We start from the raw sequence: 57,671 nt of genomic DNA on the forward strand, positions 1-57,671 counted from the left end.
TGCAGCAATATTAAATCTGGCAGCAGCTTGCTTTAGAGAAAGGTTTTGCGACTCAGTCGTTTCCAAAACCCTGAGCTTAAATTTTGCATCATAACTGCGGTTGCTCCTGCGTTGTAACCCCTGAATTCCGTATAAATCATAAAACCTTTTCCATTTGCGAATCATAGACGCATCCAAACCTATTTCCCGAGCCAAAGAGTGCACCGAAAGATTATGTTTTGCAATTCTTTCAATGCAACTCAACTTAAATGATAAACTATATTTTGATATTCCCATAAATAAAATGCCCCTAAAAAGTGTCTAACTTTTTGGGGCAGTCCAATCTGATGAGGTTTTTTTGTTGAAAACAGATTAATCACAGACTTTCAACTACAACAACCCGACTTTTGGCTACACTGTTTTTCTCTGGCTTACAGAACTTTGCCATATCAAAAATAAAAACAATGGAACTAAAAAACAGCACTGTTCTCATCACAGGCGGAACCAGCGGAATAGGGTTGGAACTTGTAAAACAATTAACTGAACAAGGCGCAAACATCATTGCCGCTGGACGAAATATTGATGCTTTAAATAATGCGAAAGCAAAATTCCCCAATATCCATATCTTCCAAAGTGATGTAAGTAATCCGAAAAACATCAAAGAGTTGTTTGATACTGTTACTACGCTTTTCCCGGATTTGAATATCATCATCAACAATGCAGGTTTGATGAGGTTAATTGACTTGCAGGACAGAAGTATTGACCTGGAAAATATCAACCGTGAGATCACAACCAATCTTTCGGGAACGATTCAGATGGTTCATCAGTTTCTTCCACATCTGCTGAAAAAGAAATCTGCAGCTATTGTGAATGTTTCTTCGGGAATTGCTTTTATGTCGTATTCTTCTGCGCCAATTTACAGTGCCGCAAAAGCGGGCGTTCGTGCATACACGCAGGCTTTACGACTGCAGTTGGAGAACACCGATGTCAAAGTTTTTGAGATGATTCCGCCAGGAGTCAACACCAATCTGCAGAACGAATGGCCCATAAAACCCAATCCACAAATGATGATGGATGTGGATAAAATGGTAAAAGTCGCAATTCAAGGATTACTGAAAGACAAAAAAGAACTGAAACCTCCAATGATTAGCGTAATCAAACTCGCAACCAGGCTTTTCCCCGATATGATGTTGAATGTCGGACATCGCGAATTCAAAAAAATTAAAAAGCTTGAAAATTAAAAAGCCGTGGACATTTCTTATTAATATTCATAATAATTTTTAAATTTAAATAAAAAATACAATGATAAAAAGTATAATTTCTTTGATATTACTGATTGTTTCTGTGATTCTGAATCTTAAGCACGGCTGGGAAAGTCTCAATTATAAAAATAATCCGCAATCTCTTAAAATGATGAACGATCTTGGCATCAACGAAACATATATTCCGGTTCTCGGCGTTTCAATAATTTTGATTGCCATTCTATTACTTATCCCGAAAACTTTTTTCTTGGGAAATGTCCTCAACGCGATGTCAATTGTTTTGATTATGGCTTTGGCAATGAGAGTCGGGAATTTTAAAATGGTGTTAATGGAAATCCCTTTCCTGATGATTCCTTTGGTAATGATTGGGCTTAGATACCCTTTTAAAAACTGATTATTATGAATTCCAAACCCATTCGTTTTAAAACCATTACGGAAGCGCATCGTGCATTTGGTTTGCCAAGCCCGGAACATCCATTGATAAGTGTTTTGAATTATGCTGACTTAAATGTTCCGACTAACGGCGGTGAAATCACTGCGACATTCGATTTCTATTATATTTCGCTCAAAAAAGGTTTTACCAACAAGCTTTTTTATGGCCAGCAGACTTATGATTTTGATGAAGGAATGTTGTATTTTGTTGGGCCGAATCAGGTTTTGAGAGGAGCCGGGCCGGAACCGGATGACGATCTTTCCGGCTGGGTTTTGCTCATCCATCCCGACTTTCTCTGGGGAACTTCTTTGGCAAAAACAATTAAAAAGTATGAGTTTTTCGGCTATTCTGTGAATGAAGCATTATTCCTCTCAGAAAAAGAAAAAAATATTCTGAACGGGATTGTTGACATTATCCAGAACGAATATCAGTCGAATATCGACAAATTCAGTCAGGATATTATGATTTCGCATCTGGAAACTCTGCTCAATTATTCTGAAAGGTTTTATCAAAGACAGTTTCTAACCAGAAAGAAGAGCAGTCACAAAATTCTGGAACAGATGGAAGAGCTTCTGCAGAATTATTTTAATGATGAAGACTTAGTTTCCAGAGGTTTACCAAGCGTTCAGTTTGTCGCAGATTCACTTCACATCTCTGTAAAATATCTGGGAAGCCTCTTGAAACAGTTGACCGGTCAGACCACGCAGCAGCACATTCACGAAAAATTAATAGAAAAAGCCAAAGAAAAACTTTCGACCACAGAATTATCAGTAAGTGAAATTGCTTACGAGCTCGGTTTTGAACATTCGCAAAGCTTTAGTAAGCTGTTCAAAAGTAAAACTAATCAAAGCCCGCTGGAGTTTCGTGCGGCTTTTAATTAATCAAATCTTGAAATAAGGCTCATTAAAATATTGGCTCGGTTTGATGTAAATCATCTGTTTTTCCGCATCAAAAATCCAATTGAACCTCCTAATCAAATCGGCGCCAAAATAACTGACTTTTTGCGTTTTGATATCTCCTGCGAAAAAGCCGGCAGAAACATCTTTCAGGCTGATGTCCGTAATGATTAGCTCAGGTAAAATCCCTTGTTTTGTAATCACGCTTTTCCCCGCAGAATTTTTCAGCGTTTTTTCACCGGTTACTTTTAATTTTTGATTCAAATCTCTGGCATCCGCAATAGTGTTACTGTACAGCAATCCACCGGAATAGCCGGATTGCAAAAGAAAACTGGCTTCAAAAGATTCTGCTCCGATTCTGTTATCACAGGCCAGGAAAATCTGTCCTTCTTTGGTGGAAGTGTAGGAAACCTCTTTGTATCCGGTTAAATCAGGGAGTTGGTCGTAGATAACAAATTGGCTGTTGTCAAAATCGATTTGATACGTTTTTCCTTTGAAAATTGCGGTTCCGATTTTTCCGTCTGCTTCTGGTCCGGTCAATTCATTGTCATAGAATTTGACATTATTCCATTGCAGATTTCCGATTTTGACCGAATTATTTTCACTGACGTCATTTTTAAAAACAATGCTTTTTGCAGGTCTCAATCTTTCTGGAGAAATAGAAGCATCTTGCATTGCAATTTGGAACATCAGATCCAGAGAATCCTTCTCATTGACCACAGTTTTTACAATGATATTATTGTACTTAGTAATTCTGAAAGGAATAATTTCTTGAGCGTTTAGAGCAATTGTGAAGACAGTACAGATGATTGCTATTGTATTTTTGATGATCATAATTTTGTTTTCATAGTTTGTTTCTCAAATTTAATAAAATAGCTTTACTTTGAATAAATAATCTCTGCCGATGTTGGAATTTTTACAAAACGAACTGTTTTGGGAAACCAAAAATTTTAAACGGAATGAATTTCTCAAAACCTCAGGAACTATTGACACTAATGTCTATTTTGTAGAAGAGGGAAGTGTCCGGATTTTTATCGAAGATGAGGATGAAGAACGGATTATTCGATTTGGATATAAAGACAATATCATTGTTTCATTGGATTCTTTTTTGTCAGATAAACCTTCGGAGTTTTATATTCAGGCTATCAAAGCTTCAACGGTAAAGGTGGCTTCCAAAAATGATTTTTATGAATTTATCAATTCCAGTAATGAGAATCTGAAATTATGGAATTCGATTCTGGAAGATCTGGTTTTGCAGCAGATGGAGCGTGAAAAAGATTTGTTGTACAGTTCTCCAAAAATCCGCTATGAAAGAGTGCTGAAACGCAGTCCGAAATTATTCCAAGAAATCCCGAATAAATATATTGCCAACTATCTCAGGATGTCGCCGGAAACCTTGTCGAGACTGAAAAAATCTTGACTTCAATCAATCTTTTTATCAATGAAGTTTTAGACTTTTGTGAAAAATTTTGACGATGACAATTCCAATTAATCAATTATTTAGCGAACTTAAAATCATTACAGAAAATAATATTGAATTTGCTGAATCACTACTTAATCAAAATAATGAAACTCTGAATTTTCGAGCGTCAGAAGACAGCTGGAGTATTTTGGAATGTCTGGAACATCTTAATTTTTACGGACTATTCTACCTTCCTGAAATTGAAAATCGAATCCTTGAAACCCGATTCCAAGAAACTAAATCAGAGTTTAAAAGTGGAATTTTAGGGAATTATTTTGCCAATATGATGCTTCCGAAAGAGAAACTCAATAAGATGAAAACTTTGAAAATATCCAATCCAATTCATCAACAATTGAATCGATCGGTTATCAACGAATTCATTAATCAACAAAATAAAATGCTGGAACTTCTCGAGAAAGCAAAAACCGTTGATTTAGAAAAAACGAAAACTTCAATCAGTATTTCAAAATGGATTAAACTGAAATTAGGCGATACTTTCCGATTTGTGATTTATCATAATCGGAGACATATCAAACAAGCGGAAAATGTTCTGAACAATATTTAGATTAAGACAAATCGATTAATTATTCTTGTAATCTAATAATGTAATCTTGGTAGATTTTTTGAAAATCAGCTAAGGTTGCTTTTCCAGATTTGATAATTTTTCCGTTTTTGTAGATGTTGTAAGAATTGATTTCTTGGGCGTTTTTATTTTGATAATCCAAAGTAATTCCGTCAGAAATTATTCCCGATTCATTGGTTTTTAAATAGGTCAAGGCTTTTGGCGCCAACTTTTCTGCATAACTGGCGTAAAACAATTTCAAAAGCGCATCTTCTTCACTGAAAAAATCGCCTATGCTTTCAAAAATCGAATCTAAGTTATCCAAGTCAGGACGGATATTCAATCCATAAAAAAGTTTGAATGTTTTGTCCGGATTATCATCACCAAAAACCTCATAATTGGTTTTGATACTTACATTTTGGATCATATTATTTGACAGAGAACGAGTAATCGTTGTATTTTTCGGTAACTGGTTGATGTCAAAATCAATACTTTCTACAACAATTGCTGGTTTGTTCTTGTAGAAAAAAGTTCTGACCTGTTTTTTATTTTTTAGTTCGATTTTGATGACAGAATTTTCGTCTGCCGCATTTGTAATTTTGATTTCGTTATCTTGCCTGGCAAAAATAAGAGCGTTACCATAATTGACGGCGTACATCATGACGACGATGCTGTCCAGCTTTCCGTTTTTATATTTTTTGAACGTGCTGCCTCTTTCGATTTTCGTTTCTTTATAATCTGGCGAATCAAGATTCTGTCCGAAAAATAATGAAGCCATCAAAATATTAATGATTGAAAATATGTTTTTCATACGGTTTTATGTTGCTTCAAGATACAAAATTATCGCTTCAAAAGATTGATGCTCACGGTTGCTAATTCAGAATCAGGGAATTTCTTGAAGAGATTCGTGTCGGGTTCCAATCCGGATTCTTTGCAAATCCTATGAAAAACATCCACTTCTACAATATATTGGTCAGAAAATCCGTGTGTTGCATCGTAAGCTGTTGCTGCGGTTAGTCCCAAATTTTTCGAAGTGATTTTTGGCGAAAGCGTGTGTAATTCGATCAACAATAATCCAAATTTTTCAACATAAGGTGTCCATTTTTTGAGATGATTCAGAAGATTTTCCTCTACATCTTTGTTGGATAATCGTTTTCCACGAAAGGCAAAAGCGCCTGTTGACGTGCTGATTCTGTTAGAATTAATATCCGAAACATCTTCCCAAATCCTGTTGTGATCCAGGAAAGTTCGGATGTTGAGCAAATCTCCTAATTCAATATTATAATCGAATTGTAAATCTTCTGCCAGTTGTTTTGGATTGCCGATGTCGCCCCAAATCACTTTGGCCCAAATATCATTTTTGATGAGATTGGCTCTCGTGACTTTCAGCGCTGCTTGGTTGTAATCTGCACCAACCAGAAATAACGGATGTTCTTCTAAATGTTTTCCACGCAGAGTCTGTCTTTCTATAATCTCGTAAAGATGTTGTAATAGCGCACCATTGCCACAACCCATATCCAGAATTCCTTTTGGCTGCTCATTTAATGGACGATTGAAAATCTCTATGATAAACTCATCAATCACTTTAAAGTAAGTCAAATGTGCGCCACCACTTCCCCAGACATTCATTTCTCGGTTCACGTGGATTTCGTCTTCGCCATCTTCGATTTCCCGGATTTCTGAAGCTTTTCCGAAAATCAATTGATTCAGTTTTGAGAACATCGGAAGATAAGAAACCGTTACTCCATAGGCCGTTGCGCGTCTTGCAAAAAATAGTCCTGTTTCAGTGAATTGAAAGTTTTTACCTTTCTTCGAAAACCAACCAAGTTCAGAAAGATAATCAAGGATTTTTCCAAAATATTCTGGATTTTTATGGAATTCTTCTGCACTGAAACTTGCTTCCATAAAGTATTTGTGAAACATTCCGCTCATTCCTAGTTTGATGATGATTGGTCCGACCAAAGCACCTTCTATATGTTTTTGGATTTGATAATTGAGGGAAGCTTCGTCTTCGGTTTCATTCAGAAAAGATTTATACTTCTCAAAAATCTGAATCCATTTTTTGCAAAGATCTTCGGTCAGCTCTTTGGAATTAATAACATCAAAATCTGCCAAAAACTCTGCTAAATCAACATAAGTATTTTGATGAGAAAATGCTTCTGCTGTTTTATCATTCTTCGAAATTTTGACAATATTAGATTCGTTATTCAAATCATAATTCAGGAAACCTTGGGAAGCCAAAACCCGCAAAGCCACATTCAGATAACCTTCGTTAGCTTCAAATTTTTCATTGATTTCGGAAAGTTCCAGGTTATCATTAGCTAAAATAAAATCCAATACTTTTTTCTTTGACAAAGCCGAAATAACTGGCGCTGTAACAATCCCGTCGAGATGTCTGAAAATAGATTCACGAAGTTTTCTCTTATCCATAAAACTGTTGATTTTGTGTTTTGGAAGATAAAAATTTTCCTTTAAATCTTAATAAAGAAAAAATACTTGTTCATTTTTCGGTTGTTGACTGATTACGAAAACGATTAAATTTGTATCATTCAAGACAATCAATTATGGAATTGAGCAACGAAATAATGTATCAGGCATCTTTTGAGAAAAATCCCGAATTCGAAGGGGTTTTTTGGATGGGCGTTAAGACCACGGGGATTTTCTGCCGTCCCACTTGTACTGCAAGAAAACCGAAACCGGAGAATGTCGAGTTTTTTGACAATACAAAAGATGCTATTCTGAAAGGTTACAGACCTTGCAAAGTTTGCAAACCGCTGGAAAATCCGGATGAAACACCTGAGGAAATCCAGAAACTGATGGAAGAATTATCTGCTGACCCAAGTTTGAAATTCAAAGATGTTGATTTGGTTGAAAGAGGGTTGCAGCCTGCTACTGTGAAACGTTGGTTTCTGAAGCATCACGGGATGACTTTTCACGCTTTTCAAAGGATGTTCAAAATCAATTCTGCTTTTAAGAAGCTTCAGCAAGGTGAACATGTTTTGGATGTGGCTTTGGATAATGGTTATGAAAGTTTGAGTGGCTTCAGTGATAGTTTCAAATCAATCATCGGAACTTCTCCAAAAAATTCGAAAATGGAAAAAATTGTTGACCTCAAAAGAATCGAAACACCCTTGGGGACAATGATTGCCTGTGCGAACGAAAACGGAATCTGTATGCTGGAATTCTCCGATAGAAAATCATTAACCAAAGAATTGGAAGAAATCTCAAGATATTTTAACGCTAATGTTGTGCAGGGCGAAAATCCTCATTTCAAAACTTTGGAAAAAGAATTAGAAGAATATTTTGAGGGAAAAAGATTAAACTTTACAGTTCCGCTTGCTCCGGTCGGAACAGATTTTCAGAAGAATGTTTGGGAAATCCTGAGAACCATTCCTTACGGAACGACCAGAAGTTACCAGCAACAGGCCGATATTCTTGGAAATCCGAAGGCGGTGAGAGCTGTTGCCAATGCGAACGGACTTAATAAAATTTCAATCATCATTCCTTGTCACAGAGTGATTGGAACTAATGGAACTTTAACTGGTTATGGTGGTGGAATCTGGCGAAAACAAAAGCTGTTGGAACTGGAAAAAGCGATACTATTTTAGGAGGTTTCGAGATCCTCAGCCTGACAAATAATATCTCGCAGATTAAACTGATTTTGCAGATTGATTAAAAATCAGCTTAATTTGCTAAATCAGCGAGACTTTAAAATGGAGACTATAAAATCAGAAGAATTAAAAAATATAGCTAACCTTTGGTTCAAAGCTTTCAATGAACATAATTTGGAAAGTTTGCTTGAACTTTATGATGATTCGGCGGAACATTACAGTCCGAAACTTAAAATCAGAGAGCCGGAAACGAATGGTTTGATAAAAGGTAAAAATGCTTTGAGAACTTGGTGGAAAGATTGCTTCAAAAGGCTTCCGACTTTGCAGTATGAAGTTAATAGACTGACGGCAGATTCCGAGCAAGTTTTTATGGAATATACCAGAAAGGTGGAAGGCGAGGAAGATATGAAAGTAGGCGAGATTCTTGAAATCAAAGACGGAAAAATTATTTTTTCCAGAGTCTATCACAGCTGAAAATAATTAAAAAGGTTTCGAGAACATCAGCATGACAAGAATTTAATATTATCAACTATCAATTATCATTTATCATTTATGAACATTCAACCTACCTTAGAGAACGACTTTGTAAGATTAGTTCCATTAGAAGAGGATGATTTTGAGCAATTGTTTTCAGTGGCTTCTGATCCGAAGATTTGGGAACAACATCCTAATAAAGACCGATACAAAAAAGAGGTTTTTCAAAACTTCTTTCAAGGCGCAATGGAAAGTCACGGTGCTTTTAAAATCGTAGAGAAAAATACGGGGGAAATTGCCGGAAGTACAAGATTCTATGATTATAATCCGGAAGATCATTCGATATTCATTGGTTATACATTTTATGCGACCAAATTCTGGGGTTCCAAACTGAATCCACAAGTCAAAAAACTGATGCTGGATTATATTTTCCAATTTGTAGATAAAGTTAAATTCCATGTGGGGAAACATAATATCCGTTCTCAGAAAGCAATGGAAAAATTAGGTGCAAAGAAAGTAGATGAAGTTAATGTAGCTTACTTTGGCGAACCAGAACGATTGAATGTCGTTTTTGAAATTACAAAAGAAAATTATCTGATATGAAAAAGTACAGAATCCAGGCAAACCCTTTTGTTGTGCCGACGACAGATGGGAAATTAATCGAAGAACATTGGGGCAATTCTACCAGAAACTCAGAGATTTCTATTGCACATATGGTTGCGCCACCTAACTGGAGCGAACCGCATCAGACACCGGAGTTTGATGAGTTTACATTGATCATTTCTGGTAAGAAACATTTTGAGATTGACGGCGATTCTGTTATTCTGGAAAAAGGACAAAGTATTCTGATAGAAAAAGGCGCCAGGGTCCGTTATTCTAATCCATTTAACGATCCTTGTGAGTATATTGCAATTTGCCTGCCTGCTTTTTCTATGGATTTGGTAAACAGAGAGGAGTAATATCGTTAGCAAAAACTCTAATATTATTTTATGGATTAAATAAAAATAATTTTTTTGATGTTTTTGTGAGAATATTGTATTTTTGAGAGGGTTTTGGTTGGTAAGCTGAGCTCATTTTCAAAATAAAACGATAGTTCTATGAAAAAGTCGCTCTATTTATTTCTTATTCTTTTTTCTTTTTATACTGTTTCCTATTCTCAAGCCACCAGGGAAACTCAAATAAACATCATCAATAGTTATGATAGGATCGAGATTGATGATCAGGAGATTGCCAGCATGGATAAGGTTAAACAGTTAGCTGATCAATCTAAGAAAATAGGCTTTCATCAAGGTGTTTTGAGAGGTTTGACAATGTTGCAAAAGATTGCCTTGATGAAAAACGATTACATCGAGTCCGGGAAATACAGTGACGAGGCAGAAGTATTAGCTGAAAAACTAAAAAATAACTCTGCTCTTAGCGCAATCTATTTGTACCGAGGAAAAATCAATATCATTTTGGATAAATTGCCTGAAGCGGAAATGCTTCTAAACAAATCTCTAAAATATGCCTATAAGATAGATAACCAAGCCGATAAGCATATCCAACTTTGTCGTATTTATGCCAATTTTGCTGGAATGTATGAAGGAAAGGGTGATTCCAAAAATTGGTACATTTCAACCAAAAAAAGTCTTAATGCAATAGAAACTACTCCTGCCAGTAATCTTACAGAATATCAGAAATCAAAATATTATTATCTCTATATTTTCGAACTGATGAATATGGGTAATTACTATGGTTATGCTGTAAACCCACCCAGGCCAGAGCTTGCGGAACCTTATTTTAAAAAGATGATGGCTTTTGAAAAATCGGCACCAGACTATTTCAAAATACTTGAACTGGAAGCTTATGAATCAATGAGCAGTTTTTATCTTGTGAAGGGAGATTATGAGCAATCGATAGATTATGCCCAAAAACTTCTGATAATTGAGAAAACAAAAAGTAATTATCGTGAAAGATTGATGGCATACAGAAATATTAAGGATGCTTTTCGGTTGCTAAAGAATGATGTTAAAGAAAATCAATATTTAAGACTATATACTGCGCTCAACGATAGTATCATATTATCTGAGAAAAAAGCAATTGTCAGCCAGTCCAGGGATGAAATTAAAAAAGCTTATGTTAAAAATGAGCAATCAAAAAAGACACTTTTATGGATTAGCGGAATTGTTATAACTGTTATTGCTTTTGGTTCCTGGTTGCTGGTTCGCAGAAAGAATAGAACGCTTCGTAATAATTATCAGCTGATGATAGAAAGGCTTAAGGTCGAATCGAAAGAAGCTGAAGATGCGGCTAATATTACTAATGATATTGAAGATAATGCTCCAATTGAACCGGATATGACTGATGAATCCGAAGCATCTAACAAAAACCTGATCTCGGCCGAAACAGAAGCGCGAATTCTTAGAAAACTAGCCGCATTTGAAAAGTCGGAGAAGTTCCTGAGAAAAGATCTGACAGTAGGTTTGCTTTCTTCCCAGTTTAATACCAATTCCAAATACCTGGCAGAGATTATCAAAAATAATAAATCTCAAAACTTTAGCAATTATATCAACAATCTAAGGATTAATTACATTGTCCACAAGCTGTACAATGAGCCTAAATATAGAGAGTACAAAATCAGCTATCTGGCTGAGGAATGTGGCTATGCTTCGCCTCAGGTCTTTGTTTTGGCTTTTAAAAAGATCAATGGTGTTACGCCGTCTTATTTTATCCAGAGTTTGCAGGAGGATGAAAGCTTACAATACAATTAACCCTTAGGGAATTGTCGATATCTGTTTTTCTTTTTTTTTATTATTAATTGTGTTTTACTACTTACTGAGCGATTTGTGTGATGGTAATCGAACCCAGATTTACATAATTGCTGGCACTAGAGTCAGAATGGTAAAGTAACCTTATTTTGTCTCCCGCATTCAGAGTGCCTGTCCAGTTGATAGAGTTGCCATTGTCTACTGTGGAACCATTCATATTGGCATTGGTATCTTTCATCAGCAAGGAGTAGCTGCTTCCACCATTGGTGCTTTTCTGGAGCAGTGCAGATACGAACCAGCTTGTCTGTGCATTGACGTCATGGGAATGAGCACTTTGCATGCTAAAGGAATAGATTCCTCCCATACCGGCAGGTACTGTGAATACATTGCTTGCATAGGCGTTATATACATCTATATACTCAGTTGGATAATTGGCGAGGAGCATATTGGCGTTGCCAATATTTTGAGTACCGATTGCAGCTGCACTTACTATTATTTTTGATGTTCCTGTTGGAACGCCATTTACATACCCTAAAACACCGTTGGCGTCTGCCACTACAGTTCTGGTTGCAGTAAAGGTTTGGTCTTGACTGGCAGATGCTGCACCTGCCGGTGTGGTATTGATGGCATTGGTTGTACCGTTTGCGGGAAGATTTCTCAGTCTTGTGATGCCGTTGTTGTCGAGCTTTTCGGTTGGGCTCACTGTATTTACACCTACATTTCCTGTTGGGGTAATACGCATCTTTTCTTGTCCGGCAGTGTTGCTTCCTGTACTGGTGAGAAACTTGACTGGTGTAGGATTGGCAGTATAACTGCTTCCAATATCTAGCGATGTACTACTTCCCTGTGCAAGAATTTGTGCAGCTTGATTTGTATCTGTCCACATCCATAACTGGTACGCCCCGCCATTGGAAAGTCCTATCGAAGCTCTTGTCCCACTCCCTGAATCCTGCTGTATCCCTGTGCCTACATCATTTGTGAACGTTGTTTTCTGTGTATTAGTAAATGTTAGTGTTCTACCTGCTTGTGTGAGCGTACGGTTGCTAGTGAGAGTACCGTTAGCATTATAGATATTAACAGGCGCTGCAGGTAATCCTGCTACAGTTCCCAAAACGCCGTTAGCATCAGCAACAACAGTCCTGGTTGCTGTAAAAGTCTGATCTTGTGCAGCAGACATATCGCCATCAGGTGTGGTATTAATGGCATTGGTTGCCCCGTTTGTAGGAAGGTTTCTCAGTCTTGTAATGCCGGCGTTATCAAATCGTTCTGTCGGATCCTGAGTATCCACGCCAACATTTCCTTCTCCTGTGACACGCATTCTCTCTATGCTGGTGGTATTGCCGCCAGGGCTTGTACTCAGTGTTATCGGAGCAGAATCATTAGTATAATGAGTAGCTAAACCAAGCCCGGTAGAGCCATTGGAAGCTGTGATTTCGGAACCAGAATTCCATTGTTGTATCCATAGGTTAGCACTTCCATTATGGAATCCCATAGCAGCATCGATAGAAGTATCAGTAGCCTCCTGATGGATTCTTCCGTCTATATCCCAAAAGGTTTTTCGGGCTGTTCCTACAAAATTCAGAGTTTTCCCATTCAATGTTAATGTACGGGCATTTCCGGGGCCGATAAGTGAACCGTCGGAGTTGTAGATACTGGTATCATTTGCCAAACCTGATCCGGTGCTGACCCATTTGGTTCCATTAAAATAGTAGTAACCTGCAGTGGTCACATCAACTGTCTGTCCTGCCGGCGCTGAGTCTGCTACAGTTACATATACTAATGTACCGGTCTGGTCCGTAGTATAGGTTTTGGCTCTCAACTGGTCGCCTGTTAGTCTGGGTGCGGTGATGCCATCCAGTGATGTGTTATCCGTAGCTTTACCTATGACGTCCAAAGTTGATTTTGGCGTATCTGTATTAATGCCCACTTGTGAAAATACAAAGCCCGACACAAGCAAGGCTCCTAAAAGAATAATGTGTTTTTTCATTTGTATAATAAATTAATTATAATTTGGTTTGAATGTCTAAGTAAAAAATCGCCACTAATTCGTGTTAATTTAGTACAAATGCTTTGTTGCTAAGTAACACTGCATTACTGTCAAACTATATATATTTAATTTGCTTTACGATTAGCTTCTTGTAAAATTATATTGCACTAATGTTTATATATGATCATCAATATTTCAATAATTTTACATTATATCTGCTTATAAATGTTAAAATTAAAATTTTTTTTAAAATTAGGTATTAACTTTTAGATAAATGATAAAATGCAATCTACAAAAACAACTAATAACAATTGATATATTCTGATTTATAGGAAATAAGGTTTTATAAGTCAATCCTATTATCAATTATAAATATCTGGCAGATATTATAATACGTCTCAACACTTTAATACTATCATAAAGAATACGAGATCATTATCTCGCTGGGGAGCGTGTTTGTGCTTCTCCGCAAATATTTGTACTGGCTTTTAAAAAAGATCAATGGTATTTACACAGCCTTATTTTTATTCATTGTCTGAAGAAGGATAAAAGCTTTGTCTGTTGTCAGATTTGATTTTCTTCGCTGAGGTTAGTGGATCCAATATGAATCTGTTGACTGTGCTAATAGATGTGTATTATACAAGTCAATAGCCACGTATTGAGAATGTCAATAGGTGGTTGTTTAAATATCTCTGCTGAATAGTATGATCTATTGTACAGTAAGGTATTTATTAAAAATGATTGTTCTCGGAGATTTCAGAAGGATGCTGTTAGCGGTGTATTGAGTAGTTACTTGCAATTGATACATACCAGAGGCTAGTTCTGGAGTAATAATGATAAGTTCAGAAGGTTTATTCACGGCGATATCATTGGTGCTGGCTTTGGTTCGCTCATTAGTAGCAACATTCACAAAGGATATACCGTTGGCAGGATTATCGCCGACAATTTTGATTTTAGTTCCTTGTATTTTAAGGTTACGATTGGGAGTTAGAAGATGATTGATACTACCACTGTTGATATCTGTGATCTGAGAGATAGAACAGGTTGCATCAGCCATCCCCAGAATATCCACTTCGATGTTCTGGATTTGAACTCTTAGTTTTTCACCTTGGTTGAATTGGAATAAAATGCTGTGCCTCTTATTATCGAAGGTTTCTGTAGGACTTGTAAAAACTCCACGTATTTTTGTGGCAGCGGTAAAATATCCTGTGTTGATAGAGTAGCCGTCACATAACTGGTAGGCCATCTCTTTCAGGAAAAGCTCTATGGTGTATTCCATAGCAGATGCAGAGATGTCAGCTCCGCCACGGGTGACAGCTATTTCGCAAATCTGTTTTATATTCAGGGATCGCTCGCTTATGGTGCGAGCGATATAATCATTAGAATTGTCTTTAGTAAGGACATTATCGTAGAGATACGCCCGGATTTTGTGTAGTGATGTCATTTGTGTGTTTTTGTTGTTTGTTTTTTTATAAATGTGAAGTTTGATATCCTAAAGTACCAACTCTTCAAACAATCTTTCAAAAGTTTTATCCAGATCCGGAGTAGATCCGGGATGAGGTCTTGAAGTCTGAATAATAGAGCTTTTGACGGCGGTCAACCATCGGAAACGTTCCGGGATTTCAAGCTGGGCAATGGATCCGGCTGATTTTTCACCTTTAGCGATACTGACAAAAGACTGCAGGTGTTTCTTTACATCATCATAATCTATTTTCGAATGGATGACGCGGAATTTCTCTTCACAAAGATGAATTTTGACCCGGATGAATTTTTCTCTTTTTGAAAACATAATTAATCCGACATTGAAGAATTCTTCACGTTCAGGCTTCGGAACCAGACGGATTACCGCGTACTCATATAACTTTTGCTCTTGCATTTTTGGCTTCATTTAAAAAGTTATCAGAATTGTCGCGTCTCAGGATAAGAAAACGGAAATACACATCTTTAATCTCAGTTGGGGTCAAATCCGTATCATTCCAATGCAACCAATCTTCGGGAATCAGTTCTACGATTTCTCTCAAAACATCATCGGTCAGTATCGTTTTGAATTTTGTATTTACTTCGTCCAGTTCCGAAGCCTGCGGAAGGAGAACGTGATCTTTGATCATCACAAAAGGGCTCACAGCATTCTTTTCCCAATTGTCCCAGTTGTGGTGAAAATATAAAGAAGCGCCGTTGTCAATAAGCCACAGTTCCTGGTGCCACATCAGCATATTGGTATTACGGAAAGTCCGATCGATGTTGGTAAGAAACGCATCCAGCCAGACGATTTCAGACGATAGTTGAGGGTCGATTTTCACCGCGCCCGGATCGTAAGTAATTGCTCCGGAAAGATAATGAAGAGCGAGATTCAGTCCACAGCTGTTTTTCAGTAAATCCTGAATTTCCTCGTCAGCTTCACTTCTTCCAAAATCCTCGGAAAGATTAGCAAACACCAACTCCGGAATACGGAATCCTAAAACTTGGGAAACTTTGCCTCCGATTAATTCAGAGATCAAAGCCTTCACGCCGTGTCCAGCACCCCGGAATTTTAATACATATTTGAAGTCGTCATCCGCCTCTGCCAAAGCAGGCAAAGAACCTCCTTCTCGTAATGGAAGAATGTAGCGTGTGACATTAACTGTTCTTAAGGATAAGTCCAATTTGTAATTTTTTTGTAAAAATAGGGATTTACAAAGGAAATATCTGTAAAAGTTCTAAAATCTACTATTATGAAATTCGGAATAAAGTGAATCTATTATTAATGTCTAATGGTGTTTTTTGCGTTAAGTATTTTTACGTAATTTTTATTTAAATGAATAATTTAATTATATTATGTTAAATATTTAATTATATTTGTGAGTAATGTGTTCGGATATGTTGTTATTGTTGAATTTATTTTAAAACTACTATGAATAACCTCAAAAATAATATATATGAGAAATTTTTACAGAAAAATTGGTATTCTCTTAATTGTGCTTTGGGCAAAATTGTTTTTTGCACAGGGTTTTATTGAGAATTTTGATGACATTGCCACACTAGCTAGCAATGGATGGACTTTGCAAAACAACAGTTCTCCTGTGGGAGCTCTTGGTTGGTTTCAAGGTACTGCTACAACAGCAACACCAACACCTGGACCGTTTAATTCTTACAATGGAGCAGCTAATGCATATATAGCAGCTAATTTTAACAGTACAGGAAGTTCCGGAACTATTTCTAACTGGATAATAACTCCTAACAGGACTTTAAGAAATGGCGATGTTTTTAGTTTTTTTACTAGGAAACCAACGATTGGTGCAGGACAAACGGACTATCCAGATAGGTTGGAAGTCAGAATGAGTACCAATGGAGCAAGTACCAATGCAGGAAGTAGCGCCGCAACAGTTGGAGACTTTTCTACACTTTTGCTTAGTATAAATCCTACTTTGGTTGCAAATGTCTATCCGCAGGTTTGGACTCAGTATACTATTACTATCTCTGGTTTATCAGCCCCTACATCTGGCAGAATTGCGTTTCGATACTTTGTTACTGGTGCAGGTTCTTTAGGAATCAATTCAGATTATATAGGAATAGACAATGTGGTTTATACGCCTTATATTTGTCCTGCTTTTACTATGACATCTGGCGGAGCTTTAACAGCTGGTGCTGCGGGCAGTCCTTACAGTAAAACGCTTACGCAGACAGGGGCTTTAGGAACTCCTAATTTTGCTATTACAGCAGGTGCGCTTCCTCCGGGATTGACTTTGTCTACTTCAGGAACTATTTCGGGAACGCCAACTGCTACGGGGACATTTAATTTTACAGTCACTGTTAACGATACCAGCGGATGTTCGGGGTCTCAGGCTTATTCTATTACAGTATTATGTCCGTCAAACCCGATTACTATTGCTAATTTCCCAACACTTTGTAGTAATAGTGGTTTATACACTTTAACAGAAGCTTCTCCCGCGGGTGGAACATATAGTGGAACTGGCGTTAGTGGTGGTCAATTTGATCCGGCTGCGGGTACGCAAACCATTACTTATGATTATACAGATCCTTATGGCTGTGCACATTCCATGAGTAAAACTATAACGGTTAATCCTGAACAAAATATTACAACCCAACCAAATGCCAGTACAATTTGTGTGGGTGCTAATACCACATTCAGTGCTACAGCTAACAATGCTACAGGGTATCAATGGCAGGTTAATACTGGTTCAGGCTTTACGAATATCGGCAACACTGCACCATATTCCGGCGCAACTACATCAACCTTAACTGTTACAGGAGCGACTGCCGCTATGAACGGTTATGTCTATCGTGTAGTAATTTCAGGCTCTACGGGATGCGATCCTAAAACTTCAAACAATGCAGCCTTGACTGTTAATTCTGCCCCGGTAATTACGACTCAACCGATTGCAAGTACGATCTGTGCAGGTTCTAATACGACATTTACTGCTTCTGCAAGCAATGCTACCGGTTATCAATGGCAGGTTGATTCAGGCTCCGGCTTTACGAATATCAGCAACACAGCACCATATTCCGGAGCAACGACAGCTACGTTGACTATTACCGGAGCAACAGCTGGCTTGAATGGTTATATATATCGAGTTGTGGTAACAGGATTGTGTACACCGGTTGCAACTTCAAACAATGCAGCCTTAACAGTTAATTCTGCTCCGTCAATTACGACCCAGCCGAGTGCAAGTACGATCTGTGCAGGTTCTAACACGACATTTACCGCTTCTGCAAGCAATGCCACCGGTTATCAATGGCAGGTTGATTCAGGCTCCGGCTTTACGAATATCAGCAACACAGCACCATATTCCGGAGCAACGACAGCTACGTTGACTATTACCGGAGCAACAGCTGGCTTGAATGGTTATATATATCGAGTTGTGGTAACAGGATTGTGTACACCGGTTGCAACTTCAAACAGTGCAGTTCTGACCGTTAATTCTGCCCCGGTAATTACGACTCAACCGATTGCAAGTACGATCTGTGCAGGTTCTAATACGACATTTACTGCTTCTGCAAGCAATGCTACCGGTTATCAATGGCAGGTTGATTCAGGCTCCGGCTTTACGAATATCAGCAACACTGCGTCATATTCTGGAGCAACGACAGCTACGTTGACTATTACCGGCGCAACAGCTGGCTTGAATGGTTATGTATATAGAGTTGTGGTAACAGGATTGTGTACACCGGTTGCAACTTCAAACAATGCAGCCTTGACCGTTAATTCTGCTCCGTCAATTACGACCCAACCGATTGCAAGTACGATCTGTGCAGGTTCTAACGCTACGTTTACTGTTGCTGCAAGCAATGCCACCGGTTATCAATGGCAGGTTGATTCGGGCTCCGGCTTTACGAATATCAGCAACACTGCGCCATATTCTGGAGCAACGACAGCTACGTTGACTATTACCGGCGCAACAGCTGGCTTGAATGGTTATGTATATAGAGTTGTGGTAACAGGATTGTGTATACCGGTTGCAACTTCAAACAATGCAGCCTTGACCGTATCATCAGTAAGTGGTTCAACAACTAAAACTGATGTTACTTGTAATGGAAGCTCTAATGGAACGATAACCCTTACACCTTCGGGTGGCGTATCTCCTTACACTTTTGCTTGGAATGATGGCGCAGATACTCAAAATAGAACAGGTCTTGCAGCAGGAAATTATACGGTAACTATCAAAGATGTTAATGGTTGTATAGGATCTGCTTCTGTAACGATTACGGAGCCAGATGCATTGGTTGCTACGGCAGGAGCGCAAACTAATGTTGCTTGTAATGGTAGCGCGACGGGTGCAGCAACAGTTAATGTTACTGGAGGAACGGGTAATTATACTTACAGCTGGAATACAACACCGGAACAGACAGGGATGACGGCAACAGGATTGGCTGCAGGAACTTATATTGTAACGGTGAAAGATGCCAACCAGTGTCAGACAACACAATCATTTACAATTACAGAAGCAGAAGCGGTAGTTGCTCCTACAGGTGCGGCAACACAAAGCTTCAATGCTGGAGATACGCTGAGTGTTTTAGTTGCTAATGGTCAGAATATCAAATGGTATGCAACAGCAGGTGATGCAACCAATCATATTAATAATTTACCAATGAGTACTTTGATTGTTAATAATACCACTTATTATGCAACGCAAACTGTTGGCGGATGCGAATCTAAAACGTCGTTAGCAGTTTTAGCCTGGAATGAGGATATGGGTGTAATAAATAATGATGGTAAGACCAAAATCCAAATTTATCCTAATCCTGTTAAAGAAGTATTGCACTTCAGTGGTGAGGAGAAAATCAATAAGATTGTAATTATGTCAATTGATGGTAAGAAAGTCTCAGAGAAAACAATGTATGGCGAAAGAAAACTGAATGTTCATACTTTGGTACAAGGTACTTATCTGATTAATATCTTTACAGATAAAGGTATTCAAACCATTAAGTTTATCAAAAACTAAAACTTAAATTATAATTCTATAAGAGCCATCACAAATTTGTGATGGCTTTTTGTTTTTATGATATTCAGAACAAAAATCAACGCTTTCATAACATTTTTAACGAGGCGGTCAAGGAAGATTATATATTTGAATTTGATGAAAAATGCCATTAATATTTTAAAAAAAATCAGAAACTGCATTTGTTTATCTTTGTTATTATGAGAAAATATTCTAGTTTTTTTCTACTTTTTCTGGTGGTTTTTTGTTCCGGGCAAAATGCTTTTCACGTATTGCGGAAAGAACTTGATAATAAGATTCAAAATTCGGATTATCCAACTGCTTTGGAACTGATCAATCAAAATAGGGAACATTATAATCCCGAGGAAAAGACAAATCTTGACGTTTTAAAAGTAAAAATCCTGACGGAATTGGGACTCTACGATGAGGCTTTCAAACTGTCTCAAAATCTCATCAATTCTAAATTGACGCCTGAACAGCAACTCAAAATCCATATCGAAAGAGAACTCATTTTTGAAATTAATAATGATGAAAAATCTTCCAAAATCGAAATTGATAAAGCAGAACAGTTAATCAAAAATTATCCTGATCTTAAACCTAAAAATTATACTCATTTTCTTATCAGGAAATCTTCGTATTACAGGGTGAATGGTCATCGGGAAATTGCATTTGAAATCGCTAACGAGGCCAAAAAATATGCGATGTCAGTCAATGATGAATCGAATCTTCCTGATGTAGAACTGATTCTGGGATTGGGAAACCGGAACAATCCAGAGAAGAGATTAGCACATTTTCAGCGTGCACTTTATTTGTACAAAAGACTTCATCACAACGAGGCGATTAATTCTATGTACAATAATATTTCGTTTTTATATTTCTCAAAGCAGGATTATAAAGTGGCTGATGTTTATATAGATTCTGCAATTGCCAATTCCAAAAATTCAAGAGTTTTAAATTACAGAGCGGATATTTTTCAATTGAAAAGCGAAATTATGGAAAAGCAAAATCAACCTGATTCCGCTTTACACTATTACAAACTGGCTTCAGGCTTGTATAATCAGTTCAACAATCAGCAAAGAGATCTTAAAGTTAAAGAACTGGGAATTCAATTTAATTTTCAGAAGGAAAAAACGGAGAAAGAACAACTACAAAAGAACATTGCGGGAACTCGAAAGCTTAATATCACATTATTTATTTCTGTTTTCGTTTTAGCGTGTTTACTTTGGTTGATTCTTAAAAATAAAAAGAAAATAGAAGTTCAAAAACAAGAAATTTCTGATAATAACCTTGCTTTGAAAAACAATCTTGAGCAGAAACAATTCTTGGTTCAGGAGCTTAATCATCGTGTCAAAAATAATCTGGCTGTGATTCTCAGTCTGATAGATTTTCAGAAAGACCAAGCTGATAGTTCCGAGTATAAAAATAGATTTGAAGATCTTCATCAGCGGATAAAAACGATAATGATTGCGCATGAACTCTATTCTTACAGCGTGAATCATAATGATAATGCACTTATCGAGGTAGAAAGTTATACGAACCGGATTTTCGAAACGCATCAAAATAGTTCACAGAGAGTTATTGATTATAAAATTGATATCGAAAATAGCACTCTGAAAGTAGACAAAGCATTACCATTTGGTTTAATTCTTAATGAGTTGATTACTAATTCTATAAAACACGCAAAAACAGAATCGCTAATATTAGATTTAAAATTAAATTTGATTGATGATAAGATAGAATTGTCATATTCGGATAACGGAACCAATTTCGATTTTGAAAATAAGAAAGATTCACTCGGGCTTTTGATTATAGAAGGAATGGTAAAACAATTGAAAGGGAATTACACGAGAGATAAAGCTAATTATAAAATCACATTTCCCAATGACTGAGCATAAAAATAGAATACTGATTGTAGAAGATGAGGTCTTGATTGCGTTCTCTGTCAAAAAAATGCTGGAGCCGTTTTTCTTGTCAGAAATTGCTCACGATTATGAAGAAGCAAAACTGTTGTTGTCTCACAAATTATTTGATTTGGTTTTGATTGATATTTCGCTTTCCGGAGAAAAAACAGGGCTGGATTTGGCGCAGTTCATCAATGATAATATTTCGATTCCATTCATTTTTACAACCGCTTTGACCGATCTAGGTACACTCGAAAAAGTGACTGATCTGAAACCTTCTGCTTACCTTTCAAAACCTGTCGAAAGTGTGAATTTGGTCACAGCAATTAATCTTGCATTGGCCAATCAGGATAATATCTTCAAGATAGAGATTGGCAAACAGGTCTATTATTTCCAATCCAAAGATTTTCTTTTTGCAGAAGCTGACCATATCTATGTCGAAATCTATTTGAAGTCCGGTAAAAATCAAATTCTAAGAACAACAATGTCCTATCTGGAAGAGGTTTTTCCTTCGAAATATTTTAAACGCATAAATCGAAGTGTAGCTGTCAATCCCTATCATATTTCAAAAATCGTGAATGATAAATTGTATTTGGAGGATAAGGTTTTCAAGATTTCCAAACATTTCTAATTTCATTTTAGAACAAAAAAGCATAGTTTCAGAACATTTTTTCGGGTAAGAATTTCATCGTTTCTAATTTTAATGAATGAATGCTAAATCATTGTCATTCAATTCTAATCTGTTAAAACTGAAATTATGAAAACACTTCTATTCTTTCTTTCTTGTTTGTTGATTCCTGCTTTTGTTGATGCACAGATTTCGCCAAGTCTTACTGGTATTGTGTATGTCAATACGGCTGTAATTGGTGGTACAGAAACCGGTTCTTCGTGGTCCAATGCTTCTAAAAATTTAAAGCAGGTCATTACGGCTGCCAACTCTAATCCAGCAATTAAGGAAATCTGGGTTTCCAAGGGAACTTATTATCCGTCTACGACTTCCAACAGAGATGACTTTTTCTATATCACCCGAAATAATTTGAAGGTCTATGGAGGCTTTTCAGGATCAGAAACATCTTTATCCGAAAGAGATATCCAGACCAATGAAACCATTCTGAGTGGTAATATCGGAGCGGCAAATTCGGCTAATGATAACAGTTACCATATAATGGTTATCGATGCGTATGATTCAGCGATTGACAATTCTACGCAGATAGATGGTTTTACATTTCAGGATGGGAATGCAAACGCCGGATCTGTTTTGAATAATTATTTTCCAAGATATACAGGGAGCGCAATTCTAGTTTATCCCTCGATTGATAATAATTCTCCGTTGATATCCAATAATATATTTAAGAATAATTCGCAGTTTCAGTTAGGAGCTTTGGCAATCGAAGCTAATACCTCAGGAACTAATGTCACGCGAGTAGAGAATTGTTCTTTTTATAACAATTACTCAAAATATGCAGGTGGAGCACTTGATGTTTTTAATCATTATGGAACAGTCCAAAATATTGAGATCAAAGGCTGTATTTTTCAAGAAAATGTTGTGGATAATGGTTCTCAAGGCGGACCAAATGGTGGTCTTGGGGCAGCGATTTTTACTTATGGGAATAATAATGTTTTGATTAATAAAAGTAGATTTGTAAACAACAAGATTGGTAATTATACTCAATATTCTGGTACGTACAAAGGAACGGCAGTTGCGGCAAGAGAAGGTTCTGAAGTTACTATTGTTAATAGTCTAATTTATTCTGACCAGATTTATATTCCTTTTTATAATAGTGCTTCTTCCCTCAGTTTTATTAATTCCACGGTCTACAACCCAGATGGCGGGACACTTCTTGCAACTGTAAATCCAGTTCTCAATTCTATTCAGAATTCTATTTTCTGGATGGGTGGTAATTCTGTGAATGCAATTGATGGTGCTGGGACAACTGTAACAGCGAACAATTCTATTATTCTTCCAAAATACAATGTGACTTTGACCGGTTCTAATAATTATACTGCAGATCCTTTATTTAAAGATGTTGCTTCTAAGGATTTTGGTTTGCAAAATTCTAGTAATGGGATTAATAATGGAAATAATTCGTTTTACGATGTGTCAAAGTATGGAAATTTTGATCTGGCAAATAATAGTCGAACCGAGGAAACAACAATTGATATCGGAGCTTTTGAAAAACAACCGACCTTATCTGTCTCGGGCATTAATAATGAAAAATCAATTACAATCTATCCAAATCCTGTAAAGGATATTCTGAATCTGAAAACCAGAGAAAAAATCTTCATGGTGGAAATCATATCGATGGATGGAAAAAAAGTATTGACGAGAAATATAGATAATGAAACGAAGTTAGATTTGGGATCATTACCAAAAGGAATTTACTTCATTCATATTTCTACAGAAAAAGAAACACAATCCTTGAAATTCATCAAGGAATAATAATGTTGGTTAATCAGCCTGATTTATTTGTAATCATCGATCAACCAAACACTAGGTTCGTCAAAAAATAATTTCTAACAATCTTAAAAGTAAACATTATGAAAAAAATCAATCCTTTATTGGCTATGATTGTATTAATCTGTTCCAATTTTTTCTATGCGCAGAGCAGTACAGAGTCTTTCGAAACAGAATCGCACGGCAGTACTTCTTTCACAGACAATGGTGTGATTTTCAACATTCTTTCCCACGTGGGTACGTTCCGAGTACAGGGTAATTTTCCCGGAACAGGTTGGAACGGAACTGCAAATGATAACAGGTACATTGACAATTCAAACTCGTCAGAAAGCCCAGCCTCTTTTAGCATTAGAACAACATCTAATTTGTTCAAAGTTAATAGATTTTGGATATATCTGTCAGCATTTAATCTTGATCTAAACGTTGACGGAACTCTTACGATTACAGGCAAATTATCCGGAGTTACCAAATTTACGCAGACCAAAACTACAGGATTTGCCACTTCTTTAGGAAGTACGAATGGTTTTACATTAATAGATTTGGCGAATCTGAATGGGCAGAACTATTCCAATATAGTTATAGATCAGCTACAGCTTACGTTGGGTGGAGCTTTCAGGTATGCTAGTTTAGACGCCTTTACTTGGGTCAAGGACTCAAATATAGTCTTGGCTGTTGATGACACACAGAGTAAGGCGAAAGATTATTGGGTTTATCCTAATCCGGCATCAGATTTTATCAGTTTTAATAATGCTAAGGATATTCAGAAAGTGGAGATTTATGATTTAAGCGGAAAGCTAATTATAAGTTCCGATAAAGCGGAAAAAGTAAACATTTCTCAATTGGAAAAAGGAACTTATGTGACAAAACTCAAAATGAGTAATGAAACCGTGAATTCAAAATTCATCAAAAAATAAAGGAAAATAAAACTTGAATTTTGCCGGGAGATTTTCTTCCGGCTTTTTTATTCTCAATCCGAATCGCTATTTTTGGAAAAAATATAAAATGTCCAGTTTCATAGATTTTGGAATCGCTCAAAAACAATACGACAGAATGAATAGAATTACGCAGTTGTTCGGAACAAAATATCCAATCATTCAAGGTGGAATGATCTGGCATTCCGGATGGCGACTGGCTTCGGCGGTTTCTAATAATGGCGGATTGGGATTGATTGGTTCGGCGAGTATGTATCCCGACATTCTGAGAGAAAATATCAGAAAATGTAAAGCTGCAACAGACAAACCTTTCGGAGTGAATGTCGCTTTGCTTTACCCGAATCTTGAAGAGATCATTAACATTATTTTGGAAGAAGGTGTGAAAATCGTTTTTACATCGGCTGGTAATCCGAAAACTTATACCGAGACTTTGAAAAAAGAAGGCATCAAAGTTGCTCACGTTGTATCAAGTGTTAAGTTTGCTATGAAATGTCAGGAAGCTGGAGTTGATGCAGTTGTAGCAGAAGGTTTCGAAGCAGGCGGACATAACGGGCGAGATGAAACGACAACACTTTGTTTGATCCCGAATGTCAGGAAACATATCGATATTCCTTTGATTGCTGCGGGAGGAATTGGTTTAGGAAGCCAGATGAGGGCAGCAATGACTTTGGGTGCTGACGGCGTTCAGATCGGTTCCCGTTTTGCAGCAACAGTCGAAGCAAGTTCTCACGAGAATTTCAAAAATAAAATCGTTGAACTGAAAGAAGGTGATACGCAATTAACATTAAAGGAATTAGCGCCGGTTAGATTAGTTAAAAATAAATTCTTTCACGACTTAGAAAATCTTTACGAAACCGGCAGAAATATTGAAGCTCTGAAAGAAACGCTCGGAAGAGCCCGTGCGAAACGCGGAATGTTCGAAGGGGATCTGGAAGAAGGCGAATTAGAAATCGGACAGGTTTCTGCTTTGATAGACGAGATTCTCCCTGTAGAAAAAGTCTTCGAAAACCTAATCAAAGAATTCAATGAAGCAAAAGTCGATTTGAGTTTGTAAGAAACAAATTTAAAGACAAGAGACAAATTCCAAGGCTCCGAGTGCCTCAGCCTGACAAGTATTAACATTACACCAAAAGAAGCCTAATTGCTCATCATTTATAATTCATCATTAATCATTTATAATTAACCACGTGTTTTCTAAACAAGAAGCTCAAAAATTGAAAACAGAATTCTGGACGGCTTTCGGAAAAGCTTTTCCGAGAAAATGGCTGTTGTATGATACCAAAATCAAGGATTTTTCTTTCAAGTTTTATGCAGATAACAAAAAAGCTGAGGTTTCGATTGATATCGAGATGAAAGATGAATTATTCCGAAATGCTTATTACGAGAAAATTTGGTCTTTGGAATCCATTTTAGAAGATGAGATTGGAGAATTTACAAAAGATGAATTTTATGCTTTGGACAACGGGAAAATCATCAGCAGAATTTGGGTTGAGAAAACCGGAGTCAGCATTTTCAATAAGCAGACCTGGGCGGATATCTTCGAGTTCTTTGTGGAGAAAATGGATGGTTTTGAACGTTTTTATTATGAGTATGAAGATTTTATAAAAGACATTTAAAATTAATTAAAGACAATACATTTTACTTTTTATAAAATACATTTTACATTAATGAAAAACATTACAATAAAAGCCAACGATTTTTTTGAATTACTGAAGCTGAAAGATCAATCGATGTGGGATGTTTTTGCATCAATGATTGATGGCGAAGAGAAAGAGATCGTTTTCCTGAATGATGAGAATCAATATCTTTTCCACTACGTTTTGCCAACAACTATAGAAAAACTGCAAGAGGATAAAACGCTTTTTGCGAAGGAGTATTCAGAAAAATTATCAGGACTTAACTAAGTGTTTCTTCCATTCAAAATAACCGATAATCGCCATAATGGTGAAAACAAAATACTGCAAAGTCGTGAATACCAGACCTTTGTAATGCATCATCGGGATGCAGATAAAATCGGCAACAATCCAGAAAATCCAGTTTTCGAGATTTCGTTTAGCCATAAAATACATCCCAACAAGGAATAGGGAAGTGGTAACAATATCGGTGTAATTCGCCCAATCGAGGTGATAAAGTCCAAGTTTGATGCCTTCCATAGAAAACTGATTGTCGATAAATGGTTTGAGGTAGTAAATTAATCCGACAAAAAGCAAACTTCCTGCAAATAGCAAGCTTCCGACCTGCCAGTCTTTTTTGCCGGCTTTCTTTACTTCTACGTGGATGTGGTCATCAGAATGTTTGGACCAAAGAATCCAGCCATAGATACTCATCACAGTATAATAAACATTGATGAGCATATCTCCCAAAAGTCCGAAGACAAACATAATATAAATGAAAAGCACGGTGGAGATAATTCCTGTCGGGTAGACCCAGATGTTTTTTCGGATGGAATAATAGACACTCATCAACCCAAACAATACGGCAACAATTTCTAAAACAATAAGATAAGTCTCGTAAGAACTGTATTGTGCAGTCAGATATTCGAAGAAATTCATAGTCTCAAAGATAATTATTAATCTCCTAAAAATGTTAAACGCTATTGATAATTAATACAGATAAGTAAAATTAATTAGTTAAAAAAAGTTAATGAAAGCAATTTTTTAATATTTTCGTAATTCAAAAATAAATATAGAAGAAAAGCCCCCTTTGAATTTTTGGGGATAAAAAAAATTTTAAATTATGGCAAACATTTGGATTAAAAAGCCGATGGAAGCGTATGAAGCGGACATTAAAAAGAGTCAGCTAAAGCGTGTATTGGGAAAATGGAGTTTAACAGCTATTGGGATTGGTGCCATCATTGGAGGTGGTATTTTTGTTTTAACAGGTACAGGTGCGTATTATAATGCTGGTCCTGCTTTAGCACTTTCCTTTGTCATTGCTGGGATTGCCTGTGTTTTTGCGGCATTGTGTTATGCAGAATTCGCATCCATACTTCCGGTAGAAGGTTCAGCTTACGCCTATGCTTATGGAACAGTAGGAGAGATCTTCGCCTGGATTATCGGTTGGGGACTGATTCTGGAATATGCAATGGGTTCTATGACTGTAGCTGTTTCCTGGTCCGGATACTTTGGGAAATTACTGAAGATGTTTGGGCTGCATTTACCGGCTTGGTTAACGACAGACCCACAAACATATCTTGCTGCAGGTAATTCTGGATTTTCTATGAACCTACCTGCATTTTTAATTGTATGGGTAGTGATAGGGATTCTGTTGAGAGGAACAAAAGGCGCTGCAAAAGCGAATAATTTCATCGTGATGCTAAAAGTTTCTGCCATTATCTTCGTGATTATTGCCGGCGTATTTTTTATCAATCCGGAGAACTGGTCACCTTTCATTCCAGCTGCTACTACGATTACAGAAAACGGCGTTTCGCATTCTGCTTATGGTTATGCGGGAGTTGTTGCCGGAGCATCAGCCATTTTCTTTGCTTATGTTGGATTTGACGCGGTTTCTACACAGGCTGGGGAAGCGATTGACCCTAAAAAAGATGTGCCATTTGCAATCATCGCATCTTTGGTAATCTGTACATTATTATACATCTTGGTATCATTGGTTTTAACAGGAATGATGCATTATACAGACTTCAATCCACTAGGAAAATATCCGGACGCGATCAAAGCGCCAGTTGCTTACGCCTTCGATATTGCCGGACAGGCTTGGGCTGGTTATATCATCACCATTGCAGCAACAGTTGGTTTGATTTCCGTACTGATGGTAATGATTATGGGACAATCCAGAATCTTCCTGGGAATGTCAAAAGACGGATTAATTCCAAAAACCTTCTCAAAAGTAAACCCAACGACAAGTGTACCATCAAAAAACTTAATTATTTTAGGGGGTGTGATTTCAGTCATTGCTTCATTTACGCCAATCAATGATTTGGCACATATGACCAGTTTCGGGACTTTGTTCGCGTTCACAATGGTATGTGTTGCAGTTTGGGTTTTGAGAGTTAAAGAGCCGAATCTTCAAAGAAACTTCAAAGTGCCTGCATTGCCGGTCATTGCGGTTTTAGGAATTGCAATTAACATCTATTTGATCATCAATCTGAGCAAAGAAGCACAAATGTATTCTTTAGGTTGGTTGGTCATCGGTTTCTTCATTTATTTCTTGTACAGTAAAAGAAATTCAAAACTTCAGAACGGAGGATTTGGAGAGACGTTCAAAGCAGAGCAAGAACCTTTGGAAGATGTTGATATTGATATCGACAACAAGCATTAAAATATAAATTCCGCATCTTTTGCGGATTTTTTTTTGGAGCTTAATCCCGCTATCCACTATATCTTTTTTGTTATTGCGAACGAAGTGAAACAATCTGTTGAACCATTACCCATCGCAATAACAAAAAAGGATGCCGTTCCTATCGGGGCTATGGATTTTGTCTGTAAAACGAAATTTTATCAATAATAATCAACATTACTCAACTTTCATTATTTTTATAAAATGAAAAAACTAGTACTATTTTCACTGACGATGATTTCGTCATTTCTGCTATCTCAGAAATTTACAATCGATACTTTGTTGACCGACAAAATCAGCATCAGAGCCATCCAACTCTGGGACGGAAAAGTATGGTATTCCGGAACGGATTCAAAATTCGGTTATGTCAATATAAAAGATAAATCAGATAAAAAGCAAATTAAACTTTCAGACAAGAAGTTGCAATTTCGTACTCTCGCCCAAAATAAAAAAAGCTTCTACGCTATTAATATAGAAAGTCCAGCTTATTTTTTTCAAGTTGATAAAAAAACATTAGATTTCAAAGTTGTGTTCAATGATAATGATCCGACGGCTTTTTATGATGCCTTGAAATTCACAGATAATAATTTTGGATTAGCATTTAGCGACCCGTCAGCCAATCAAAGATTGAATATCTCTCAAACCCGAAATGGTGGTTCAAAATGGATTCATTGCAATGATTGTAAAGATTTTCCTTATTTAGAAAAAGGTGAGGCTGCTTTTGCTGCTAGTAATACCAATATCGCAAGTTTTGGAAATGTTATTTGGATTGCAACAGGCGGAATGAAATCCAGAATATATCGTATGAGGTATAAAGATTGTAATTGGAAAATTTTTGAAACACCTTTTACACAAGGAACTTCTTCCAAAGGAATTTATTCTATTGACTTTTACAGTGAAACTAATGGAATTGCTGTCGGCGGAGATTACACAAAACAATCCGATAACATAAACAATATTGCAACAACCAATGATGGTGGGCAAACCTGGAAAATCCAAGCCAGCGGACAAAATGCAGGCTATATGACTTGCGTGAAATTTCGACCAAAAACCAATGGGAAAGAAATAGTCGCAGTTGGAGACCAACACATAAGTTTCTCATCAGATTACGGAAAAACCTGGACAAAAATCTCCGACGAAAAAAATCTATACGCCTGTGAATGGCTCGATAAAAACACTCTGATTCTAGCAGGAAAAGACAAAATAATAAAGTTGAATTTCCAGTAAAATTTCAAGATATTTAATTTGTATTTCTTAGCTGAACCAAGCGTCTTTGTGAACTTAAAAGTATTTTCAATAAATTCAAAAATCTTAGTGGGCTTTGTGTTCAAAGTCAAGCATTAAAAACATAATCCCTATTTTTGCACCGAATTAATGGAATAGGCATAACTTGCAAATGAAAAATACGGTTATTTTCGATATGGACGGCGTGATTGTAGACACGGAACCGCTTCATAAAAAAGCTTACTATCAACATTTCAAAGAATTAGACATCGATGTAGATGCAGAATTATTCTCAAGATTTACAGGAAAATCGACCCGAAATGTTTACCAGATGATTAAAGAGATTTTCGGAATCGAAACCAATGTTGAAGAATTAATCCAAAGAAAAAGAACTCTATTTTACGACTTATTCGATTCTGACCCCGCTTTGAAATTATTAGATGGAGTCGAGAGTTTGATAAAAAATCTTTATTCTTCTAATTTCCAATTGATATTAGCTTCTTCTGCTGCCAAATCTACGATTGACCGGGTTTTCAAACGTTTCCATTTATTTCCCTATTTCTCACATCTTGTAAGTGGCGAAGATTTCCCCGAGTCAAAACCCAATCCGGCGATTTTTAACGAAGCTCAAAGGCTTTCGGGAAATGCCAAATCAGAGTGCATTATTATCGAAGACAGCACCAACGGAATACAAGCTGCCAACGCTGCCGAAATCTTCTGTATTGGCTACAAAAGCGAGAATAGCAAAAATCAGAATTACGAAACCGCAGATTTGGTCATTCATCATTTTGATGAATTGAAAGTAGAAGAATTGGAGTTGATTTAAGAGACTCTTTTCTTATTGGAAGATTCTACCCATTCATCATTTTTGCAGACTTTACAATTGCCGTGTTCTCCGGATTTGAATTCCTGAGTATAGCCACAAAATGTACAGGAATAATGAATATTCTCAGTAAATATTTTTAAAGGATTTTCTAATGAGTTAGGCAATATAGGTAAACCAAATTTAATGTCTTTATCTTCATAATAAAAAACACTGATTTCACCAGAGATTTCCTCAATAGCTTTTTCAACCTGACCAAGTTGTGAAATGCCCTTCAGTCTTAACTCCGCAAAGAATTCATCTTCTCCTAATGATTCTTTTCGGAAATCATCAATACAAAAAACACCATCCTGAATCAAGCAAATCGGTTTGCCTTCAACCAGTTTTTCAAATTTTTTGCTTTTCCCAATAAAGTAGGTGATAATGGTGTATAAGCTGATTATCATTGTGAAAACAACAATGGCGGGCATTATTCCAACATCTTTGTAAAACATCGGATCACCGGCAGCAGAACCAAGTCCAATAATCACAACCAATTCAAAAACTGAAAGTTGTTTTACGCCTCGTTTTCCCAAAAGACGGAGCCCGAAAATAATCACCAGAAACATTATTCCGGTTCGGAGAACTGTTTCCAGAAGGAAAATCCACTCTTCTGAACCTAATAAAATTTGTTTGAAATCGAACATAGTTTTTTATCGCTATGTTCAAAAAATAAGCCAGAGCTAATAAAATAAATCCGAGTTATTTCTCAAAAAACGCCATAGAACTTCCAATCCAAATCGCATCTTTTTTATTGAAATCCACATTCACCATTGCAGCTTTAGTCATTCTTACAAGGTTGACGAGTAATTCTGGGTTTTCTTCATCAGGATTCCAAGCAAAAAGCAAACGGATTTCGGCTTTAGAAAATTCTCCGTTGATGTCTTCAAAAAGAGATGCGTAAGTCACTTTTCTTTGAAGGATATAATTTTCTTTATCGTCAATTTTGTTGATGATTTCTTGAGTTGGATTCAGGTTTACGCCGCTTCCAGCAAATGAGAAAAGTGGTTTCAAGACAAAATTTTCTAGCTGTTCAGTTTCAGGAAAATCTGGCAAGAAATAACTTTTCGGAACAAATTCGTGCTTTAGTTTTGGGAGAATATATTTTGAAATTTTGAAAAACCAATTCGGATGCGTAATCCATTCTACATCGATGTCTTCCCGGAAATCAAATTCCGTTTCCAAACCTTCGATCTTATCCAATTCATCAAAAATCACACGATTGTAAATTCTATTGATAGGAATCAGTTTTCCATCATTTTCATAATACAATTTTTTGCCTTCCTTTTTGATTTTAGTCAGACAAACCGTTTTGATTCCAAGATATTGTTCAGTCAGAGCGAAATCAATTGCGGTTTTTTGTTTTTCAGGGTAGATCTCCAGAAGAATGACATTTTCTGGATTTTCGTTTCCTACGATAACTTGTTTCAGTTTTTGGATGTATTCATCTTTCGGAAGTGAGTTTTTCAGTTTGTTCAGAAAAGGATAAACTTCGGTAATCACTTCTTCAAACAATTTCTGAAAACCAAACAGACTAGGAAAAGCCTGCAACTCTATCAACTGCGGAATCATATTTCCACTCTCATCCTGACAAATTCCAAAATCTATCGCTACAAAATGGGGTTTCTGAGTGTCATTCGGAACATTACAATTCGCAGGAATAGCTTTTCTCAGTTCTTCGTCAGGCATTTCCTTGATTTGCGAAATAATCGACTGGGAAGCATCATCCAGCTTTTGCCAAAAATCTTTGGTAAGAAAAATTGGACTCTCAGAAAGTCGAAACGCGGCTTCGTGACCGCATTTCTCTTTGATTAATTCATTAACTTTAGTATATTTTTCTTGAGAAAATTCTTTGTTGAATTGAGCTCTGTATTTTGGAATCATAGTTTAATTTTTTTATTAACCACAAAAGTCACAAAAGTTAGAATATTTTATATTTAAGATAAAAAAAAAGAATAGATTAAAAAATAGACTTTTTTAAACTTTTAAAAATCATTTTAGTAAAAAGCTTTTGTGACTTTTGTGGTTTGAGTTTTTAACCGAATACCAAGTTTTTAATAATTTGCTCAGAAGCCAGTTGTAAAAATCTTGGGATGATTTGTGCTCTGGTTAATACGATTTTGTCGTCATCGTCCATTCTGTCAATCGTTTCAAGGTATTTTTCCATTCCGAAGGTTTCAATCATCGCTTCCTTATTTTTCTCATCTTCCAGGTTTTTGATGAAGCCAAGCGGATCCGCTTCCGGGTGAAATTGTGTTCCGAATATCTCGTCAGAAAAACGAACGGCCATCATTGCTCTTTCCAGGTGTACTGTTGGACGGATTTTTTCCAAAGCCACAATTTTCATTCCCAACTCGTCCAATTTTTCCTGATTCGGTTCAATACATTGATACGCCCTGGAATCTACGCCGTAAAAAGGGTCTGGCAGATTTTTGAATAAAAATTCTTTATCGCCGTCTTCCGATTTATGGATTGGCATTACGCCAAAAGAATAAGACTTTCTCTTGCAGACATTCGCAATTCCGAAGTGGATAACCGCCAATTGAAAAGAATGACAAACCAAAAACAGATATTTTTTCTGCTCATTGTTTTTGTTGTGTTCCCAAATCTGCGTCAAAAAATCGGCAAATTTCTGTTCCCACTCGTAACCTTCACGATGCGGATTTCCCGGCCCTCCGGAAGAGATGAAGATGTCAAAATCTTCAATATTGGGCATTTCATTTTTATAACGAACATCAAAAACATCTACAGAAACTTCGTATTCCGACTGCTTATGAAACGCCTGCGACAGCTCTTTAATATTTCTCATCCCTTGATTCGGATGATTATTGTTCATATCCAAAAGTGCAATTCTTACATCATTTTTACTCATATTCATAAATTTTTACAAAAATACGGAATCTAAAACTGATAAAAAGCGAACAAAATTCTCAGTACAATAATTATGGCAATTCCCTCTCCGGTGCTAAGTCACAGCTCGGGTCGGGCTTTCCGTTACAATCTTTTGCTTTTCCTTATGTGAAAGAAAAGCAAAAGGATTTTCACTTCAATCCCTATTGCGTGCGATTCGGAAACAATTAACCATTAATCACTAACAATTATAAAAGTCCTTTCTCAGTTTCATAAATCATATAATCCACGACTTTCTTCATATCGCCGCCACTTTCGTGGAACACTTTAAGTTGTCTGTCAGCACCAGTTCCCATTTTGCAGATTTCTCTAGCATATTCAACTTCTTTTCTGCAACCCAAATCGTCCACAACATCATCAATGAAAGCCAATAATTCTTCCAAAAGTTCACGATAAGGAACACTCGCTTCTTTACCAAAGTCAATCAGATGTGCATCAATTCCGTCTTTAGACGCACGCCATTTGTTCTCGGTTAAAAGAAGTCTTCTGTAACTTCTATAGCTGGTATTTTGTTGATGCATTTTGTAAATTTTCGCTACCAACGCCTGCATAATTGCTGCCAGACAAACGGTTTCATCAATCGTCATGGGCATATCGCAAATTCTGAATTCAATGGTAGGGTAGAACGGATGAACTCTCAAATCCCACCAAATTTTCTTGGCATTATCAATCGTTCCGGTTTTCACCATCAGATTCACATATGCATCAAATTCCGCAACGCTTCCGAAATAACTTGGTAATCCTGTTCTTGGGAATTTAGCAAAAACTTCCTGTCTGTAAGATTTAAAACCTGTTAATCTTCCAACCCAAAACGGTGAATTGGTGGATAGTGCGTAAACGTGAGGCAAGAAATAGCGCATCACATTTTGGATTCTAATCCCTTCTTCACGGTCAGGAATCCCGATGTGAACGTGCAATCCGAAAATCAGATTCGACCTTGCCACATCGCCCATATCGCTTACGATTTTGTCATAACGTGCGTCTTTTGTGATGATATTATCTTTCCAGTGAGAGAACGGATGTGTTCCACCGCCGGAAACTCGTAAACCCTGTTCGTGAGCGGTTTTGACAAGATGTCTTCTAAGGTCAGTCAATTCCTGACGAGCCTGCTGAATATTTTCACAGATGCCTGTTTCCATTTCAACAACCGACTCGTGCATCTCGTGTTTTAGATTTTCGCTGAGAACTGCTTTTCCTCCTTCTATTATTTTGGAAACGTGGGAAACCAAATCACGGCTTTCCGCATCTATGATTTGATATTCTTCCTCAACACCAATTGTGAATCTGTGCATATTTTTTCTTTGTGTTTGTTAAAGTTAGTTGTTAAGTTTTTAAAGCTGATTGGTTACAAATTTTCCCCAATCGATGTTGATTTTTCCAGGCTTGTAGTCTTTAGCTTTTTCAATGGCTAGTTTTGCAGCGTGTTCCACAATCCATTGGAAATTTTCTTCCCCAACAGAGTTTCTGTCAGCATCCGGAGCCGGATTACAGAAATCAATCGCATAAGGAATTCCGTCTCTCACAGCGAACTCTACAGTATTGAAATCGTAGCCCAAAGCTTCGTTCATTTTAATGGTATAATCTGTAATGGTTTTTAATAATTTTTCTAGTTCTTTTCCTTCGGTTTGATGCGTGGTTGCATATCTCAAATGGTGCGGATTTCTCGGTTCATAAGGCATAATGTGAACGTACTTTCTGCCCAAACAATACACTCTATAATAATCCTCAAAAACAATCTCTTCCTGAACCATCATTACCAGTTGCTCTGTCTCTGCGTGTTTTGCCCACATATCTTCGGGATTTTCTACACGGTAGACATTTCTCCAACCGCCACCGTCGTGAGGTTTCATATAAGCTGGAAATCCAATATAGTTGAAAATATATTCCCAATCGTGAGGGAATTTCAGGTTTCTGAAAGAAGTTTCCGAAGTATTGGTTGGTCTTTCGTGTGAAGGCAACAAAACAGTTTTAGGTAATGGAATTCCAATTTTTGACATCAAAGCATTATTGAAAAATTTCTCATCCGCACTCCACCAAAATGGATTGTTGATAACATAAGTTCCGTTAACCGCCGCATTTTTAAGATAAGCTCTGTAGAAAGGAACGTCTTGCGAAATTCTGTCAATAATCACAGCATAACCATAATCTGCGCCTTGTTCCAATTTGTCAATTTGAACAGGTTCTGCAATATATTCTCCTTTTCCTAGTTCATTAACTTTATCAATAAAAGCCCAAGGAAAAGTATCTTCCATTCCAAATAAAATTCCAATTTTTTTTGCCATAATTTTGTTTTTTAAGGTCAGAAGTCCATTGTCGGAAGTCTGAAGTTTGTATGTTTATTTATTATTTGTTTTCCAAATGCCAAACTCGTTTCTTATTGTGTCGAGTAAATTTTTAAAAGCAATAAGCTCATCAATATTTTCAAAATGTTTTAAATAACCTTCAGGGTTGCTATAAAGAATTTTATTAAATTCTTTATTATTTTTTATCATTACTTCATATCCGATTCCGTCCATAATTGCTACACTCGAATAATTATCAATAAATTTTCCTTCTTCTAATTCAATTGTCTTACTTTTCTTGAACTTATATTGAATTGATTCCCATTTTGGTAGGTATAAAATGTCAGATTGTAATATTTTTAACCAAACAACATCAAGATTCGTCTGACTATTTAATTCTTCCATTTGTTTTATTGAGTCTGGAGATTTTTTTATAAGTTCAATTTTCCAAGTTGTATTTTCTTTTTCTTGATACATTCTAAATATTTGCCAACTATTGGTAAGAGCTGGTTTTAAATAAATTCTTAATTCTGAAAAATTTGCGATGCTATCAGGGATTTTAGCAATCTTATTAAGTGAATAATCTTGAGCAAAATTTTTAACTGATACCAATAAAAATATAAGTAATACTAAATTTTTCATTTTTGATTACCCGAAAAATCTTCCAATGAATGTCGGAAAAACCATTCTCCAAAGCACCCAATCGTGGTCTATCCATTTTTGCTCATCGTACCAATGATTGATTCCTTTTTCAGTTAAGATTCCTGCCATTTTTCTAGTTGGCTCCAAACAAATGTCACGGTCAGAGGTGCTGAGAACAATATGCATATGCTTATATTTCCAGGCTTCGTCATTTTTCACGAATTCGTCCGGGCAATTGAAATAAATCAGTTGGTCTTGATAACCGTCCATAAAATTCCTGATGTTAAAAGCGCCTGACAAACAGAAAAGATGCGAAACCAAATCCGGAAATCTGAACGCAAAATTAGCAGCGTGATAACCTCCAAAACTTGCGCCTGCAACAGCTACGCGATGTGTGTTGTGCGTTCTTTGGATGTAAGGAATGAATTCCTGAACGAGAAACTGAACGTACATCTCATAATTTCTGATTCTTTCGTAAGGAGAAATTCCTTTATCATAAAAACTGAATTTATCAATCGTCTGAACATTGAATAATTTTAAAATCCCATTGTTTGTGAAGTGTGAAATGCTTCCGTTCAAATGGAAATCGGCATTTTGAGTATAAGAACCTTGCGAAGTCGGGAACATAATAATCGGATAACCGAAATGTCCTGTAACTTCGACCTGAAGGCTCATTCCAAGAATGTGTGAATAATAATCTGTATGTGTTATTTGAGGCATTTGTATTTAGTTGCTAGTTATTTAGTTAATTAGTCTTCAGTTTTGAGTAAATCTTTATCATTAACAATTTATAATCGGACATTAACTCGTCGGTTTATCTTTCGGCGGAAGAATATTCAGAATCTGTTCCGTTACCAACTGAGCGGCTTCGTCAAGTCTTTGTTGGATTTTTTCTGCATTATCAGATTGGTAAACGATCCCGACGTGATAATCTATAGGTAAAAACTTTACAACCTCGGAAGTGTATAAAACTTTTGTCTCAGGATGTTTATCTTTTGCCAATGCAACGATTAATCCACCATATAACTTTTTATTTTCTTCTATTTTATAAGGAACATTATTCAGAAGTGCGTTTTCCAGTCTTGCCCATTCTCGCCAGATATTTACGCCTGTTGCCGCTTCTACCATATCCGGAATATGAGCACCTCCAACTCTTGATGAAGTTTCTAAAAAGTAGTATTGTCCGTCAATTCCTCTAATAAATTCACTGTGAGTTGCTCCATTTTGAATTCCGAATTTTGTCAAAACTTCTCTGTTGATTTGCTCCAAGCCTTTTACTTCTTCAGAATTTTTATCCAATGTTTTGGTTCTGAAAACACCACCTTCGTGAGAAACTTTCATTGGAGGAGATAGATATTTTGAAAAGCAAGAAAAGACAATCTCTTTATTATAAACCAAACAATCTACGTGATAAACATCGCCTGGTTTGAAAGCTTCTAAAAGGAATTTGTAACGTTCATCGCCAAGATTTTCCACAGCTGGCCAAAGCTCATCTGCAGAATTAATTTTTTTGATTCCACTTGCTGAAGCTTCAGAACGTGGTTTCAAAACCCAAGGTCCAGGAACATCCTGTGTGAACTGGTGAAGTTTTGCATCATTGAAAATGGAAGAAAATTCTGGAACAGAAATGCCGTTGTCTTTTGCCTGCTGACGCATTGCCAATTTATCTCGGAAATAACGATGCGTTGTCTGTCCCATTCCTGGAATACGGTAAGTTTCACGAATCATCGCTGCTTTTTCTACATCATAATCGTCTAAGGCGATGACCGCATCGATTTGATGATTCTTCATCAGGTAAGCAAATCCCTGAACCAAATGGTCAAGATTCCAAACTGAAGGCTCGAGCTCCGGCATATAATAAATCTCGTCTATGGCGTGCCAAGGCCAGGGTTTTTCTTTCAGGTTTTCTGACGTAATCAGAATGACTTTGTTGCCGAGTTTTTTGCACTCGTCCATAAAATCATAACCTTTGTAATAGCAAGAGATACAGACAATCGTTTTTTCCATATTCATATTTTTGTCGGAGGTCAGATGACTGATGTCCGATGATTTAATTATAATTTTCTATAAAGTCTAATAAAAGCTGAACGCCGTAACCTGTCGCTGCTTTATCTTTAGCATAACCAACATTTCCAAAAGCTACACCTGCAATATCCAGATGTGCCCAGTTTTCGTGTCCTTCAATGAATTGTTCCAAAAATTTTCCTGCAATAATGCAATCTCCAAAAGGCTTCATCGAAATGTTCTTAAAATCTGCAACATCCGAAGTGAAATCATCTTTCCAAATGTCCCAAAGTGGTAAATTCCAAAGACGTTGATTGGTTTTGTCTGCTGATTGTTCCAGCTTTTTCTTCAACTCATCATTATTGGAAAAATATGCACCGCAAGTGTGGCCAAACATTCTGACCGAGCTTCCAGTGAGCGTTGCCAAATCTATCAGAACATCGGTTTTGTAGTTTTTTGATAGATAAGAAAGTCCGTCTGCCAAAGTCATTCTGCCTTCTGCATCGGTGTCCAAGACTTCAATTGTTTTTCCGTTGTAAGCAGTTACTACATCACTAGGCAAATACGCCTTTTCAGAAACTGCATTGTCTGTGATTGGAAGAATTGTAATAATATTTACAGGAAGTTTAAGTTCCGAAGCCGTTATCAAAGCGCCAATAACAGCACTAGCACCACCCATATCGCTTTTCATATAATGCAGATTGGCGGAAGGTTTTATGGAAATTCCGCCTGTGTCGAACAACACACATTTTCCTACCAATCCGAAAGTTTTCGCATTTTCTTTTCCACAATTGTATTCCAAAATGGTGAAAGCAGCTTCCTGTGAACTTCCCTGATTAACTGCTACAAATGCGCCTAAACCTTCTTTGATCGATTCTTCTCTGTTGAAGACTTTATATTTTAAGCCATATTTTTCTGCCGTTGATTTCAGGAAATCTGAAATCTGATTCACTTTTTTATGATTAGCTGGTTTATTCAACCATTCCATTCCAGCGAATTGTCCATTGCAAAGTGCTTCCGTTTTTAAAGCTAAATTCTTCGCTTCTTCCTCAGAAATATTTTCAAAATGAAGTCCAAAATTCTCCTGCCAAAACGGATGCGATTTTTCGAAAGGGTAGAGGTAAGTTCCCAAAAACAAACCTTTTACAAATTCTTCTGTTAAATCTAATCCTAATTTTGAATTAACCGAAGTTGGAACTGCCTGCAGATTTTTCTTGTAATCATTCGCAAATTTGTTAGCAATAGCCTGAATTTCAAAACCTTTTGCATCTGTCCCGATTCCAATGAAAAAATTAATTTCATCTGAGTTTGTTTTGATGAAAACTTCGTTCTTTTTTCCATTGAAAAACACTTCAACATTCGGATGATTCGATTTTTCCTGTTCCCAATCGGCTTCGCTGAACAGGTATATGTTTTGAGTTGTTGATTCTTTTTTATTGTAAATTTTAATCATTTGCTTCGTTCTTTTCTAATTCATTTTTGACTTTCACAGGACTTTCCAGACTGTCTATGAAAAGCCATTCTACAGCTCGAGGAAACTCCTGAGACCAGAAAAATTCCTGATGTGTTCCTTGGTCATTGATGTTGGTTCTGACTTCAAAATCAAATGATTTCTGATTCGTTAATTTTTTCAAAACTTTTTCAAATAACCGGATTCTGCCGACCATTCGGGAGCCTTCTTTCTTACCACCATAGAGATAAACCTTTAGCTTGTAAGGGTTATCAAACCTTATCATCGGAAAATTATTTTCAGGCTCTACCCAAAGCGACGGTGAAAAAATCAACAATTTGGAATAAACTTCCGGATAAAGAAATCCGCCATAAATGCTAATCAATCCACCCAAAGAGCTTCCGCCAATTCCTGTATTTTCTCTATCTTTTTTAGTTCTGTAATTTTTGTCAATCCAAGGTTTCAAAGTATCAGTAATGAACCTCAGATATTTTTTACCTTCCGCATTTTTCGTTACATCTTCATTATCAAAAATATATTCCTTGATTCGGTCGTCGTTTCCGTGTTCAACAGCTATTACAATCAAATCTCCACGACCATATTCCGCAAGCAAAGCGAGTTTTTTATCGATTTCCCAATTTCCATATTCGGAACCGTCATTAAATAAATTCTGCGCATCCTGCAAATACAAAACCGGATAATCCTTCTCCGAGTTGTAATAATCGTAAGGCAAAAGCGCCCAGACTTTTCTTGTTCTGTCCAACTGGGGAATATAGAATTCTTCATCCACCAATTCCACAATCGGGAAAAATTCTTGTTTGAAAGGTCCCCAATTCAGTCTCCATTTTTCAACCTTATCGTGTGTTTTTTGTCTTTCTTTTTTTGTCTTTCTGTTCGGTGTGATGTTATCATATTTATCAATCTCGACATTTTCCCAGCCACCTTTTGTAAATTTATATTCTACTTCGTTATTTAATAATTCATCAGGAATATTGATGTGATAATTGTTGTCATCTATCTTTTCCAGTCTGAATTTTGAATCTTTCGGATTCCACTTGTTAAAATTGCCGGTAATAAAAATCGGTCGGTCATCATTATCTTCTGATGTCAGAAAAAATTCCATTTCGCTGTTAAATTCTTTTACTGTTTATAAATTTATAAAATTATTTCAATTAATGAAAAAATGTTGAGTATTTTTCTTTTAAAAATTGAGTTTATTAATGAATATTAATCTATTTTTTAAAATTATTGAATTAATGAAAATTGAACTTTTCGAAATAATAATCATAAATAATAAAAAAGCTTTCGAAGAATCACTCCGAAAGCTTGAATTTTTGTTTGAAAAACTGTAAAAATTATTCTGATTTTACAACCTCTGTTCTTTCAGAGATTCCGTTGGCATTAAAGGCCTCAATTTGAAAATAATAGGCATCTGTTCTATCTGCGCCGGTAAAGAAATATTCGTTCTTGCCGTAAACCATAATGCTTCCGTATAATTTATCAGGTGATTTTCCCCAATAGATGACGTAGCCATCAGCATCGGAATTTTGTTGCCATTTGAACCAAATGCTCCTTCTTTCGCCATACTTTTTAGGGTCAGCTCGCAGTGGAACGAAGTTTTGAACTTTCGCAGGTTTTGTTCCGGCACCTTTCCCAAAAACTCTGAATCCGCTTAATGCAAATTTTCCTGTAGGCATTTTTAGATTTTCCATTTTCAGGAATCTTGCTTTTGCAGGCGTTTCCAATTCGATATAATCGTGAGGGACGTCGGTTTGGTTTTTTGATTTATCGACAATCACTTTCCAGTTTTTCCCATCATTGGAACCATAGATTTTATACTGATGCATTTTTCCCAGTGTTTTTCCCATAAACTCTGCATCCTGATCCGCATAATTCACCTGAATCGCATTAATTGTGGAAACTTCTCCTAAATCTGTCTGAAACCATTCACCAGAATTTCCGGTTTTGGCTGACCAATAAGTTTTGATATCCTCATCCACTGCATAATTAGAATGATAACCGCCTAAAGTTGATGATACCTGAACAGGTTTATTATAATTCAATAACATCCAACCTGGGAATAAGCCTTTTGAAAAATCTTTTCCTTGGGCAAATTGTGGCAGAAGGGTCGGATAATCGCCGTAAGCAGTGTTGGTGTACATCACATCATCTTTATCAAATCCAGTTGGCCAAATTCCCAATCTTCTTTCAAAATTATTTTTGGTCGAGATGAAAATCGTGGAAACGTGCCACCAGTTTCCAAAATTATCCTGAAAAGTTGCCCCGTGTCCAGCGCCTCGAGCAAAACCTCCAGGTTTATAAGAAAACGGATTGTGCTGCTGATATTCAAAACCTTCTAATGGATTTTTTGAAACATAAACACCGTCAGAATAACCACTGAATTCCGTTGCTGGCGCACCATATTGAAGATAATATTTGTCTTTGTATTTGGTCATCCAGGCGCCTTCTACAAATGGTTGAAGAAAAACATTGTCATTGTATTCCCCAAATCTTTCCCAGCCGTGGTCTTCTGGTTTCAGTCTGATGACAGGCTTTACAAAACCTTCAGATTGTAAAGTTTTGGTTTTGACTTCGGTTCCCAAAAGAGGCCACTCGTTGCTTGAACCCCAATATAGATAGAGTTTATCTTTATCTTCATCATAATGAAAAGCGGGATCCCAAGCGCCAACTTTTAAAGTATCAACAGCGATTTTCCAATCGTCTTTTGTCGGATTGGTACTTTTCCAAATCGGGAAATCCTTTTCCCAGGTTGAGCCGAAAACGTAAAGTGTGTCTTTCATTGCCCAAACTGCAGGCGCGTTCAGGTCGTGCGTATATTTATTATCTAAAAGAAATTTTCTGTGAACAAATTTCCAATCCAACATATTGTCAGAATACCAGTATCCTTCCTGATTGGTTGAAAATAGAAACAGCTTTTTTTGAAAATTGACAATGACCGGGTCTGCCGTCGCACGGTGTTTTCCTTGTTTTGAAAACACTTCGAACGGTGTATAGCCATAATCGATGTTAATAGGGTTACAGTAGGTTTTTTGCTGTGCTGAAAATAATGATACAATAGATAATGAAACTATTGACAGTAATTTTTTCATTTAAAATTTATTTTAATTTCGAATATATTGAAAATTTAAAGAAATGCAATTTATTCTTTCCAATTTTCCATAATCAGGTCCAATAGAAAATCCGGACATCTTACAATTTTATTGGTTTCAGCATCCAGGAAAAATAGAGTGGTGGATGCTTCGGTAATTTTGACTTTATCTTCGTTGTAAATTTCATAATCAAACTCAATTTTAACACCCGGAATTTTTTTAACATAGGTGTGGATTTCCAAAAGTTGGTCATAAAGTCCTGGTCTGATGTACTTAATTTTATATTCGGAGACTGGAAGAAAAATGCCTCGCTTTTCAATCTCGTCATACGATATTCCAAGTGTGCGAAAAAGCTCCACTCTGGCGACTTCAAAATATTCTGCATAGTTTCCGTAATAGACATATTTCATTGGGTCTGTTTCTCCGTAACGTACTCTTATTGAGTGTGTTGTGTGTATCATTTTAAGTCGTTAATAATTCATACAAATATATTTTTAAATAATCAATAGCGAAAAAATTTTTTTATGAAAATTAATAATTAGATATTTGTCTTCTTCTAAAAAAACTAAAATCTTTACCGGAAATAGCAGCAGCAAAATGAACGAAAATTTAGTATTTATCTGGGATAGATGCCTTCAGTTTATGAGGGATAATCTGAACGCAGCGGAGGACAACACAGACCTCAAAAAGTTAGAAAATTCTTTCGACTTATTGTTTGATAAGGTTCAGCCAATTTCTTTGGTGAACAATAATCTGACGTTGCTGGTTCCTAGTGATTTTTACAAAGAATACATCGAGGACAATTACCTGTCTCTACTGTCTGCTGCGCTTAAAAAAAATATCGGTAAAGGGGTGAAATTGTGGTATTCCGTAATGGAAAACAAACCTGCAGGAAAAGAGAAACCAATTACAGTTAATGTAAAAGGTATTTCCACACAAGCACCGAAAATCCAAGAAGCAAGACCGGTTCTGAAAGAAAATAACGTGAATCCCTTTGTGGTTCCGGGAATCAAAAAAGTGAACATTGATTCTAACCTGAAAGCCGATCAGTCTTTTGATAACTTCGTAGAAGGCGAGAGCAACAAGTTTGCTTGTACTGTTGCGAAATCGATTGCAAAAAGACCAGGTTCCACAGCTTTTAACCCATTATTTGTTTACGGTGGTTATGGCGTTGGAAAAACACACTTAGCTCAGGCTATTGGTCTAGAAGTTAAGGCTTCTTTTCCAGAAAAAGTGGTTTTATACCAATCTTCAGAAAAATTCATTCAGGATTTTGTGAAGGCGGCTAAGTCTCAGAACAAAACAGATTTCCAGAACTATTATCAGATGATTGATGTTTTGATTATCGATGATATTCAGTTTTTATCTGGGAAGGCGGCAACACAGGACAGTTTTTTCCATATTTTTGATTATTTGCATCAGAATGGGAAACAGATTATCCTGACTTCTGATAAAGCGCCCGCTGATATTCTGGATACGCAGGAAAGAATTATTTCCCGTTTCAAGTGGGGGCTTTCTGCAGAAATCAAATCTCCGAATTTCGAGACGAGAAGAAAAATAATTGTTGATAAATTAAGCAGAGACGGTATCGAATTAACGGATGATATGCTAGATTATCTAGCGTCAGAAGTTAAAACGAATGGCGTAAGAGAACTGATCGGGGTTGTGAACGCCGTAATCGCTTACTCTACTGTTTACAAATCTGATTTCAGTCTTGATCTATTAAAAGACACCATCAATAAGTTAGCGACGACTCAGAAGAAAACCATCAACATTCCTTATATCCAGGAGATTGTTTGCGATTATTTCGGAATCCAGAGAGAGCAGTTGTTATCTAAAACAAGAAAAAGAGAAATTGCTTTACCAAGACAGTTAGCAATGTATTTCGCAAAAGAATATACGAATGCAACATTTACCAAAATTGGTGAAGAAATGGGCGGAAAAGACCATTCAACCGTGATGTACGCTTGCGACACCATCCGGGATGTTTCTAAAATTGATAAAGAGTTGAAGAAATACATCAAGGACCTCAAAGAAAAAATTGCTCAATAATAATTAAAGTCTGAAAATTTTCAGACTTTTTTATTTTATATCAAATTCGGGCTTCGTCTTTCCAGAAGAATCGTGTCTCGCCAGATTTCGTCGATTTTTGAAATCTTTTCCCGAAAGCCAACTTTTCTAAAGCCAGACTTTTCATGAAGCTTCAGACTTGCTTCATTTTCAGGAAAAATGCTGGACTGTAAAGTCCAAATTCCATTGTTTTCACTTTCAAAAATTAAAATTTTCATAAGTTCAGAAGCTAATCCCAATCCATTAAAATCTGGATGAATGTAAACACTGACTTCTGCAACGCCGGAATAATTATAACGTGTAGAAACAGGATTTAGAGCAATCCAACCTACAATTTTACGTTCTATTTCTATTACAAATCTGGAATGCTGAAGGTGAGCTTTATCCCATTCTTCCCAAGATGGGACCACAGTATTGAAAGTTGCGTTTTTAGTTTCGATTCCGAATTTGTAGATTTCCAAAACATCAATCTGATGCTTTGGCAGTAAAGAATTGATTAAAAATTTCATCAGAGATTTTCTTTTACGAAATTAAAACAATAATTTTTGATTTGTTTTCTAACTTTTCTAAATTCTGTCATTATTTCTTCTTCAGTCCCAGTAGCTTTTGCCGGGTCAGGAAAATTGTGGTGAAATTTTATAGCTTTTGAAGGAAAGAAAGGACATCGCTCTTTGGCGTTATTACAAACAGTGATAACAAAATCAAAATCGATACTTCTATATTCTTCTATTTTGTTAGAGGTGTGATTGGAAATGTTGATTCCGTCTTCCTTCATTGTCGCAATCGCTTTCGGGTTCACACCGTGGGTTTCTAAACCGGCACTGTAGATTTCAGCATTTTCTTTTGCAAAATGTCTTAGATAGCCTTCTGCAATTTGACTTCTGCAACTGTTTCCCGTACAAAGTACCAAGATTTTTTTACTCATATTTTCTAACTTTTAATTCTAGCAACATCCAGAATTTGGAGTACAGCAAGTTGGCTTGTTAGATCGTGATGCAAGATTTATCTTTTGCTTTTCTGCGGGAATCCCACACGCATTCTGAGCTAAACAAACTGTTGTTTTGTTTTTCAGTATAAACTGAGTTCCATTAAAATCCAAATCATATTTCCCGATAGTTTCGTTTTGATATTCCACTTCGATTTCAGAATTTTCTATGCCCAGTTTTTCTTCCGAAAGTCTGATGATGTTAAGTAACTTATTCGGTTTTAAACGATGTTCATAATCATCCGCATTCCAAAGTTGGAAATTCACAATCTTCTCATTTCGAATAGTTCCACCACAATCAATGAAGTTTTTATGAATGATTCCGACTTCGGTAACGTGAAAATGTTCAGGTACGAAATTTCCATTTTCTAATTGAAATTCTACATTTTCCAGTGTTGGAAGAATCTCTTTGATTTGTTCAAGAGTCATATTAATAAGATTTTAAATTAATTATTTTTGTTTATTGTAATATTGCGATGTTTGTTTTCAAAAAAATGCTTAGCAACATTTTTCTTTAGAAACGGTTTCGATGACTTTTGAAAAATAAGAATTTATGATTTCGATGGTCTTTTCGTCAATACAATAACAAATCGAATTTCCTTCAATATTTCCTTTGATGATTCCCGCATTCTTCAATTCTTTAAGATGTTGAGAAACCGTTGGTTGGGCAAGCGGAAGCTCATTCACGATGTCTCCGCAGATGCATTCGTTAACTTTCATCAGATATTCGATAATGGCAATTCTTGCAGGATGTCCAAGCGCTTTTGCAATGTTGGCAATTCTGTTTTGTTGTTCTGTGAAATGTTCAGTTTTTGTTGCTCCCATTTTTATAATTTAATATTGCAATATTACGATTAAAATTTAATTGTCAGTTATATTTTGGAATTAATTTTTAAAATTGATAAATTGAGCTTATAAATTCATACTTCAATTTATAATGAAAATACTAATGGTATGCCTAGGGAACATTTGCAGAAGTCCTTTAGCCGAAGGGATTTTGAAATCTAAACTTGATGATAATTATTTCATAGACAGCGCCGGAACAATCAATTACCACGAAGGTAATGGTCCCGACAAACGTTCTGTAAAAACAGCTTTCAAAAACGGAATTGATATATCGATGCAAAAATCCAGACCAATCAAGAAATCAGATTTGGACGAGTTTGATTTGATTTTCTGTATGGACAAAAATAATTACAAAGATGTTCTGAAAATGGCGGAGGATTCTCAAAAGCATAAAATCAGATTGATTCTCGATAACGAACTGGAAGTTCCAGACCCCTACTACGGTGGAATTGACGGATTTGATAAAGTTTACAAAATGCTGGACGATTCCTGTGAAATAATTGCAGAAAAAATCAGGAAAAATATGATATAAGTCACAAACAATTCTAAATTTGTAAGATAAGCCTTTTTATGAATTTAGACATTGAACAAAAACCTTTAAAACCGAAAAAAATCTATCAGCTTCTCTATATTCAAGTGCTGATTGCTATTGTCTTCGGTGTTTCTCTCGGTTATTTTTATCCGGACTTGGGTGAAAAAATGAAACCTCTAGGCGAAGGTTTTATCAAGCTGGTCAAAATGATTATTGCTCCGGTCATTTTCCTGACTGTTTCCACCGGAATTGCTGGAATGAGTGACCTCAAAAAAGTAGGTCGAGTTGCAGGAAAGGCATTCATTTATTTTTTTACATTTTCAACTTTAGCCTTGATAATCGGGATGATTGTCAGCCACATTGTTCAGCCGGGAAAAGGTCTAAACATTAATCCAAATACTCTGAACGGTGCAGAAGTTGAAAAGTATGTCAAAGCGGCGCACGACAATTCTTTGGTCAGTTTTATTTTCAACATTATTCCGGAAACTTTGTTTAGCCCACTGACTGGCGATAACATTCTGCAGGTACTTTTGGTAGCGATTTTATTTGGAGTCGCTTTGGCATTGACTTCGGAGAAAAGTTACCCGGTTTTCGATTTTCTTCAGGCTTTGACAATTCCGGTTTTTAAAATTGTGGAAGTCCTGATGAAACTCGCTCCCATTGGAGCTTTCGGAGCAATGGCTTTTACGATTGGTAAATATGGTGTGGAATCGCTGAAGAATCTGGCGATGCTTGTCGGAACATTTTATGTGACTTCTGCGCTGTTTGTGATTTTGATTTTAGGAAGTGTGGCGTGGTACAACGGGTTCAATATTTTCAAATTTCTGAGATATCTCAAAGACGAGATTTTCCTGGTTTTGGGAACAAGTTCTTCGGAGCCGGCACTTCCCGGACTGATGAAGAAAATGGAAAATGCCGGCTGTGACAAAAGTGTTGTAGGCTTGGTGGTTCCTACTGGCTATTCCTTCAATCTCGACGGAACCAACATTTATATGACTTTGGCGGCGTTGTTCATTGCACAGGCTTGTAATATCGATTTGACATTGGAGCACCAGCTCGGTCTGCTTTTGGTGGCGATGCTGAGTTCCAAAGGTGCGGCAGGCGTTACAGGTGCTGGATTTATTACATTGGCGGCGACCTTGGCAGTTGTTCCGGAAGTTCCGATTGCCGGGATGACTCTGATTCTCGGGATTGATAAATTTATGTCAGAATGTCGCGCATTGACCAATGTCATTGGGAATGCCGTCGCAACTGTTGTCGTCTCTAATTGGGAAAACCGGTTAGATAAAGACCGATTAAAAGAAGTTTTGAATTAACTTTGTAATGATTTTGGCAGCTTAATCCGCCTTCCGCTTTCAATCTTTTTTGCAGAAAGTATCAGCAGGATAGAACCTGAATTACGAGCAAAAAAGGATTTCCGCTCAAGTCGGGCTGCAGATTCAATATAGAATAAACTCCGACATAAAAACAATTATGTCATTCTTTAGATTCCCACAGAATAACAAAAATGGCGCCCGAACTTACAATTTAAACAACTCTAAAAACTACAAATTTCCTTAAATTAGCCAACTGTAAATAAATCAGGAAAAAAGCCAAAAGCCTACCATTATGACTCAAGAATTTTTGGGAAAATCCCAATTCCAGATATCCAATCAACTCGTTTCTGCAAGCTGCCCTTCCAATATTGCACTCATCAAATATTGGGGAAAGTATGAAAATCAGATTCCTGCTAATCCAAGTATTAGTTATACTTTGAACCATTGCAGAACCAACACCATGATGGAGTTTTTCGCGGGAGAAGAATTCTCAGTTCAGACTTTTTTGTCAGGAAATGAAGAACAAAAATTCGCTGAGAAAATCGAAAAATATTTCAAAAATATCGAGCAATATTTACCTTGGATTCTGAAAGGAAAATATATCATCAGAACCGAAAATACATTTCCTCACAGTTCAGGAATTGCTAGTTCAGCTTCAGGTTTTGGCGCAATTGCAAAATGTCTCATGAATTTAGATGAGATTTTTACGAATAATCCGGATGAAAATTTCAAAACAAAAAAAGAAAGCTTCCTTGCAAGATTAGGCAGCGGTAGCGCTTGCAGAAGCCTCTACGAAGGTTTGGTAGTTTGGGGAAAAACAGAAGACGTGGAAGGAAGTTCAGACTTGTTTGCCGTTCCTTATAATAATGATGAGATTCATCCGATTTTTAAAAATTTCAATGATTGGGTGTTATTGATTCACGAGGGTCAGAAATCTGTTTCTTCAACTGTTGGTCACGGCTTGATGAACACCAATCCTTATGCAGAAAGACGTTTCCAGGAAGCGCACGAGAATTTTACCAAACTGAAAATGATTCTTTCATCTGGCGATATGGAAGGTTTTATCAAATTGGTTGAGCACGAAGCTTTGACACTTCATGCGATGATGATGATGAGTGACCCTGCATTTATTCTGATGAAGACGGGAACTCTGGAAGTCATCAATAAGATTTGGGATTTCAGAAGAATTACGGGACTATCATTATTTTTCACGCTAGACGCTGGAGCAAACGTTCATTTGCTTTTCCCAAATGATATCGACAACGATAGAATTACAGATTTCATCAATACAGAACTGATTCCACTGACACAAAATGGCAGAGTTGTAAAAGATGTGATGCGATTTTGATGTTATAAGCTACATTTAGTCATAAGATAAGAGTTGAAATGGTGAATCATCTCAGACAGTTAAATTTCGCAACTTTGTTCTATGAAAACCTTCAGCGATCTTACAAATTACAACAAATACCTGAATCTCACAGCTCCTCTGCATCCATTGATGGACAGCAGGGTCTGCAAACAGGCCATTCCCAATTTTCCGCAGGCGAGTGGTGAAATTCAGGTTAATCTGTTCAAGATTTCGCTGAAGAAAAACTTTACCGGAGACATCAATTACGGAAACAATAAATATTATACTGAGAACGGATTGATGCTTTTCAGCGAGCCGGGACAGGTCGTTTCCTGGGATAGCCTGACTTTCTGGGACGGATATGCATTTGTTTTCCATCCTGATCTCATCAAGCAAAATCCGGTTGCTGCCAAAATCCATCAGTATAAATATTTCAGTTACGAGATCAATGATGCGTTGTTTATGACTGCGGAAGAAGAAGAGACTATTACCTGGCTTTTTACAAAAATTCATATGGAATTGGTGGAAAATAAAGCCAATGCCAATATCAATATTATTCTGTCGCTGTTAAATGTCGTGCTTTCGTACGCAGATGTTTTTTATGAAGGACAATTCAAAGACAAAGCAACAAAGGCCATTTCAGTGTCTTCAAAATTAAAAAGCTTCCTTCAAAATCATTATAAGGATCTATCAAAACCCGTTTCAAATTTTCCTACCGTCTCGTCTGTTGCTGAAGAGCTTAATATGTCTTCAAACTACCTTACAGACCTTATTCGTGCAGAAACCGGGAAAAGTACCATCAGCTTCATTCAGGAATTTGTGATCGAACAGGCCGAAATATTATTGCTTCAGACAGATATGAATATCAGCGATGTGGCTTACCAATTAGGTTTTACGAACGTTCCATATTTCTCCAGATTTTTTAAAAAGATTAAAGGCATTTCTCCTAAAGAAATCAGAAATCAGAGAAAAGGATAAGATATTCCCCGATTTGTGTTAAAAGTCGAAAGTCTGTCCCATTAATTTTGAACAGACAAAAAAGTTATGTCTTAAAGATTTACATCGATTAAAAGTATTACTATGATTTTTACAACACAAAAAATAACAGAAAGCTATTGGAAAGTAGCCATCAATCATCCTCCGGTAAACGTATTCGACCCCGAATTTTCAGTTCAGTTAAGAACATTAATGGATGAATTGGAAGCCAACGAAACTTTGAAAGTGGTGGTTTTTGAAAGTTCTAATCCTGAATTTTATGTCGCTCACGCAGAATTGGTCAATATTTTTGATTTTCCGAAAGGTGAGGGAAAAACAGGACTTTCAAAATCTTGGCCTGATGTTGCCAAACGTCTCGAACAGGCTCCATTTGTAAGTATTGCGTCGATTAGAGGAAGGGCAAGAGGCTTGGGAAGCGAGTTTATTCAGGCTTTCGATATGCGTTTTGCAAGCAAGGAAAAAGCCGTTTTTGCACAACCCGAGATCGGAATCGGTTCTTTTCCAGGTGGCGGTGGATTGGAACGTCTCCATTTATTGACAGGAAAGGCAAGGGCTTTGGAAATTATTTTGAGTGGTGACGATTATGATGCGCAAACTGCCGCTGATTATGGCTGGATTAACCGTGCATTTCCTGATAATGAGTTGGATGCATTCGTAGAAAATTTAGCCAAAAGAATCGACTCATTCGATTTGAAAATCATCAGGAAAATAAAAACAACGATGAACGAAAGGGTGATTATTCCAAAAAATGAACATATTATGGAAACGCAGATAGCCTTCTTCGCATCATTAACAGAACCCGAAGCAAGAACCCGAATTAAAAAACTGTTGGATCAGGGATTGCAGACTTATGGCGATGTTGAACTTAACCTTGGAAAATATTTGTAATTCAATGAAAGCATTGATCATCAACGGTCATATCAAATGGCCGCAAATTGCAGAAGGAAACCTTAACAGAATCATTTTTGAGAAAAGTAAAGATGTTTTTAACCAAAATAGATATGAAATTCTGGAAACGGTCATTGATAATGGCTACGAAATTCCACAGGAAATTTAAAAATGGGTAAATGCCGATGTTATCCTGTTTCATTTCCCGATCAACTGGTTTGGAATGCCCGCAAAAACAAAAGATTATATTGATAAAGTTCTGATGAGCGGCTACGGAAAAATCTACGCGGGAGATGGAAGAAATAATGGTGGAAACTACGGAACTGGCGGTCTTCTGAAATCTAAAGGAATCATCGTAAACACCTGGAATGCTCCCGAAGAAACTTTTGGAAATGAAGGTCAGCTGCTTGAAAGTTTTTCGATGGAAGAATTTACCAGACCTTTCACAGCGACGCTTCAGTTTGTGGGCGTTCAGCCATTACCGACGTTTGCTTTTTATGATGTTTTCAAAAATCCGAATATCGAACAGGAGCTGGTTTCTTTTGAAGAACATCTTAAGCATCATATATAAAATAATTAATTGAACAAGCCAGAAACGTTCCGTAATTCTGTGCTATTCTTCCGCTGATTTGAGCTACAGGTTGGGCTGCAATGCGATATAACTTTGTCCTATCAAAATTAAATAACAAAACAATTTAAAAATGAAAAAGACAATTTTTATCACAGGAGCATCAAGAGGATTCGGAAAACTTTGGACAGAAGCTTTCCTTAAAAGAGGCGATAAAGTAGCAGCTACATCAAGAAATATTGAGGCTTACAAAGATTTGGCAGAACAATATCCTGACTCTTTCCTTCCTATCTCTTTAGATATTACCAACAGAGAAGCGGTTTTTGAAGCGGTAAATAAAGCGAAGAATCATTTCGGGAATCTGGATGTTGTAATTAATAATGCCGGCTACGGTGTTTTCGGAGCGGTGGAAGAAGTGGGTGAGAAAGTTACAAAAGATGTTTTTGAAGCCAATGTTTTCGGGACTCTTTGGGTTACTCAGGCGGCTTTGCCGATTTTCAGAGCGCAGGGAAGCGGTCATATAATTCAGCTATCAAGTGTTTTAGGTGTTTGGAGCTTGCCGACTTTGGGAATTTACAATGCTACAAAATTTGCAGTAGAGGGCTTCAGCGAAGCTTTGGCAACAGAAGTGAAAGATTTTGGAATTCACGTTACAATGATTGAGCCTAATGGTTACACAACCGATTTTGGCGGAAGTTCAGCCGTTCACGGTGATGCCATTCCCGCTTATGATGCTTTGAAATCAAGTTTGGGAGAAGCTGAAGGTCTGTTACCTGAAGATTATGGAAAACCTGAGGCAACGGTTCCTGCAATTCTGAAATTAATTGATAGTGAGAATCCACCTCTTCGTTTATTCTTAGGAAAAGTAGGATTGAGAAAAACGGAAAGAGTGTACGCAGAAAAACTTCAGGTCTGGAACGATTGGAAAGAGGTTTCCGAAGCTGCGCACGGATAATTTAAAAACGTGAAAAATTAAGTAAATCCGATTCAAGATTGGATTTACTTTTTTGTTTTAAAATGTAAGGGTTTTCCCCATAAAATCAATTATCACGATGAAATTTCAAAATACAAAATATTTATACATCAGTACATTGCTGGCATTTATACTCATTCCGCTGGGCGGGTTGACAACGGATATTTATATTCCGTCACTTCCGGCGATGGCAGAAGATTTGAATGTTCCTGTTGAAAAAGTGCAGGTTTCGTTGCTTTTATTTATGGTAAGTTCAGGATTTAGCCAGTTTTTTATCGGAAGTATCCTCGACAGTTTTGGAAGGTACAGAATCAATATTTTTGCATTAGTTACCTTTTCTTTGGCAAGTTTTATTATTGCTTTAGTTCCTGAAATTTATGTGATTTATTTAATGAGAATCGTTCAGGGAATCACGGTTTCATTAATTATCGTAGGGAAAAGAGCTTTTTTTGTTGACCTCTACAAAGGTGAAAAACTGAAACACTACACCAGTCTTTTTTCGATTGTCTGGGCAACTGCACCCATTGTTGCGCCGTTTATCGGAGGTTACTTGCAGGTGCTTTTCGGATGGCAGTCCAATTTTTATCTCTTAGGAATTCTCACTGTCATCATTTTATTGTTTGAACTTCGGTTTACAGGAGAATCTCTACAGAATTTTCAGGTATTTAAAAGAAAAGAAATCGCAGCAGTTTACAGAAAAATGTTGGGTACGCCTGATTTTTATTTAGGATTAATAATTATTGGCTTAAGTTATTCACTTCTTGTGATTTATGGAATGGTAAGCCCGTTTATCATCGAAAAAATATATGGATTTTCACCTGTCGTTACAGGATACAGTTCGCTGGCTTCCGGAATTGCTCTGATGAGTGGCGGAATTATTTCTAAATTAATGATTAAAAAAGGACTTTTCGCAAAAATAAATGCTGCAATTATTTTGCAGTTAATCATCGTTTTTGCAATGTTTGCCGTTACTTCAAAGTATGACGGATTGGTATTTTTACTGGTATTCACTTTATCACTACATCTTTTATCGGGTTTCATTTTCAACAATGTTTATGCGTACAGTTTGCAGAGATTCACGACAAATGCGGGTATTGCAAGCGGTTTGACGGGCGGTGGTGTGTATGTGGTAAGCTCAGTTGCAGGTTACGGATTAATCAATTTATTTGAAATTAAAGATATTCAGACATTTTCGCTGGTTAATTTTATTATTGTGGTAACATTGTTTATAGTTATTTTACTATTTAGAAAAGCAATTGCCAGCAATACAGAAATTCCCTCTCATCTTATAAAATCCAAGATATAAAAGCTCCTTTTTATTTACTAAATTTGATCATACTTAAAACTTCTAACCCCAATAAATATGGAAAAAATCAATCACTATAAAAGCATCACAGAACTTCACGAAAAAAGCGGTTTTGAACCTCCGAAAAATCCTCTTTTGAGTTTGATGACCTGTAAAGAACTGATGACGTATTCTGTTGGTGAAGACCGTTTTACCGGAGATTTTTATATGATTGGTTTAAAGAAAATAAAATCCGGTTACGTGTTGTATGGAAAGACCAAATACGATCACAACAACGGTTCCGCCGTTTTTATGAAGCCCAGACAGATTATTGAGGTGCAAAATGTACAGTTTGCCGAAAAGGGATTTGTAATGTTTTTCCACGAAGATTACCTGTCGGGACATCCGTTGAATGAACAGATCAAAAAATACGGTTATTTTGAATATGAAATCAATGAAGCGCTTCATATTTCGCCTTCGGAAGAAGTGATTATGTGGGAACTGTATGAAAAGATCAGAAGAGAATATGAGGAAAACTCTGACGAATTCAGCAGGGAAATTATCCTGTCACATATCGATTCTATTTTAAAATATTCTGATCGTTTTTACAAAAGACAGTTCATTGATCGCAGTTCCAACGTTTCCGGAACAATGGTTAAAAAATTCCTTATGGTTTTAGATAACTATTTTAAGGAAAATAAACACGTGGAAGATGGTCTGCCTACCGTCAATTTTATGGCGAATGAATTAGCTGTTTCTCCTCGTTATCTCAGCGATATTCTAAAGCAGGAAACCGGAAAAACGGCATTGGAGCACGTTCACATTTACTTAATTAAAGAAGCAAAAAATCTCTTATTGAGCTCGGAAAGTAATGTCGCAGGAATTGCCTACGATTTAGGCTTCGAAAGTCCGTCTTACTTTACCCGATTATTCAAAAAAGTGGTGGGGGTAACGCCTGTTCAGTATAAAAAGGAAGCGGTTAAGTAAATTCAGGATGATAATCTGAACTTTTTTACAAACTAAAATTGAGCTTTTTTACAAAGTTTGCTTTTCGTTTCACCTCTAACTTTGTCCTATAAAATTTTAGAAATGAAAACAGTAAACAAAATTTACATCAATGGTGAGTTTGTAACGCCTCACGGAACAGAAACTTTAGACTTAATCAATCCGTCTAATAACGAAAAAATAGGAGAGATAATTCTAGCCGATGAAGTTGATACCAGAAATGCCATCGCAGCAGCGAAGGAAGCTTTCAAAACCTTCTCAAAATCTACAGTAGATGAGCGAATTTCTTATCTCGAAAAACTTAAAGAAGCGGTAGAGAAAAGAAATCAGGAGCTGATTGACGTAATGATCGAAGAATACGGAGGAAGCAAACAGTTTGTCACTTTAAGCAGTAATAATACGAACAGTTGGTTTGATTCGATGATAGAATCTATCCGAAATTTTGAATTTGAACAAACGATTAATTCTTCAAAAGTTCTTTTACAACCAGTGGGTGTTGTGGGAATCATCACGCCGTGGAATGCCAGTAACAGTTCGGTTTGCAGCAAAGTTGCCACAGCGATTGCGGCAGGTTGTACAGTGGTCATTAAACCAAGTGAAATGAGCGGTTTGCAGACTCAGGTCTTGATGGAAGCCTTTCACGATGCAGGTTTGCCAAAAGGAATTATCAACTTTGTAACAGGTTTGGGAAATGTAGTCGGGACAGAATTAACTATTAATCCTGATGTTTCCAAGATTTCGTTCACAGGTTCTACGGCGGTGGGGAAACTTATTGCTAAAACAGCGGTCGATACAATGAAAAGAGTAACTCTGGAGTTGGGAGGAAAATCACCCAATATTATTTTGGATGATGCCAATCTTGAAGAAGTTGTTCCGACAGCGGTTTTCGGAGCGTATATGAACAGCGGACAGGCCTGTATCGCACCGACAAGACTTCTGGT

At 36.7% G+C, this 57,671-nt stretch carries 57 protein-coding genes and 1 pseudogene (1 of these 58 running past the window's edge); 33 read left to right on the top strand and 25 right to left on the bottom strand.

The annotated features are described in order from the left end of the window. A partial coding sequence (locus BXY58_RS13455; protein WP_147366849.1) for a transposase occupies nt 1-276 on the bottom strand: 276 nt, incomplete at its 3' end. A gap of 167 nt (nt 277-443) precedes the next feature. Here BXY58_RS13455 and BXY58_RS13460 point away from each other — a divergent pair. From BXY58_RS13460 to BXY58_RS13470, 3 genes are all read left to right on the top strand, one after another. Then, nucleotides 444-1,220: an SDR family oxidoreductase gene (locus BXY58_RS13460; protein ID WP_120214389.1), complete on the top strand. Its 777-nt coding sequence runs from the start codon at nt 444-446 to the stop codon at nt 1,218-1,220. Nucleotides 1,221-1,281: 61 nt separating this feature from the next. Further along, nucleotides 1,282-1,635 carry a hypothetical protein gene (locus tag BXY58_RS13465; RefSeq protein ID WP_120214390.1) on the top strand — a complete coding sequence of 118 codons (354 nt, stop codon included), beginning with the start codon at nt 1,282-1,284 and terminating at the stop codon, nt 1,633-1,635. 5 nt (nt 1,636-1,640) lie between these two features. Beyond that, entirely contained in the window at nt 1,641-2,555 is a 915-nt protein-coding gene (locus BXY58_RS13470; protein ID WP_221408305.1) for a helix-turn-helix domain-containing protein, read from the top strand. Here BXY58_RS13470 and BXY58_RS13475 read toward each other — a convergent pair whose 3' ends face one another. Next, nucleotides 2,556-3,404, bottom strand: a complete 849-nt coding sequence (locus BXY58_RS13475; RefSeq protein WP_120214392.1) for a hypothetical protein — start codon at nt 3,402-3,404, stop codon at nt 2,556-2,558. A gap of 70 nt (nt 3,405-3,474) precedes the next feature. Here BXY58_RS13475 and BXY58_RS13480 point away from each other — a divergent pair, with 70 nt between their 5' ends. Both BXY58_RS13480 and BXY58_RS13485 read left to right on the top strand, forming a co-directional pair. Further along, complete coding sequence (locus BXY58_RS13480) at nt 3,475-3,990, top strand: Crp/Fnr family transcriptional regulator (RefSeq protein WP_120214393.1); 516 nt, start codon at nt 3,475-3,477, stop codon at nt 3,988-3,990. Between the two features lie 55 nt (nt 3,991-4,045). Further along, entirely contained in the window at nt 4,046-4,597 is a 552-nt protein-coding gene (locus tag BXY58_RS13485) for a DinB family protein (protein WP_120214394.1), read from the top strand. 19 nt (nt 4,598-4,616) lie between these two features. Here the strand turns inward: BXY58_RS13485 and BXY58_RS13490 are convergent, their stop codons facing one another. Together BXY58_RS13490 and BXY58_RS13495 are read right to left on the bottom strand one after the other, a co-directional pair. Further along, entirely contained in the window at nt 4,617-5,405 is a 789-nt protein-coding gene (locus BXY58_RS13490; RefSeq protein ID WP_120214395.1) for a hypothetical protein, read from the bottom strand. 29 nt (nt 5,406-5,434) lie between these two features. Continuing rightward, the gene (locus BXY58_RS13495) at nt 5,435-7,024 is read right to left on the bottom strand and encodes a class I SAM-dependent methyltransferase (protein WP_120214396.1); all 1,590 of its coding nucleotides are present in this window, start codon (nt 7,022-7,024) and stop codon (nt 5,435-5,437) included. A 134-nt stretch (nt 7,025-7,158) separates the two neighbouring features. Here BXY58_RS13495 and BXY58_RS17180 point away from each other — a divergent pair, with 134 nt between their 5' ends. From BXY58_RS17180 to BXY58_RS13520, 5 genes are all read left to right on the top strand, one after another. Beyond that, complete coding sequence (locus tag BXY58_RS17180; RefSeq protein ID WP_120214397.1) at nt 7,159-8,202, top strand: bifunctional transcriptional activator/DNA repair enzyme AdaA; 1,044 nt, start codon at nt 7,159-7,161, stop codon at nt 8,200-8,202. 105 nt (nt 8,203-8,307) lie between these two features. Further along, nucleotides 8,308-8,679, top strand: coding sequence for a nuclear transport factor 2 family protein (locus BXY58_RS13505; RefSeq protein ID WP_170144241.1), 372 nt, complete (start codon nt 8,308-8,310; stop codon nt 8,677-8,679). Between the two features lie 78 nt (nt 8,680-8,757). Next, nucleotides 8,758-9,282 carry a GNAT family N-acetyltransferase gene (locus BXY58_RS13510; protein WP_120214398.1) on the top strand — a complete coding sequence of 175 codons (525 nt, stop codon included), beginning with the start codon at nt 8,758-8,760 and terminating at the stop codon, nt 9,280-9,282. Then, complete coding sequence (locus BXY58_RS13515; RefSeq protein WP_120214399.1) at nt 9,279-9,638, top strand: cupin domain-containing protein; 360 nt, start codon at nt 9,279-9,281, stop codon at nt 9,636-9,638. Before BXY58_RS13510 ends, BXY58_RS13515 begins: the two co-directional genes overlap by 4 nt. Nucleotides 9,639-9,776: 138 nt before the next feature. Beyond that, entirely contained in the window at nt 9,777-11,429 is a 1,653-nt protein-coding gene (locus tag BXY58_RS13520; protein ID WP_120214400.1) for a helix-turn-helix domain-containing protein, read from the top strand. A 61-nt stretch (nt 11,430-11,490) separates the two neighbouring features. Here BXY58_RS13520 and BXY58_RS13525 read toward each other — a convergent pair whose 3' ends face one another. The 4 genes from BXY58_RS13525 to BXY58_RS13540 all read right to left on the bottom strand — a co-directional run bounded on the left by BXY58_RS13525 (nt 11,491) and on the right by BXY58_RS13540 (nt 16,055). Beyond that, nucleotides 11,491-13,413, bottom strand: a complete 1,923-nt coding sequence (locus tag BXY58_RS13525) for a hypothetical protein (RefSeq protein ID WP_120214401.1) — start codon at nt 13,411-13,413, stop codon at nt 11,491-11,493. A 709-nt stretch (nt 13,414-14,122) separates the two neighbouring features. Further along, a complete protein-coding gene (locus tag BXY58_RS13530; protein WP_120214402.1) occupies nt 14,123-14,857 on the bottom strand; it encodes a DNA-binding domain-containing protein in 735 nt (244 codons plus the stop codon). A gap of 48 nt (nt 14,858-14,905) precedes the next feature. After that, nucleotides 14,906-15,289 carry a DUF3037 domain-containing protein gene (locus tag BXY58_RS13535; protein ID WP_120214403.1) on the bottom strand — a complete coding sequence of 128 codons (384 nt, stop codon included), beginning with the start codon at nt 15,287-15,289 and terminating at the stop codon, nt 14,906-14,908. After that, nucleotides 15,267-16,055 (bottom strand): HipA family kinase, encoded by a 789-nt coding sequence (locus tag BXY58_RS13540; protein ID WP_120214404.1) that lies wholly within the window; start codon nt 16,053-16,055, stop codon nt 15,267-15,269. The genes BXY58_RS13535 and BXY58_RS13540 overlap by 23 nt, the downstream gene beginning before the upstream one ends. 273 nt (nt 16,056-16,328) lie before the next feature. Between BXY58_RS13540 and BXY58_RS13545 the strand changes: the two genes are divergently transcribed. The 8 genes from BXY58_RS13545 to BXY58_RS13580 all read left to right on the top strand — a co-directional run bounded on the left by BXY58_RS13545 (nt 16,329) and on the right by BXY58_RS13580 (nt 27,042). Beyond that, on the top strand, nt 16,329-19,853 hold the full coding sequence (locus BXY58_RS13545) for a T9SS-dependent choice-of-anchor J family protein (RefSeq protein WP_120214405.1): 3,525 nt from the start codon (nt 16,329-16,331) through the stop codon (nt 19,851-19,853). Nucleotides 19,854-20,050: 197 nt separating this feature from the next. After that, nucleotides 20,051-21,739, top strand: coding sequence for a sensor histidine kinase (locus tag BXY58_RS13550; RefSeq protein WP_120214406.1), 1,689 nt, complete (start codon nt 20,051-20,053; stop codon nt 21,737-21,739). Beyond that, a complete protein-coding gene (locus tag BXY58_RS13555; RefSeq protein ID WP_120214407.1) occupies nt 21,732-22,382 on the top strand; it encodes a response regulator transcription factor in 651 nt (216 codons plus the stop codon). Before BXY58_RS13550 ends, BXY58_RS13555 begins: the two co-directional genes overlap by 8 nt. 126 nt (nt 22,383-22,508) lie before the next feature. After that, nucleotides 22,509-24,191 (top strand): T9SS type A sorting domain-containing protein, encoded by a 1,683-nt coding sequence (locus BXY58_RS13560; RefSeq protein ID WP_120214408.1) that lies wholly within the window; start codon nt 22,509-22,511, stop codon nt 24,189-24,191. Nucleotides 24,192-24,289: 98 nt separating this feature from the next. Beyond that, entirely contained in the window at nt 24,290-25,120 is an 831-nt protein-coding gene (locus BXY58_RS13565) for a T9SS type A sorting domain-containing protein (protein ID WP_120214409.1), read from the top strand. Nucleotides 25,121-25,208: 88 nt separating this feature from the next. After that, a complete protein-coding gene (locus BXY58_RS13570) occupies nt 25,209-26,192 on the top strand; it encodes an NAD(P)H-dependent flavin oxidoreductase (protein WP_262891357.1) in 984 nt (327 codons plus the stop codon). 133 nt (nt 26,193-26,325) lie between these two features. Beyond that, complete coding sequence (locus tag BXY58_RS13575; protein WP_120214410.1) at nt 26,326-26,754, top strand: DUF4268 domain-containing protein; 429 nt, start codon at nt 26,326-26,328, stop codon at nt 26,752-26,754. Nucleotides 26,755-26,805: 51 nt separating this feature from the next. Beyond that, the gene (locus BXY58_RS13580) at nt 26,806-27,042 is read left to right on the top strand and encodes a hypothetical protein (protein WP_120214411.1); all 237 of its coding nucleotides are present in this window, start codon (nt 26,806-26,808) and stop codon (nt 27,040-27,042) included. Here BXY58_RS13580 and pnuC read toward each other — a convergent pair. Continuing rightward, nucleotides 27,028-27,690 carry a nicotinamide riboside transporter PnuC gene (pnuC, locus tag BXY58_RS13585; RefSeq protein ID WP_120214412.1) on the bottom strand — a complete coding sequence of 221 codons (663 nt, stop codon included), beginning with the start codon at nt 27,688-27,690 and terminating at the stop codon, nt 27,028-27,030. The genes BXY58_RS13580 and pnuC overlap by 15 nt on opposite strands. 184 nt (nt 27,691-27,874) lie before the next feature. Here pnuC and BXY58_RS13590 point away from each other — a divergent pair, with 184 nt between their 5' ends. From BXY58_RS13590 to BXY58_RS13600, 3 genes are all read left to right on the top strand, one after another. Next, nucleotides 27,875-29,416, top strand: a complete 1,542-nt coding sequence (locus BXY58_RS13590) for an APC family permease (protein WP_229728454.1) — start codon at nt 27,875-27,877, stop codon at nt 29,414-29,416. Nucleotides 29,417-29,638: 222 nt separating this feature from the next. Continuing rightward, nucleotides 29,639-30,661 (top strand): WD40/YVTN/BNR-like repeat-containing protein, encoded by a 1,023-nt coding sequence (locus tag BXY58_RS13595; protein ID WP_229728453.1) that lies wholly within the window; start codon nt 29,639-29,641, stop codon nt 30,659-30,661. A gap of 169 nt (nt 30,662-30,830) precedes the next feature. Next, nucleotides 30,831-31,484: an HAD family hydrolase gene (locus BXY58_RS13600; RefSeq protein ID WP_120214414.1), complete on the top strand. Its 654-nt coding sequence runs from the start codon at nt 30,831-30,833 to the stop codon at nt 31,482-31,484. Here the strand turns inward: BXY58_RS13600 and BXY58_RS13605 are convergent. From BXY58_RS13605 to BXY58_RS13660, 12 genes are all read right to left on the bottom strand, one after another. Further along, on the bottom strand, nt 31,481-32,167 hold the full coding sequence (locus tag BXY58_RS13605; protein WP_120214415.1) for a DUF421 domain-containing protein: 687 nt from the start codon (nt 32,165-32,167) through the stop codon (nt 31,481-31,483). The genes BXY58_RS13600 and BXY58_RS13605 overlap by 4 nt on opposite strands. Before the next feature lie 55 nt (nt 32,168-32,222). Beyond that, nucleotides 32,223-33,404, bottom strand: a complete 1,182-nt coding sequence (locus tag BXY58_RS13610) for a hypothetical protein (protein ID WP_120214416.1) — start codon at nt 33,402-33,404, stop codon at nt 32,223-32,225. Nucleotides 33,405-33,555: 151 nt separating this feature from the next. Beyond that, complete coding sequence (locus BXY58_RS13615) at nt 33,556-34,392, bottom strand: type 1 glutamine amidotransferase (RefSeq protein ID WP_229728452.1); 837 nt, start codon at nt 34,390-34,392, stop codon at nt 33,556-33,558. A 226-nt stretch (nt 34,393-34,618) separates the two neighbouring features. Then, nucleotides 34,619-35,722, bottom strand: coding sequence for a carboxylate-amine ligase (locus BXY58_RS13620; RefSeq protein ID WP_120214417.1), 1,104 nt, complete (start codon nt 35,720-35,722; stop codon nt 34,619-34,621). Nucleotides 35,723-35,761: 39 nt separating this feature from the next. Next, on the bottom strand, nt 35,762-36,712 hold the full coding sequence (locus BXY58_RS13625) for an ATP-grasp domain-containing protein (protein ID WP_120214418.1): 951 nt from the start codon (nt 36,710-36,712) through the stop codon (nt 35,762-35,764). A 54-nt stretch (nt 36,713-36,766) separates the two neighbouring features. Continuing rightward, nucleotides 36,767-37,354, bottom strand: coding sequence for a hypothetical protein (locus BXY58_RS13630; RefSeq protein WP_120214419.1), 588 nt, complete (start codon nt 37,352-37,354; stop codon nt 36,767-36,769). A gap of 6 nt (nt 37,355-37,360) precedes the next feature. Further along, nucleotides 37,361-38,074 carry an alpha/beta hydrolase-fold protein gene (locus BXY58_RS13635; RefSeq protein ID WP_120214420.1) on the bottom strand — a complete coding sequence of 238 codons (714 nt, stop codon included), beginning with the start codon at nt 38,072-38,074 and terminating at the stop codon, nt 37,361-37,363. An 81-nt stretch (nt 38,075-38,155) separates the two neighbouring features. Further along, the gene (locus BXY58_RS13640; protein WP_120214575.1) at nt 38,156-39,361 is read right to left on the bottom strand and encodes an ATP-grasp domain-containing protein; all 1,206 of its coding nucleotides are present in this window, start codon (nt 39,359-39,361) and stop codon (nt 38,156-38,158) included. A 43-nt stretch (nt 39,362-39,404) separates the two neighbouring features. Next, nucleotides 39,405-40,811 (bottom strand): M17 family metallopeptidase, encoded by a 1,407-nt coding sequence (locus tag BXY58_RS13645; RefSeq protein WP_120214421.1) that lies wholly within the window; start codon nt 40,809-40,811, stop codon nt 39,405-39,407. Further along, nucleotides 40,804-41,931 (bottom strand): alpha/beta hydrolase-fold protein, encoded by a 1,128-nt coding sequence (locus BXY58_RS13650; RefSeq protein ID WP_120214422.1) that lies wholly within the window; start codon nt 41,929-41,931, stop codon nt 40,804-40,806. Before BXY58_RS13650 ends, BXY58_RS13645 begins: the two co-directional genes overlap by 8 nt. Before the next feature lie 232 nt (nt 41,932-42,163). Next, a complete protein-coding gene (locus BXY58_RS13655) occupies nt 42,164-43,918 on the bottom strand; it encodes a discoidin domain-containing protein (RefSeq protein WP_120214423.1) in 1,755 nt (584 codons plus the stop codon). A gap of 50 nt (nt 43,919-43,968) precedes the next feature. Beyond that, nucleotides 43,969-44,379, bottom strand: a complete 411-nt coding sequence (locus tag BXY58_RS13660; RefSeq protein ID WP_120214424.1) for an acyl-CoA thioesterase — start codon at nt 44,377-44,379, stop codon at nt 43,969-43,971. Between the two features lie 136 nt (nt 44,380-44,515). Between BXY58_RS13660 and dnaA the strand changes: the two genes are divergently transcribed. Further along, the gene (gene dnaA, locus BXY58_RS13665; RefSeq protein WP_120214576.1) at nt 44,516-45,970 is read left to right on the top strand and encodes a chromosomal replication initiator protein DnaA; all 1,455 of its coding nucleotides are present in this window, start codon (nt 44,516-44,518) and stop codon (nt 45,968-45,970) included. A gap of 35 nt (nt 45,971-46,005) precedes the next feature. On the opposite strand, the gene BXY58_RS13670 is transcribed toward dnaA, so the two are convergent. The 4 genes from BXY58_RS13670 to BXY58_RS13685 form a co-directional block, all read right to left on the bottom strand. Next, nucleotides 46,006-46,497 (bottom strand): GNAT family N-acetyltransferase, encoded by a 492-nt coding sequence (locus BXY58_RS13670; RefSeq protein WP_120214425.1) that lies wholly within the window; start codon nt 46,495-46,497, stop codon nt 46,006-46,008. Then, a complete protein-coding gene (locus BXY58_RS13675) occupies nt 46,497-46,913 on the bottom strand; it encodes an arsenate reductase ArsC (protein WP_120214426.1) in 417 nt (138 codons plus the stop codon). Before BXY58_RS13675 ends, BXY58_RS13670 begins: the two co-directional genes overlap by 1 nt. A gap of 18 nt (nt 46,914-46,931) precedes the next feature. Next, the gene (locus BXY58_RS13680) at nt 46,932-47,402 is read right to left on the bottom strand and encodes a DUF6428 family protein (protein WP_120214427.1); all 471 of its coding nucleotides are present in this window, start codon (nt 47,400-47,402) and stop codon (nt 46,932-46,934) included. A gap of 69 nt (nt 47,403-47,471) precedes the next feature. Then, nucleotides 47,472-47,798: an ArsR/SmtB family transcription factor gene (locus tag BXY58_RS13685; protein ID WP_120214428.1), complete on the bottom strand. Its 327-nt coding sequence runs from the start codon at nt 47,796-47,798 to the stop codon at nt 47,472-47,474. Between the two features lie 112 nt (nt 47,799-47,910). On the opposite strand from BXY58_RS13685, the gene BXY58_RS13690 reads away from it, so the two are divergent. The 11 genes and pseudogenes from BXY58_RS13690 to BXY58_RS13735 form a co-directional block, all read left to right on the top strand. Then, nucleotides 47,911-48,351: a low molecular weight protein-tyrosine-phosphatase gene (locus BXY58_RS13690; protein ID WP_120214429.1), complete on the top strand. Its 441-nt coding sequence runs from the start codon at nt 47,911-47,913 to the stop codon at nt 48,349-48,351. A gap of 38 nt (nt 48,352-48,389) precedes the next feature. After that, complete coding sequence (locus BXY58_RS13695) at nt 48,390-49,667, top strand: dicarboxylate/amino acid:cation symporter (protein ID WP_120214430.1); 1,278 nt, start codon at nt 48,390-48,392, stop codon at nt 49,665-49,667. Between the two features lie 292 nt (nt 49,668-49,959). Beyond that, nucleotides 49,960-51,015 carry a diphosphomevalonate decarboxylase gene (locus BXY58_RS13700; RefSeq protein WP_120214431.1) on the top strand — a complete coding sequence of 352 codons (1,056 nt, stop codon included), beginning with the start codon at nt 49,960-49,962 and terminating at the stop codon, nt 51,013-51,015. Between the two features lie 81 nt (nt 51,016-51,096). Further along, nucleotides 51,097-51,993: a helix-turn-helix domain-containing protein gene (locus BXY58_RS13705; protein ID WP_120214432.1), complete on the top strand. Its 897-nt coding sequence runs from the start codon at nt 51,097-51,099 to the stop codon at nt 51,991-51,993. A 102-nt stretch (nt 51,994-52,095) separates the two neighbouring features. Further along, complete coding sequence (locus BXY58_RS13710; protein WP_120214433.1) at nt 52,096-52,899, top strand: enoyl-CoA hydratase/isomerase family protein; 804 nt, start codon at nt 52,096-52,098, stop codon at nt 52,897-52,899. 4 nt (nt 52,900-52,903) lie between these two features. Then, entirely contained in the window at nt 52,904-53,068 is a 165-nt protein-coding gene (locus BXY58_RS16975) for a hypothetical protein (protein ID WP_170144242.1), read from the top strand. An 18-nt stretch (nt 53,069-53,086) separates the two neighbouring features. After that, nucleotides 53,087-53,470 (top strand): annotated as a pseudogene (locus tag BXY58_RS13715) (NAD(P)H-dependent oxidoreductase); the annotation flags it as partial. 130 nt (nt 53,471-53,600) lie between these two features. Continuing rightward, nucleotides 53,601-54,422, top strand: a complete 822-nt coding sequence (locus tag BXY58_RS13720; RefSeq protein ID WP_120214435.1) for an SDR family NAD(P)-dependent oxidoreductase — start codon at nt 53,601-53,603, stop codon at nt 54,420-54,422. A 97-nt stretch (nt 54,423-54,519) separates the two neighbouring features. Beyond that, entirely contained in the window at nt 54,520-55,746 is a 1,227-nt protein-coding gene (locus BXY58_RS13725; RefSeq protein ID WP_120214436.1) for an MFS transporter, read from the top strand. 57 nt (nt 55,747-55,803) lie between these two features. Further along, entirely contained in the window at nt 55,804-56,712 is a 909-nt protein-coding gene (locus BXY58_RS13730; RefSeq protein ID WP_120214437.1) for a helix-turn-helix domain-containing protein, read from the top strand. A gap of 102 nt (nt 56,713-56,814) precedes the next feature. Beyond that, on the top strand, nt 56,815-57,671 hold the 5' portion of the coding sequence (locus tag BXY58_RS13735) for an aldehyde dehydrogenase family protein (RefSeq protein ID WP_120214438.1). Its footprint extends 559 nt past the window's final position; 857 of the gene's 1,416 nt are visible here — the first part of the coding sequence; it begins with the start codon at nt 56,815-56,817; its stop codon lies beyond the right edge, outside the window.

This window comes from Epilithonimonas arachidiradicis (assembly GCF_003610695.1).
Taxonomy (GTDB): domain Bacteria; phylum Bacteroidota; class Bacteroidia; order Flavobacteriales; family Weeksellaceae; genus Epilithonimonas; species Epilithonimonas arachidiradicis.

Excerpts from the sequence above, each read along its gene's own strand:
- BXY58_RS13460 (WP_120214389.1), top strand. The coding sequence starts at position 444 with ATGGAACTAAAAAACAGCACTGTTCTCATCACAGGCGGAACCAGCGGA.
- BXY58_RS13465 (WP_120214390.1), top strand. The coding sequence starts at position 1,282 with ATGATAAAAAGTATAATTTCTTTGATATTACTGATTGTTTCTGTGATT.
- BXY58_RS13470 (WP_221408305.1), top strand. The coding sequence starts at position 1,641 with ATGAATTCCAAACCCATTCGTTTTAAAACCATTACGGAAGCGCATCGT.
- BXY58_RS13475 (WP_120214392.1), bottom strand. The coding sequence starts at position 3,404 with ATGATCATCAAAAATACAATAGCAATCATCTGTACTGTCTTCACAATT.
- BXY58_RS13480 (WP_120214393.1), top strand. The coding sequence starts at position 3,475 with ATGTTGGAATTTTTACAAAACGAACTGTTTTGGGAAACCAAAAATTTT.
- BXY58_RS13485 (WP_120214394.1), top strand. The coding sequence starts at position 4,046 with ATGACAATTCCAATTAATCAATTATTTAGCGAACTTAAAATCATTACA.
- BXY58_RS13490 (WP_120214395.1), bottom strand. The coding sequence starts at position 5,405 with ATGAAAAACATATTTTCAATCATTAATATTTTGATGGCTTCATTATTT.
- BXY58_RS13495 (WP_120214396.1), bottom strand. The coding sequence starts at position 7,024 with ATGGATAAGAGAAAACTTCGTGAATCTATTTTCAGACATCTCGACGGG.
- BXY58_RS17180 (WP_120214397.1), top strand. The coding sequence starts at position 7,159 with ATGGAATTGAGCAACGAAATAATGTATCAGGCATCTTTTGAGAAAAAT.
- BXY58_RS13505 (WP_170144241.1), top strand. The coding sequence starts at position 8,308 with ATGGAGACTATAAAATCAGAAGAATTAAAAAATATAGCTAACCTTTGG.
- BXY58_RS13510 (WP_120214398.1), top strand. The coding sequence starts at position 8,758 with ATGAACATTCAACCTACCTTAGAGAACGACTTTGTAAGATTAGTTCCA.
- BXY58_RS13515 (WP_120214399.1), top strand. The coding sequence starts at position 9,279 with ATGAAAAAGTACAGAATCCAGGCAAACCCTTTTGTTGTGCCGACGACA.
- BXY58_RS13520 (WP_120214400.1), top strand. The coding sequence starts at position 9,777 with ATGAAAAAGTCGCTCTATTTATTTCTTATTCTTTTTTCTTTTTATACT.
- BXY58_RS13525 (WP_120214401.1), bottom strand. The coding sequence starts at position 13,413 with ATGAAAAAACACATTATTCTTTTAGGAGCCTTGCTTGTGTCGGGCTTT.
- BXY58_RS13530 (WP_120214402.1), bottom strand. The coding sequence starts at position 14,857 with ATGACATCACTACACAAAATCCGGGCGTATCTCTACGATAATGTCCTT.
- BXY58_RS13535 (WP_120214403.1), bottom strand. The coding sequence starts at position 15,289 with ATGCAAGAGCAAAAGTTATATGAGTACGCGGTAATCCGTCTGGTTCCG.
- BXY58_RS13545 (WP_120214405.1), top strand. The coding sequence starts at position 16,329 with ATGAGAAATTTTTACAGAAAAATTGGTATTCTCTTAATTGTGCTTTGG.
- BXY58_RS13550 (WP_120214406.1), top strand. The coding sequence starts at position 20,051 with ATGAGAAAATATTCTAGTTTTTTTCTACTTTTTCTGGTGGTTTTTTGT.
- BXY58_RS13555 (WP_120214407.1), top strand. The coding sequence starts at position 21,732 with ATGACTGAGCATAAAAATAGAATACTGATTGTAGAAGATGAGGTCTTG.
- BXY58_RS13560 (WP_120214408.1), top strand. The coding sequence starts at position 22,509 with ATGAAAACACTTCTATTCTTTCTTTCTTGTTTGTTGATTCCTGCTTTT.
- BXY58_RS13565 (WP_120214409.1), top strand. The coding sequence starts at position 24,290 with ATGAAAAAAATCAATCCTTTATTGGCTATGATTGTATTAATCTGTTCC.
- BXY58_RS13570 (WP_262891357.1), top strand. The coding sequence starts at position 25,209 with ATGTCCAGTTTCATAGATTTTGGAATCGCTCAAAAACAATACGACAGA.
- BXY58_RS13580 (WP_120214411.1), top strand. The coding sequence starts at position 26,806 with ATGAAAAACATTACAATAAAAGCCAACGATTTTTTTGAATTACTGAAG.
- pnuC (WP_120214412.1), bottom strand. The coding sequence starts at position 27,690 with ATGAATTTCTTCGAATATCTGACTGCACAATACAGTTCTTACGAGACT.
- BXY58_RS13590 (WP_229728454.1), top strand. The coding sequence starts at position 27,875 with ATGGCAAACATTTGGATTAAAAAGCCGATGGAAGCGTATGAAGCGGAC.
- BXY58_RS13595 (WP_229728453.1), top strand. The coding sequence starts at position 29,639 with ATGAAAAAACTAGTACTATTTTCACTGACGATGATTTCGTCATTTCTG.
- BXY58_RS13600 (WP_120214414.1), top strand. The coding sequence starts at position 30,831 with ATGAAAAATACGGTTATTTTCGATATGGACGGCGTGATTGTAGACACG.
- BXY58_RS13605 (WP_120214415.1), bottom strand. The coding sequence starts at position 32,167 with ATGTTCGATTTCAAACAAATTTTATTAGGTTCAGAAGAGTGGATTTTC.
- BXY58_RS13610 (WP_120214416.1), bottom strand. The coding sequence starts at position 33,404 with ATGATTCCAAAATACAGAGCTCAATTCAACAAAGAATTTTCTCAAGAA.
- BXY58_RS13615 (WP_229728452.1), bottom strand. The coding sequence starts at position 34,392 with ATGAGTAAAAATGATGTAAGAATTGCACTTTTGGATATGAACAATAAT.
- BXY58_RS13620 (WP_120214417.1), bottom strand. The coding sequence starts at position 35,722 with ATGCACAGATTCACAATTGGTGTTGAGGAAGAATATCAAATCATAGAT.
- BXY58_RS13625 (WP_120214418.1), bottom strand. The coding sequence starts at position 36,712 with ATGGCAAAAAAAATTGGAATTTTATTTGGAATGGAAGATACTTTTCCT.
- BXY58_RS13630 (WP_120214419.1), bottom strand. The coding sequence starts at position 37,354 with ATGAAAAATTTAGTATTACTTATATTTTTATTGGTATCAGTTAAAAAT.
- BXY58_RS13635 (WP_120214420.1), bottom strand. The coding sequence starts at position 38,074 with ATGCCTCAAATAACACATACAGATTATTATTCACACATTCTTGGAATG.
- BXY58_RS13640 (WP_120214575.1), bottom strand. The coding sequence starts at position 39,361 with ATGGAAAAAACGATTGTCTGTATCTCTTGCTATTACAAAGGTTATGAT.
- BXY58_RS13645 (WP_120214421.1), bottom strand. The coding sequence starts at position 40,811 with ATGATTAAAATTTACAATAAAAAAGAATCAACAACTCAAAACATATAC.
- BXY58_RS13650 (WP_120214422.1), bottom strand. The coding sequence starts at position 41,931 with ATGGAATTTTTTCTGACATCAGAAGATAATGATGACCGACCGATTTTT.
- BXY58_RS13655 (WP_120214423.1), bottom strand. The coding sequence starts at position 43,918 with ATGAAAAAATTACTGTCAATAGTTTCATTATCTATTGTATCATTATTT.
- BXY58_RS13660 (WP_120214424.1), bottom strand. The coding sequence starts at position 44,379 with ATGATACACACAACACACTCAATAAGAGTACGTTACGGAGAAACAGAC.
- dnaA (WP_120214576.1), top strand. The coding sequence starts at position 44,516 with ATGAACGAAAATTTAGTATTTATCTGGGATAGATGCCTTCAGTTTATG.
- BXY58_RS13670 (WP_120214425.1), bottom strand. The coding sequence starts at position 46,497 with ATGAAATTTTTAATCAATTCTTTACTGCCAAAGCATCAGATTGATGTT.
- BXY58_RS13675 (WP_120214426.1), bottom strand. The coding sequence starts at position 46,913 with ATGAGTAAAAAAATCTTGGTACTTTGTACGGGAAACAGTTGCAGAAGT.
- BXY58_RS13680 (WP_120214427.1), bottom strand. The coding sequence starts at position 47,402 with ATGACTCTTGAACAAATCAAAGAGATTCTTCCAACACTGGAAAATGTA.
- BXY58_RS13685 (WP_120214428.1), bottom strand. The coding sequence starts at position 47,798 with ATGGGAGCAACAAAAACTGAACATTTCACAGAACAACAAAACAGAATT.
- BXY58_RS13690 (WP_120214429.1), top strand. The coding sequence starts at position 47,911 with ATGAAAATACTAATGGTATGCCTAGGGAACATTTGCAGAAGTCCTTTA.
- BXY58_RS13695 (WP_120214430.1), top strand. The coding sequence starts at position 48,390 with ATGAATTTAGACATTGAACAAAAACCTTTAAAACCGAAAAAAATCTAT.
- BXY58_RS13700 (WP_120214431.1), top strand. The coding sequence starts at position 49,960 with ATGACTCAAGAATTTTTGGGAAAATCCCAATTCCAGATATCCAATCAA.
- BXY58_RS13705 (WP_120214432.1), top strand. The coding sequence starts at position 51,097 with ATGAAAACCTTCAGCGATCTTACAAATTACAACAAATACCTGAATCTC.
- BXY58_RS13710 (WP_120214433.1), top strand. The coding sequence starts at position 52,096 with ATGATTTTTACAACACAAAAAATAACAGAAAGCTATTGGAAAGTAGCC.
- BXY58_RS16975 (WP_170144242.1), top strand. The coding sequence starts at position 52,904 with ATGAAAGCATTGATCATCAACGGTCATATCAAATGGCCGCAAATTGCA.
- BXY58_RS13720 (WP_120214435.1), top strand. The coding sequence starts at position 53,601 with ATGAAAAAGACAATTTTTATCACAGGAGCATCAAGAGGATTCGGAAAA.
- BXY58_RS13725 (WP_120214436.1), top strand. The coding sequence starts at position 54,520 with ATGAAATTTCAAAATACAAAATATTTATACATCAGTACATTGCTGGCA.
- BXY58_RS13730 (WP_120214437.1), top strand. The coding sequence starts at position 55,804 with ATGGAAAAAATCAATCACTATAAAAGCATCACAGAACTTCACGAAAAA.